Annotated in this window: 42 protein-coding genes and 1 riboswitch (2 of these 43 cut by a window edge); of the genes, 23 read left to right on the plus strand and 19 right to left on the minus strand. The window is 63.8% G+C overall.

Features of this window, described 5'->3' with window-relative positions:
* On the minus strand, positions 1 to 864 hold the 5' portion of the coding sequence (gene ilvC / locus ABQ137_RS19850) for a ketol-acid reductoisomerase (RefSeq protein WP_024940100.1). 138 nt of this gene lie to the left of the window's left edge; only the first 864 of its 1,002 coding nucleotides appear in the window; its start codon is at positions 862 to 864; its stop codon lies off the left edge, out of view.
* A gap of 642 nt (positions 865 to 1,506) precedes the next feature.
* Here ilvC and ggt point away from each other — a divergent pair.
* Together ggt and ABQ137_RS19860 are read left to right on the plus strand one after the other, a co-directional pair.
* Complete coding sequence (gene ggt, locus ABQ137_RS19855) at positions 1,507 to 3,216, plus strand: gamma-glutamyltransferase (RefSeq protein ID WP_167709638.1); 1,710 nt, start codon at positions 1,507 to 1,509, stop codon at positions 3,214 to 3,216.
* Positions 3,217 to 3,295: 79 nt separating this feature from the next.
* Entirely contained in the window at positions 3,296 to 5,134 is a 1,839-nt protein-coding gene (locus tag ABQ137_RS19860) for a methyl-accepting chemotaxis protein (protein ID WP_184519649.1), read from the plus strand.
* 261 nt (positions 5,135 to 5,395) lie between these two features.
* On the opposite strand, the gene ABQ137_RS19865 is transcribed toward ABQ137_RS19860, so the two are convergent.
* Complete coding sequence (locus tag ABQ137_RS19865; RefSeq protein WP_349783427.1) at positions 5,396 to 8,167, minus strand: TonB-dependent receptor; 2,772 nt, start codon at positions 8,165 to 8,167, stop codon at positions 5,396 to 5,398.
* A 431-nt stretch (positions 8,168 to 8,598) separates the two neighbouring features.
* A riboswitch (TPP riboswitch) is annotated at positions 8,599 to 8,696 on the plus strand.
* A 114-nt stretch (positions 8,697 to 8,810) separates the two neighbouring features.
* Between ABQ137_RS19865 and thiC the strand changes: the two genes are divergently transcribed.
* The 4 genes from thiC to ABQ137_RS19885 all read left to right on the plus strand — a co-directional run bounded on the left by thiC (position 8,811) and on the right by ABQ137_RS19885 (position 17,342).
* Positions 8,811 to 10,688, plus strand: coding sequence for a phosphomethylpyrimidine synthase ThiC (gene thiC, locus ABQ137_RS19870; RefSeq protein ID WP_154832601.1), 1,878 nt, complete (start codon positions 8,811 to 8,813; stop codon positions 10,686 to 10,688).
* Positions 10,689 to 11,112: 424 nt separating this feature from the next.
* Positions 11,113 to 13,446, plus strand: coding sequence for a winged helix-turn-helix domain-containing protein (locus ABQ137_RS19875; RefSeq protein WP_349783428.1), 2,334 nt, complete (start codon positions 11,113 to 11,115; stop codon positions 13,444 to 13,446).
* Positions 13,447 to 13,556: 110 nt separating this feature from the next.
* On the plus strand, positions 13,557 to 14,450 hold the full coding sequence (locus ABQ137_RS19880; RefSeq protein WP_024940093.1) for a helix-turn-helix domain-containing protein: 894 nt from the start codon (positions 13,557 to 13,559) through the stop codon (positions 14,448 to 14,450).
* Between the two features lie 48 nt (positions 14,451 to 14,498).
* A complete protein-coding gene (locus ABQ137_RS19885; protein WP_024940092.1) occupies positions 14,499 to 17,342 on the plus strand; it encodes a TonB-dependent receptor plug domain-containing protein in 2,844 nt (947 codons plus the stop codon).
* Between the two features lie 288 nt (positions 17,343 to 17,630).
* On the opposite strand, the gene ABQ137_RS19890 is transcribed toward ABQ137_RS19885, so the two are convergent.
* On the minus strand, positions 17,631 to 18,779 hold the full coding sequence (locus ABQ137_RS19890; protein ID WP_024940091.1) for an HDOD domain-containing protein: 1,149 nt from the start codon (positions 18,777 to 18,779) through the stop codon (positions 17,631 to 17,633).
* Between the two features lie 113 nt (positions 18,780 to 18,892).
* Positions 18,893 to 19,429 (minus strand): inorganic diphosphatase, encoded by a 537-nt coding sequence (ppa, locus tag ABQ137_RS19895; RefSeq protein ID WP_005990841.1) that lies wholly within the window; start codon positions 19,427 to 19,429, stop codon positions 18,893 to 18,895.
* A gap of 198 nt (positions 19,430 to 19,627) precedes the next feature.
* Here ppa and ABQ137_RS19900 point away from each other — a divergent pair, with 198 nt between their 5' ends.
* Complete coding sequence (locus ABQ137_RS19900; protein WP_024940090.1) at positions 19,628 to 20,110, plus strand: hypothetical protein; 483 nt, start codon at positions 19,628 to 19,630, stop codon at positions 20,108 to 20,110.
* A 273-nt stretch (positions 20,111 to 20,383) separates the two neighbouring features.
* Here the strand turns inward: ABQ137_RS19900 and ABQ137_RS19905 are convergent, their stop codons facing one another.
* Positions 20,384 to 22,411 carry a sodium-translocating pyrophosphatase gene (locus tag ABQ137_RS19905; protein WP_166770341.1) on the minus strand — a complete coding sequence of 676 codons (2,028 nt, stop codon included), beginning with the start codon at positions 22,409 to 22,411 and terminating at the stop codon, positions 20,384 to 20,386.
* Positions 22,412 to 22,660: 249 nt separating this feature from the next.
* On the opposite strand from ABQ137_RS19905, the gene ABQ137_RS19910 reads away from it, so the two are divergent.
* Positions 22,661 to 23,185, plus strand: a complete 525-nt coding sequence (locus ABQ137_RS19910; protein WP_054593075.1) for a hypothetical protein — start codon at positions 22,661 to 22,663, stop codon at positions 23,183 to 23,185.
* 317 nt (positions 23,186 to 23,502) lie between these two features.
* On the opposite strand, the gene ABQ137_RS19915 is transcribed toward ABQ137_RS19910, so the two are convergent.
* The 9 genes from ABQ137_RS19915 to ABQ137_RS19955 all read right to left on the minus strand — a co-directional run bounded on the left by ABQ137_RS19915 (position 23,503) and on the right by ABQ137_RS19955 (position 32,862).
* Positions 23,503 to 23,922, minus strand: a complete 420-nt coding sequence (locus ABQ137_RS19915) for a hypothetical protein (protein WP_225874103.1) — start codon at positions 23,920 to 23,922, stop codon at positions 23,503 to 23,505.
* Positions 23,923 to 24,236: 314 nt separating this feature from the next.
* Positions 24,237 to 24,764, minus strand: coding sequence for a DUF4189 domain-containing protein (locus tag ABQ137_RS19920; protein WP_081008656.1), 528 nt, complete (start codon positions 24,762 to 24,764; stop codon positions 24,237 to 24,239).
* Positions 24,765 to 24,809: 45 nt separating this feature from the next.
* The gene (locus ABQ137_RS19925; protein ID WP_104568005.1) at positions 24,810 to 25,907 is read right to left on the minus strand and encodes a TrbL/VirB6 family protein; all 1,098 of its coding nucleotides are present in this window, start codon (positions 25,905 to 25,907) and stop codon (positions 24,810 to 24,812) included.
* A gap of 83 nt (positions 25,908 to 25,990) precedes the next feature.
* Complete coding sequence (locus ABQ137_RS19930) at positions 25,991 to 27,340, minus strand: Tle-like phospholipase domain-containing protein (protein ID WP_349783421.1); 1,350 nt, start codon at positions 27,338 to 27,340, stop codon at positions 25,991 to 25,993.
* Positions 27,337 to 27,915, minus strand: coding sequence for a hypothetical protein (locus ABQ137_RS19935; protein ID WP_349783422.1), 579 nt, complete (start codon positions 27,913 to 27,915; stop codon positions 27,337 to 27,339). Before ABQ137_RS19935 ends, ABQ137_RS19930 begins: the two co-directional genes overlap by 4 nt.
* Before the next feature lie 621 nt (positions 27,916 to 28,536).
* Positions 28,537 to 29,064, minus strand: coding sequence for a DUF4189 domain-containing protein (locus ABQ137_RS19940; protein ID WP_349783423.1), 528 nt, complete (start codon positions 29,062 to 29,064; stop codon positions 28,537 to 28,539).
* Positions 29,065 to 29,094: 30 nt separating this feature from the next.
* Positions 29,095 to 30,225, minus strand: a complete 1,131-nt coding sequence (locus ABQ137_RS19945) for a TrbL/VirB6 family protein (RefSeq protein WP_349777933.1) — start codon at positions 30,223 to 30,225, stop codon at positions 29,095 to 29,097.
* Positions 30,226 to 30,275: 50 nt separating this feature from the next.
* Entirely contained in the window at positions 30,276 to 31,031 is a 756-nt protein-coding gene (locus ABQ137_RS19950; RefSeq protein ID WP_184608570.1) for a hypothetical protein, read from the minus strand.
* A gap of 574 nt (positions 31,032 to 31,605) precedes the next feature.
* The gene (locus ABQ137_RS19955; protein ID WP_349783424.1) at positions 31,606 to 32,862 is read right to left on the minus strand and encodes a 6-phosphofructokinase; all 1,257 of its coding nucleotides are present in this window, start codon (positions 32,860 to 32,862) and stop codon (positions 31,606 to 31,608) included.
* 157 nt (positions 32,863 to 33,019) lie between these two features.
* Here ABQ137_RS19955 and ABQ137_RS19960 point away from each other — a divergent pair, with 157 nt between their 5' ends.
* From ABQ137_RS19960 to ABQ137_RS19975, 4 genes are all read left to right on the plus strand, one after another.
* On the plus strand, positions 33,020 to 33,583 hold the full coding sequence (locus tag ABQ137_RS19960; protein WP_024940086.1) for an adenylate kinase: 564 nt from the start codon (positions 33,020 to 33,022) through the stop codon (positions 33,581 to 33,583).
* Between the two features lie 341 nt (positions 33,584 to 33,924).
* Positions 33,925 to 35,295, plus strand: a complete 1,371-nt coding sequence (gene mpl / locus ABQ137_RS19965) for a UDP-N-acetylmuramate:L-alanyl-gamma-D-glutamyl-meso-diaminopimelate ligase (protein WP_181097640.1) — start codon at positions 33,925 to 33,927, stop codon at positions 35,293 to 35,295.
* Positions 35,292 to 35,888 carry an LON peptidase substrate-binding domain-containing protein gene (locus ABQ137_RS19970; protein ID WP_024940084.1) on the plus strand — a complete coding sequence of 199 codons (597 nt, stop codon included), beginning with the start codon at positions 35,292 to 35,294 and terminating at the stop codon, positions 35,886 to 35,888. The genes mpl and ABQ137_RS19970 overlap by 4 nt, the downstream gene beginning before the upstream one ends.
* A gap of 146 nt (positions 35,889 to 36,034) precedes the next feature.
* Entirely contained in the window at positions 36,035 to 36,919 is an 885-nt protein-coding gene (locus tag ABQ137_RS19975; RefSeq protein WP_024938088.1) for a bestrophin family protein, read from the plus strand.
* A 400-nt stretch (positions 36,920 to 37,319) separates the two neighbouring features.
* Here the strand turns inward: ABQ137_RS19975 and ABQ137_RS19980 are convergent, their stop codons facing one another.
* Entirely contained in the window at positions 37,320 to 39,407 is a 2,088-nt protein-coding gene (locus ABQ137_RS19980) for a bifunctional DedA family/phosphatase PAP2 family protein (protein WP_349777936.1), read from the minus strand.
* Between the two features lie 159 nt (positions 39,408 to 39,566).
* Here ABQ137_RS19980 and ABQ137_RS19985 point away from each other — a divergent pair, with 159 nt between their 5' ends.
* The 4 genes from ABQ137_RS19985 to ABQ137_RS20000 all read left to right on the plus strand — a co-directional run bounded on the left by ABQ137_RS19985 (position 39,567) and on the right by ABQ137_RS20000 (position 43,492).
* Positions 39,567 to 40,226 (plus strand): serine/threonine-protein kinase, encoded by a 660-nt coding sequence (locus ABQ137_RS19985; RefSeq protein ID WP_016903010.1) that lies wholly within the window; start codon positions 39,567 to 39,569, stop codon positions 40,224 to 40,226.
* 208 nt (positions 40,227 to 40,434) lie between these two features.
* The gene (locus ABQ137_RS19990) at positions 40,435 to 41,250 is read left to right on the plus strand and encodes an SDR family oxidoreductase (RefSeq protein WP_102255919.1); all 816 of its coding nucleotides are present in this window, start codon (positions 40,435 to 40,437) and stop codon (positions 41,248 to 41,250) included.
* Between the two features lie 218 nt (positions 41,251 to 41,468).
* Positions 41,469 to 42,443: a YiiG family protein gene (locus ABQ137_RS19995; RefSeq protein WP_503021257.1), complete on the plus strand. Its 975-nt coding sequence runs from the start codon at positions 41,469 to 41,471 to the stop codon at positions 42,441 to 42,443.
* Positions 42,444 to 42,550: 107 nt separating this feature from the next.
* The gene (locus tag ABQ137_RS20000) at positions 42,551 to 43,492 is read left to right on the plus strand and encodes a YiiG family protein (protein WP_104575490.1); all 942 of its coding nucleotides are present in this window, start codon (positions 42,551 to 42,553) and stop codon (positions 43,490 to 43,492) included.
* A 537-nt stretch (positions 43,493 to 44,029) separates the two neighbouring features.
* On the opposite strand, the gene ABQ137_RS20005 is transcribed toward ABQ137_RS20000, so the two are convergent.
* The gene (locus ABQ137_RS20005; protein WP_024938093.1) at positions 44,030 to 44,902 is read right to left on the minus strand and encodes an ion transporter; all 873 of its coding nucleotides are present in this window, start codon (positions 44,900 to 44,902) and stop codon (positions 44,030 to 44,032) included.
* A 72-nt stretch (positions 44,903 to 44,974) separates the two neighbouring features.
* Between ABQ137_RS20005 and ABQ137_RS20010 the strand changes: the two genes are divergently transcribed.
* The gene (locus tag ABQ137_RS20010; RefSeq protein WP_349783425.1) at positions 44,975 to 46,201 is read left to right on the plus strand and encodes an acetylornithine transaminase; all 1,227 of its coding nucleotides are present in this window, start codon (positions 44,975 to 44,977) and stop codon (positions 46,199 to 46,201) included.
* A gap of 225 nt (positions 46,202 to 46,426) precedes the next feature.
* On the opposite strand, the gene ABQ137_RS20015 is transcribed toward ABQ137_RS20010, so the two are convergent.
* The gene (locus tag ABQ137_RS20015) at positions 46,427 to 47,044 is read right to left on the minus strand and encodes an HAD-IA family hydrolase (RefSeq protein ID WP_349783426.1); all 618 of its coding nucleotides are present in this window, start codon (positions 47,042 to 47,044) and stop codon (positions 46,427 to 46,429) included.
* Positions 47,045 to 47,341: 297 nt separating this feature from the next.
* Between ABQ137_RS20015 and ABQ137_RS20020 the strand changes: the two genes are divergently transcribed.
* The 6 genes from ABQ137_RS20020 to azu all read left to right on the plus strand — a co-directional run bounded on the left by ABQ137_RS20020 (position 47,342) and on the right by azu (position 54,052).
* A complete protein-coding gene (locus ABQ137_RS20020) occupies positions 47,342 to 49,624 on the plus strand; it encodes a TonB-dependent receptor (RefSeq protein WP_180968642.1) in 2,283 nt (760 codons plus the stop codon).
* Positions 49,625 to 49,713: 89 nt separating this feature from the next.
* On the plus strand, positions 49,714 to 51,321 hold the full coding sequence (locus tag ABQ137_RS20025; RefSeq protein WP_349783430.1) for a flavin monoamine oxidase family protein: 1,608 nt from the start codon (positions 49,714 to 49,716) through the stop codon (positions 51,319 to 51,321).
* On the plus strand, positions 51,318 to 51,743 hold the full coding sequence (locus ABQ137_RS20030) for a c-type cytochrome (RefSeq protein WP_024938098.1): 426 nt from the start codon (positions 51,318 to 51,320) through the stop codon (positions 51,741 to 51,743). Before ABQ137_RS20025 ends, ABQ137_RS20030 begins: the two co-directional genes overlap by 4 nt.
* A gap of 31 nt (positions 51,744 to 51,774) precedes the next feature.
* Positions 51,775 to 52,278 carry a RidA family protein gene (locus ABQ137_RS20035; RefSeq protein WP_065032805.1) on the plus strand — a complete coding sequence of 168 codons (504 nt, stop codon included), beginning with the start codon at positions 51,775 to 51,777 and terminating at the stop codon, positions 52,276 to 52,278.
* Positions 52,279 to 52,308: 30 nt separating this feature from the next.
* Positions 52,309 to 53,511: a pyridoxal phosphate-dependent aminotransferase gene (locus tag ABQ137_RS20040; RefSeq protein WP_065032804.1), complete on the plus strand. Its 1,203-nt coding sequence runs from the start codon at positions 52,309 to 52,311 to the stop codon at positions 53,509 to 53,511.
* 91 nt (positions 53,512 to 53,602) lie between these two features.
* Positions 53,603 to 54,052: an azurin gene (gene azu / locus ABQ137_RS20045; RefSeq protein WP_016903022.1), complete on the plus strand. Its 450-nt coding sequence runs from the start codon at positions 53,603 to 53,605 to the stop codon at positions 54,050 to 54,052.
* A gap of 224 nt (positions 54,053 to 54,276) precedes the next feature.
* On the opposite strand, the gene ABQ137_RS20050 is transcribed toward azu, so the two are convergent.
* A complete protein-coding gene (locus ABQ137_RS20050) occupies positions 54,277 to 55,467 on the minus strand; it encodes an FAD-dependent monooxygenase (RefSeq protein WP_349783431.1) in 1,191 nt (396 codons plus the stop codon).
* A 74-nt stretch (positions 55,468 to 55,541) separates the two neighbouring features.
* Positions 55,542 to 57,671 carry the 3' portion of a winged helix-turn-helix domain-containing protein gene (locus tag ABQ137_RS20055; protein WP_184379181.1) on the minus strand. It continues 642 nt past the right edge of the window, so 2,130 of the gene's 2,772 nt are visible here — the last part of the coding sequence; the start codon falls outside the window, past its right edge; it ends in the stop codon at positions 55,542 to 55,544.

The following is a 57,671-nucleotide window of genomic DNA, read 5'->3' on the forward strand; positions in this document are numbered from 1 at the left end:
CAGGCCGGCTTCGTATTCGGCCACCCAGTTCTTGGTAAAGGTGCCGTTCTGGATATCGGTCAGCACGTCCTTCATGCGCGCCTTGGTGCTGGCGTCGATCACGCGCGGGCCGCTGACATAATCGCCGTATTGCGCGGTTTCGGACACGAATTCCAGCATGCGGGTGATGCCGCCTTCGTAAAACAGGTCCACGATCAACTTCAGTTCGTGCAGCACTTCGTAGTACGCGATCTCCGGCTGGTAGCCGGCTTCCACCAGCACTTCGAACCCGGCCTGCACCAGCGACGAGGCGCCGCCGCACAGCACGGCCTGCTCGCCGAACAGATCGGTTTCGGTCTCTTCCTTGAAGGTGGTCTTGATGATGTTGGCGCGCGCGCCGCCCAGGCCGCCGGCATAGGTCAGCGCGAACTGCTCGGCCTTGCCGCTGGTGTCCTGGTAGACCGCATAGATGCACGGCACGCCGCGGCCGATCTCATATTCGCGACGCACCAGCGCGCCCGGACCCTTCGGCGCGACCAGCACCACGTCCAGATCGGCGCGCGGGGTGATCATGTCGAAATGCACGTTCAGGCCATGCGCAAACAGCAGGCAGGCGCCTTGCTTCATGTTCGGGGCGATGACCTCTTCGTAGAGCTTCTTCTGCACCATGTCCGGGGTCAGGATCGCGACCAGGTCGGCACTCTTGACCGCCTCGGCCGGCGCCACCACGGTGAAGCCGTCGGCCTGAGCCTTGGATTCGGTCGGGCCACCGGCACGCAGGCCGACGGTGACGTCGAAGCCGGAATCGCGCAGGTTCAGCGCATGCGCGCGGCCCTGGCTGCCGTAGCCGATGATCGCGATTTTCGGTTGGGTGTCGTTGCTCATGGAGTAGTCCTTGCGGGGTTGGCAGTGGGAAAAGGATCAGCCGGCAGCGTCAGGGGCTGGCCGGCCGAGCAAAGCGGGGATGGACGACGGCACCGGCCACGCAGGCACTGCACCAGCGCAGTGGTCGGTGCGGGTAGGACAGCTGGTGGCGATGTCGGTGATGTCGTTCATGTCATTCGAAACTTTTGGTGGTCCCTGAAACGCGAAACCCCGCGCCGTTGCCGGTGCGGGGTCTGATCGAAGCCTTGTGTGTCTGTTGCCTACACGAAGTCCCGTCCCGCACCGGTTGGCGAGGTAATAAGTACGAGCACGAGAAGCGACGCTGCCGACGCGCCGATGGGCGCGGACACTGGGGCGTTCGAGGTGGTGTGGCGGTGCGACATGTGGCTGAGATAACCATCGCTGCAGGTGGGGTGTCAACCCTTGCGCATGAAACGGCCGCATCAATCGGCGCTGTGCCGCGCGAAACCGCGTGGCAGCAGCATGGTTGCTGTTGAAACCGCATCGTTGCAGGGTGGTGACGGGCGATGCGAGTCACTAAATGCGCGGTATTTGTGCTGACAGGCAGCGCTTGTCGAGCGAGGCGGCCCGACCCGCTGGTATGGTTGGCCACTTATCTGTGGTGTCCGGGGATCTTCTGTCATGCGTCGCGTACCTGTGTTGTTGATGTCTGCCTTGGCGCTGCTCGCGCCGCCCCTCACTGCTGCCGACCGGATCACCGGGCAGCCGTTCGCCACCCGCTCCGAAGTCATCGCCCCACATGCGATGGCAGCGACCTCGCAGCCGCTGGCCACCCAGATCGCGCTGGATGTGATGAAGGACGGCGGCTCGGCGGTGGATGCGGCGATTGCCGCCAATGCCGCGCTGGGCCTGATGGAGCCCACCGGCAACGGCGTCGGCGGGGATCTGTTCGCCATCGTCTGGGATCCCAAGACCAGCAAGCTCTACGGCTATAACGGTTCGGGCCGCTCGCCCAGGTCGCTGACCCTGGCCGAGTTCCAGCGCCGTGGGCTGAAGGACATACCGCCGACCGGCCCGTTGCCGGTCTCGGTGCCGGGCGCGGTGGATGGCTGGTTCGCGCTGCACGAGCGCTTCGGGCGCAAGCCGATGGCGCAGAACCTGGCCCCGGCGATCCGCTACGCCCGTGAGGGCCATCCGGTGGCCGAGACTATCGCCTATTACTGGGACCGCTCGGTGCCGCGGCTGTCGCAGTACCCCGGCTTCAAGGAGCAGTTCACCATCGACGGCCATGCTCCGCGCAAGGGCGAGCTGTGGAAGAACCCGAACCTGGCCAACACCTTGCAGCAGATCGCCGACGGTGGCCGCGATGCGTTCTACAAGGGCGACATCGCCCGCACCATCGGCGCCTATTTCAAGGCCAATGGCGGCTACCTGAGTTACGAGGATCTGGCCAGCCACACCGGCGAGTGGGTGGAGCCGGTGTCCACCAACTACCGTGGCTATGACGTCTGGGAGTTGCCGCCCAACAGCCAGGGCATCGCCGCGCTGCAGATGCTCAATATCCTGGAAGGCTACGATTTCTCCAAGATCCCGTATGGCTCGGCCGAGCATGTGCACCTGTTCACCGAAGCCAAGAAGCTGGCCTTCGCCGACCGCGCGCGCTTCTATGCCGACCCGGCGTTCCAGCCGGCGCCGCTGGCCAGGCTGATTTCCAAGGACTACGCCGCGCAGCGTCGCGCGCTGATCTCCACTGACAAGGCGCTCAAGGAAGTACAGCCGGGCACGCCAAAGCAGCTGGAAGAAGGCGACACCATCTACATGACCGTGGCCGATGCCGACGGCATGATGGTGTCGTTGATCCAGTCCAATTACCGCGGCATGGGCAGCGGCATGGCCCCGCCCGGGCTGGGCTTCATCCTGCAGGACCGCGGCGAGATGTTCGTGCTGAAAAAGGATCACCCCAACGGCTATGCGCCGGGCAAGCGGCCGTTCCAGACCATCATTCCCGCCTTCGTCACCAAGGACGGCAAGCCGTGGCTGAGCTTCGGGGTAATGGGCGGGGCGATGCAGCCGCAGGGGCACGTGCAGATCGTGATGAACCTGGTGGACTTCCATATGAATCTGCAGGAGGCCGGCGACGCGCCGCGCATCCAGCATGAAGGCTCCACCGAGCCGACCGGCCAGGCCACCGCGATGAGCGACGGCGGCGAGGTCAACCTGGAAACCGGCTTCTCCTACGACACCATTCGCGCGCTGATGCGCAAAGGCCACCGGGTGATCTTTGCCGATGGCCCGTATGGCGGGTACCAGGCGATCGCGCGCGACCCGGCCAGCGGGGTGTATTACGGCGCTTCGGAAAGCCGCAAGGACGGGCAGGCCGCCGGCTACTGAGCGGGCGCTTGCGGTGCGTGGCGCCGCTCAATTGCAACCGCAGTGCGCCGCTAATGATGGTGATGGATTAGGAAAGCCCATGAGCTCGATGCAACAGCCCGATCCGCCGTCGCAAACACATGCGGCGCTGCTCCCCGATGCACCGGTCGCGCTGCTGCGGCTATCGGCCGAGGCCTGCGTGGTGGCCTGCAACCGCGCAGGCCTGGACGTCCTGGGCAAGACCGCCGGCGAGCTGCAGGGCGCGCCGGCGTCGGTGTTGTGGGGATTGAGCGCAGCCGATCTAGTCGGCGAAGACGGCGTCTGGGCAGCCCCCGGCGACGACCCGGCCCGGCGCGTGCGCTATGTGCGCGACCGCGAGCACGGTGGCTGGATGCTGTCGCTGCCGCATGTGGAAACCGCGATCCTGCTGCGCGAAGCCACCCGCCTGGCCGAAGACAGCCGGCCGGTGCCGATCTCGCCGCTGCTGCAGCCGTTGGTGGCGCGCCTGCAGGCCGAACACGAAGACCGCACCGTGCTGGAGCGCACCGCCAACGCGTTGGCCGGTTGCGAACTGGAACTGCTGCTGCCGCCCGGTCTGGCGGAGACCGATATGGGGCGCCGGCTGCAGGCCGGCTTCGGCAATCTGGCCGAAGCGATCCGCCAGGCCGTGGCGTTGTCGGTGCAGATCGCCGCCGAAGTGCCGCCGCTGGTGGCCGAAAACGACGGCATGGTGCGTCAGTCGCAGGCGCAGGCCGATGCACTGGATGGCGCCCGCACGGCGGTGCAGCGGCTCTCTTCGAGCCTGCAGGACGTCAACGCCGATCTGACGCAGGTGATTGCGCTGGCCGCCAGTGCCGACGACAGCGCACGTCAGGGCGTCGCCGCCGCACATGCGCTGGGCCAGGCCATGCACGAAGTGGAACGTCGCGCCGCGCGTGCCGGCGAGGTCATCGAAGTCATCGACTCGGTGGCGTTCCAGACCAATATCCTGTCGATCAACGCCGGCATCGAAGCCGCGCATGCCGGCGATGCGGGGCGCGGGTTCGCGGTGGTCGCCACCGAGATCCGCCGCCTGGCCGAACGGGCGGCAGCGGCAGCGCGCGACGTGCGCGCGATCCTGGCCGAAACCAGCGCCGCGGTGGGCGAGGGTGCGGCCTCCGCGCGCGGCACCGAAGCGGTACTCGACGGCATCACCCGCGTGCTCGGCCAGGCCAGCAGCGCGATGACCACCGTGGCCGGGCGGATCCAGGCGCAGGACGGCGAGATTCGCGGCATCGAACGTGCCGTCGATGGCGTGGTGGCGCTGGGTCGCAGCAACCTGCAGCATGCCGCGCACGTGGCCGAACGCAGCGAGGCGCTGGAGCGCGGTACCGAAACGCTGCGCGATTGCGTGGGCCTGTTCCGTCTGCCGGCCGACCCGCTGACAGTGCCCCGGCACGCGCGCGTCAAGGAACTCACCGTGGCGACCGCCGCTCGTATCGGCACTGCCCTGGCGCAGGCCATCGCACGCGGCCAGATCGACGAAGCGGCGCTGTTCGCCCGCACCTACACGCCGATTGCCGGCGTGGAGCCGGCCAAGTTCACTACCGACTTCGATGCGCTTTGCGACGAGGTGTTGCCGGCCTTGCAGGAGCCGCTGCTGGATGCGCATCCGTGGATCGTGTTCGCCATCTGCGCCAATCCCGACGGCTATGTGCCCACGCATAATCTGCGCTTCACCCAGCCGCTGACCGGCGATCCCAAGCGCGATCTGGTCGGCAACCGCACCAAGCGCAAGTTCACCGACCGCGTCGGCCGCAGCGTGGGCGCGCACACCGACCCGTATCGCCTGCAGGTCTACCGCCGCGACACCGGCCAGATCATGTTCGACCTGTCGGCCCCGATCTTTGTGGGCCGCAAGCACTGGGGCGGTTTGCGGGTGGGCTATACGCTGGAATGACGCGACCGCATGCGTGCACGTTAAAAAAAAAAGCCGCCGAAGATCGGCGGCAGGGAGAGAGAGCGGGTTTCTTGTTGTAGTGACTGCAGGCTAGCGGGGTGATGTGCCGTGGAAATGTCCCTGCATGGCGCCGCTGGCGTGCTGCGTGCCAGGCGGCCGCCTGCGTGTCAGCCCTGGCACATGCACAACGACCTCCCGAGGGAGGCCGTTGTGACAACCGGCGTATCCAGCCAGCGGGCCCGGCGGCCCAAGGGCGCGCGATCAGAAGCGCTGGGTGTACTGCAGGTAGCTGTAGCGTCCCGGGATGGCATAGGCCGAATCGAACGAGTTGGCAGAGGCGCTGAGCGCCACCGGCGGGTCGCGGTCGAAGACGTTGTTCAAACCCACGCGCACAGTCGCATTCCACGGCAATTGGTAAGACACCTGCATGTCGTTGAACGCAGTCGCCGCGACGTGGCGATAGTTGCCGGTGTCGTCCAGCTCCGAGTCGTAGTCCTTCATGCCCGAGTAGTACCGCACGGCCCAGTTGGCGGCCAGGTTGCCGTAGCTCCAGTCCAGGGTGAGCGTGCCGCACGTGCGCCAGTTCGGGTTATCGGTGTGGTAGATGCCGTTGTAGCTTTCCCAGGCCGAATTGTCGTCCTGCTTCTGCTCGTTGACCGCCACGTAGGTCGAATCCAGCGTCAGCATGAACTGGCCGATCGCGGTCTGCGGCAGCTTGTAGCGCGCGGTGAAATCGTAGCCTTCCATGCGTTGCTCGCCGACGTTCACCGGCTGGATCACCAGGCCGGTGATGGCGCCGGTGGCATCGCGGGTGACCAGGTCGCAGAACGCCGAGACATTGAACTGATAACACTGCGACAGGATCTGGTTGGCGCTGAATTCGGTGATGGCGTCGGTGATCCTGATCTTCCACCAGTCCAGCGACACATCCAGGCCTTGCACCGAGGCGGGGCTGTAGACGAAACCGAGCGTGGCGTTCTTGGACTTTTCCGGCTGCAGGTTGGCGTTGCTGGTGTAGGTGAACGGATAGATGGTCTGGCCGGAGTTGCCGCTGGCGCTGTTGTACTCGGCCACGTAATTGGCCGGTACGCCGCCGGCCGCGCACGCGGCGGCAATCGCGCCGGTGTAGGAGGTGCTGTTGGTCGAGCAGGGATCGGAATATGTATCGAAGCTGTCCGATGCGCCCAGGTACAGGTTTTCGATCGATGGCGCGCGGAAGCCGGTAGCGTAGTTGCCACGGATCAACAGGTCGGCGACCGGCTTCCACTTGAAACCGAATTTGCTGTTGGTGGTGCTGCCGAAGGTGTTGTAGTCCGAGTAACGCACGGCTGCGCTCAATTCCAGCAATTGCGCACCGGCCACATCCTTCAGCAGCGGAATCGCCACTTCGGTGTAGTAGTCGTTGAGCGTGTACGAGCCGGAGGTGGGCGTAAACGAATTGCCCGAGGTGTAGCCGGCCGAAATCAAGGCATCCGGCGAGGAGAAGCCGCTTTCCTCGCGATGCTCGACGCCGGCGGCAAAGCTCATCCAGCCGGCAGGAAGCTCGAACAGATCGCCGGTGAGGTTGGCGGTGAAACTGCTGTTCTTGTACTGATAGGTGTTGTGCGCGGTGAACAGGATGTAGTCCAGCATCTCCTGAGTCACGCCACCGGCCGGCGACAGTGGGTTGAATGGCACGCAGCCGGCAATGACTGCGCCGCCGCTGTCCAGGCACGACAGGGTGCCATTGACGATGGCGGATGCGCCGAGCGCGTTGCCCAGATTGAGCAGGTTGACGTCGCCGTATTGGGTTTCGGTCTGGTCGGTCTGATTGTGCGCAAAGCCCACATCCCAACTGAACTGCCTGTCCGCAAACTGGAAGTCGCCTTCCAGCCCGGTATACACGTGCGAGGTCTTGACGTCCTGCTGGTAGGTGCGCGCGAATTCGGTCAACCGATGCGACCAGCCCACATCGCGTCCGTCGCCGCCGTAGGCGCTGTTGTACGGGTTGTAGTAGCTGTCGCCGCTCATCAGGATGCCGGTGTTGACCGAGGCCAGCGGAAAGCCGGCCAGCTGCTGCGACGATTGGCGGCGGTTGTAGAGTCCATCGAACTTGAAGCGCACGTTGTCGGTGAGTGCGTAGTTGCCTTGCACGTACAAGGCATCGCGCTTCTGCGGCGTGACCAGGTAATTGTCCTTGGCATAGTTGTAGCCGTAGTCGGAAGTATTGAAGGCGGTGTACTGGTCCAGACCGTAGCGCGGATAATTGCTGTCGCCGCTGGCGGTTGCGCTGCCGGGCAATACGGTCCAGGCACCGCTGTTGCCACCTGCCCGCAGACGGCCACTTGCCGAGTAGCTGCTGTACGCCGACGACCCTGCGCCATACACCGGCTCGGCCGAGATCTCGCGGTCGCCTGCCATCACCGCATCTTCCTTGACGCTGGACAGCCCGATCACCAGATTGCCGCGCTCGCTGGTGGCGCCCACGGTGGCATCGAACGAGGTGCGCTGACCGTCGCCCTGGCCGTACTGGCCGACGTAGGCATTGACTTCGGCACCATCGAAATCGCTGCGGGTGATGATGTTGACCACACCGGCGATGGCATCGGAGCCATAGATCGACGAGGCGCCGTCCTTGAGCACTTCCACGCGCTCCACGATGGCCGACGGAATGGTGTTGAGATCCACCGAGCCGGACAGGCCCGACACCCAGCGCCGTCCGTTGACCAGGACCAAGGTGCGCGAGGCACCCAGGTTGCGCAGGCTCACGGTGGCCGAGCCGTCGCCGCCGTTGTTGACGGTGGAGTTCATCGTTGCGCCATTGGAGGGGATGCGCTTGAGCACGTCGGCCACCGAGGTCAGGCCCTGCTTTTCGATGTCCTGACGCGTGAGCACCAGCACCGGTTGCGAATTTTCCACATCGACAGAGCGGATGCGCGAGCCGGTGACTTCGATCTTGTCCAGATTGGTCGGACTCTTGTCGGTCTGTTCCTGGGCAACGGCACTGGTGGTGATGCACAGGCCGATGGCGATCGCGAGCGAGCCCCGACGCAGGGTCGGGTGGAGCGTGGACATAGTCATGTGTACGGCGATTCCCGGTAGAGGAGGAACGACAGCGCGATCCCCGTTGGATGGCACCTGCGCGTGTACGTCTTCATCGACACGACACGCGGGCTTAGCGGGAATTTAACGAGCGCGTGTCGCCACCGTTTTTCGCCAATCGGCGCCTTGTTGCGCTGCGCCGCGCACAGTGCGCGGGCGCGCCATGCAATGCCGTGGCGAGGCCGTGCATGTGCACCGCCGACCTGCGGTGGCAGGCGGAGACATATGTCGCTGTGGAAGGCGAGGCTACTGCTGCACGCTCTGCCAGGTGGGCAGCGTTCGCTGCCTAGAACGGCATGCGCCGCTGGCGCACTCGGTGCGGGCGCGTTGCCGACGCCCCGCGATATTTTTTCAGCCGCGCAGGGTGCGATGTGGTTTAATCGCCGCCGAAGTGGGGGTACCGCAGTACGCTGCGGTTGAGATAGTCCCTTCGAACCTGATCCGGCTGATACCGGCGTAGGGAAGCTTCGTTAGATGCGATGGTCCGTGCCTGCACGGGTGCATCGCCATTGAGCGCCGCCGCTTCGTCCGCCTGCGAATCCTTCGCAGGGCCAGCGCCGTGGGTGCTGGTCTTCCAGCACACAGGACGAACGCCATGAATGCCGCGCCGACCGTTTTGCAGCAACAAGCCCAGTCGCTGTCCGAGGCTGTGACCCAGCCGATTCCAGGCTCCCGCAAGATCTTCGTGCAGGGTTCGCGCGCCGACCTGCAGGTGCCGATGCGCGAGATTGCATTGACCCGCACACCGACCCTGTTCGGTGGCGAGGACAATGCGCCGCTCAGCGTCTACGACACCTCAGGGCCGTATACCGACCCGCATGCCGCGATCGATCTTGCCGCCGGTCTGGCGCCGCTGCGCGCGCGCTGGATCGCCGAGCGTGGCGATACCGTGGCGCTGGATGGCCTGAGTTCCAGCTTCGGCCGCGGCCGCGAGCACGATGCGCGCCTGGATGCGGTGCGCTTTCCTGCACGGCGCCTGCCACGCGTGGCGCGCGAGGGTGCCAACGTCACCCAGATGCATTACGCGCGGCGCGGCATCATCACCCCAGAAATGGAGTTCGTGGCGATCCGCGAAAACCAGCGCCTGGAAGCGGTGGCCGACGCGATGCTGCGCAAGCAGCATCCGGGCGAAGCCTTCGGTGCCGCGATCCAGCAACGCATCACACCGGAATTCGTGCGTGACGAAATCGCACGCGGCCGCGCGATCCTGCCCAACAACATCAATCACCCGGAAAGCGAGCCGATGATCATCGGTCGCAATTTCCTGACCAAGATCAACGCCAACATCGGCAACAGCGCGGTGTCGTCCGGCATCGCGGAAGAAGTCGAAAAGCTGGTGTGGTCGATCCGCTGGGGCGGCGACACGGTGATGGACCTGTCCACCGGCAAGCACATCCACGAAACGCGCGAATGGATCATCCGCAATTCGCCGGTGCCGATCGGCACGGTGCCGATCTATCAGGCGCTGGAAAAGGTCGACGGGCGTGCGGAAGAGCTCACCTGGGAGATCTTTCGCGACACCTTGATCGAGCAGGCCGAGCAGGGCGTGGATTACTTCACCATCCACGCCGGCGTGCTGCTGCGCTATGTGCCGCTGACGGCAAAGCGGGTGACCGGCATCGTCTCGCGCGGCGGCTCGATCCTGGCCAAGTGGTGCCTGGCTCATCACAAGGAAAACTTTCTCTACACGCACTTCGAAGACATCTGCCAGATCATGAAAGCCTATGACGTGGCGTTTTCGCTGGGCGATGGCCTGCGCCCGGGCTGCATTGCCGATGCCAACGATGCAGCCCAGTTCGGAGAGCTGGAAACGCTGGGCGAGTTGACCAGGATCGCCTGGAAGCACGATGTGCAGACCATGATCGAAGGTCCGGGGCATGTGCCGATGCAGCTGATCAAGGAAAACATGGACAAGCAGCTGCGCGAATGCGGCGAGGCGCCGTTCTATACCCTGGGGCCGCTGACCACCGATATCGCGCCCGGCTACGACCACATCACCAGCGCCATCGGTGCGGCGATGATCGGCTGGTTCGGCACCGCGATGCTTTGCTATGTCACGCCCAAGGAACATCTGGGCCTGCCCAACCGGCAGGACGTACGCGACGGCATCATGGCCTACAAGATCGCCGCACATGCTGCGGATCTGGCCAAGGGGCATCCCGGTGCGCAGGTGCGTGACAACGCCTTGAGCAAGGCGCGTTTCGAATTCCGGTGGGACGACCAGTTCCATCTCGGGCTGGATCCGGAAAAGGCCAAGGAGTTCCACGACGAAACCCTGCCCAAGGAGGCGCACAAGCTGGCGCACTTCTGCTCGATGTGCGGGCCGCATTTCTGCTCGATGAAGATCACCCAGGACGTGCGCGATTATGCGGCCGAGCACGGTATGGGCGAGGCGCATGCCTTGTCGGCGGGAATGGAAGAGAAGTCGGCGCAGTTTCTGGCGCAAGGCGCGCAGGTGTATCGCGCCACGTGACATGCAGCAGCATCGTCGCGTTGCAGCAGACCGACTGGCTGCTTAGGAAAAATTCAGCTTCGGCTTAGTCAGATCGCAGCGCGGTACGCAAGTGCCGCGCGGTGACTGCGTTGCAAGCGGTTACAGCCCGCAAGCATTTCGCGGCATTTTCCTGAATCGCAGATAAAAAAATCGCGCCAGAGGCGCGAAGGGGACATCGTAATTATTTGAATTCGTCGGCGAGAGAGAGAGAGCCTGACGTCGCCACCTGTCGTAGGGAAGCAACGAGGCATAGAGTAAAATTTGCACCAAATGGATGCATGACACAGTTGGTCGTGGTCCTTTGCTGAATTTGGCGTTTCGCGCGAAGTGCGTGTTGCGTTCTTTGTAGTCCTTGCATGCCGATGCGTGTTTCTTGCCGATGAGTGTTCCTCCCGCTAATGCCATGCCATCGGGCCGGTTACGTGTCGGCCAATGCGTGGTCGACGTCGCCTCGCGCGAAGTGCATGCGCCCGGCGCCAAGCGCGCCGCGCGTCTGGCGCCGAAATCCCTGGCGGTATTGCTGACGCTGGCGCGGCAGCCGGGCCAGGTGGTGACGCGCGAGCAACTGCTGGCCGAGGTCTGGCCCGACACCTTGCCGACCAACGACGTGGTGACCCAGGCGGTCACGCAACTGCGCAAGGCACTGGCCAGCAACGGCGGCCAGCGCTTCGAGCATATCGAGACCATTGCCAAGACCGGCTATCGGCTGCTGGCCCCGGTCGCGTGGGAGCAGCCGTCGGACGGTCCGGCCGATGTTGCCGCGCCCGCGACGGCGGTGACTGCATCGGACAAGGAGCCCGGCGAGCGCAACCGCACCGCCGGCGTCACCGCCACTGCCGCGCTGCAGCGCAGCCCGGTCACCCGGCAGCCTCCAGCATCGGTTCCGGCTGCGTCGGCTGCAGTGCGGCAGCGCCGATGGATGGCCTTGGCAGTGGCCAGCGTGGCCTTATTGGTGGTGCTGGGACTGGCGGCGCGGACGCTGTGGATGCGCGCGCCGGATCGCGAGGCGGCAGCGGCCTCGGCAGTGCTCGGCAGCCCCAAGCGCCCGTACCAGATCATCACTGCGGGCGGCGGCTTCGATCTCATGCCCAGCCTGTCGCCGGACGGGGCGATGGTGGCCTATGCCTCGCTGACCAGCGATCGCGCAGGCACCTCGATCCTGGTCAAGACCACCAACAACGCCTACCCGCGCGTGCTGGACACGCCGGCGGCCGGTATTTCCGATCGGCTGCCGGCCTGGTCACCGGATGGGCGCGAGATCGCCTTCTCGCGGCAGGCGCCCGATGGCAGCTGCCGCATCATGATCGCTGCTGCCAACGGCCCGGCTGCCGCACGCGAGGTGGCGCGCTGCGATGGCGCGGACATGCTGAGTTTCAGTTGGTCGCCGGACGGCCGTGCCCTGCTGTTCGGCAGCATGACCGGCATGCACGGGTCGCCGCGCATGCGGTGGCTGGATCTGGAAACCGGCCAATGGCAGCCGCTGCGCTACAGCGCGCAGTCGAGCGACTTCGACTACACGCCGCGCTATTCGCCCGACGGGCACTGGATCGTGTTTCTGCGCAATCCGCAGCTTGGCGATCTGTGGCGCATTCCGGCAAGCGGCGGAACCGCCGAGCGGCTGACCCACGACAACGCCGATATCCGTGGCTGGAGCTGGTTGCCCGACGGCAGCGGGCTGATCTTCGGGCGTCGTGTGGACAGCGAAGCGCGGCTCTACCGGCTCGATCTGGTCGACCGCAGCCTGCATGACCTCGGTGTGGACGATGCGCAGGCACCGGATGTGGCGCATGGTCATCTGGTCTTCGTGCAGCGCAAACCGCAATTTGGCGTCTATCAGGTCATTCACGACCCCATGAATGGCGGCTACATTCGCCGCCGGCTGTTTCCTTCCAGCGGGCGCGACGATCAGCCGATGATTGCGCCGGACGGGCGCCAGTTGATCTTTGCCTCCAATCGCTCCGGTGCGTACGGCCTGTGGTGGGGCGATGTCGGCAAGCCCGGCTCGGTGCGCCTGATCGAAGGCCTGCGGCCGGATGCGCGCCAGGCCGCCGATTGGTCGGCCGACTCGCAACACGTGCTGGTCAGCGGCAGCGATGCGCACGGGCATGCGGCACTGTTCGAAGTGACCCCGAGTACCGGCAAGGCGCTGCGGCTCCCGGTGCCGCAGCCGCGACCGTTGCAGGCGATCCATGTTCCCGATCCCGATCAGTTGTTGGTGGTGGCTGCCGCCGATGACGGGCGCACCTTTGCCACGCTCTACGACAGACGCAGTGCTCCATGGCGCGCGCTGGCGTCGCTGCAGGACGTCTCGCAGCTGCGGCTGGACCGCGCCAGCGGCCAGGTATTGCTGACGCGTCTGACCGGCGGCGGGCTATGGCAGGTCGCCCCGTCGCTGGCCGCCGACACCTTGCGACCGGTCGATCCGCAGCAGCCATCGCGCTGGCGCTATCGCAGCTGGGCTCCCGGCGCGCGCGGGCAATTGCATTACCTGTCGTCCACCGACGCCTGTGCCACCTATGACAGCGACCTGCGCGGCGGTGTCGGGCGCTGCATGGATGCGGCCAAGTACACCACCATCAATGGTTTCAGCGTGGATCAGCGCAGCGGCGCGTTGTATGTGGCATTGGCAGAAGAAGACGGCAGCTCGATTGCCTTCATGGCGTTGCCGGAGCGCCTGGCCACGCCGTTGGGTGTGATATCCAACCTGTTGATCGTGTTGAGGAAAATCGCTTCGTAAGTTTTTCGGAAAGACTTCGTGGCAATTTCGGCAGACCTTCGTCGGAACTTCCTGACTGACGCCAGATTCGGCAAAACACTACGCCCTCTTTTGTACAGGGGGCTGCCACCATGCAACAGGTCATCACCGCAGATCGCGGGCTCGCACTTTCCTTGGACGGTGCCAGCGAGCCGACGTCGACGACCTGTCTGGCGGTCTCCCGCCTGGGCAGCATCCGGACCGCCGCGGCCACGTTCACGCTGTGGGTGCAGTTGCGCGGCCGCGCCTGGGTGGAGTCCAAGGAAGGGCGCTTCCGTCTGCGCGCCGGCGACTGGATCGCCTTCGACAAGGAATCGCATCCCACCGTACAGGCCGACCGCAGCGCGCTCTGTGTCGGCGTCAGCCTCGATGGCGACAGTCTGCAGTCGCTGGCCGAGTTGACCGACGCCACGTTGTATCCGGGACGCAGCCAGCTGTCGCGTGGCGATCTGCGCATTGCATTGCGTCTGTGGCGTAACGCGGCTGCGCAGAGCGGCGGTGCATCGGCACGCCCGTTGTTGCTGCATCTGGCTGCGATGCAGCGCGACTTCATCGCGCAGGAGCAGCGCTGCCCTGGGCGTTCGCGCAGCCGTCGCCGTCAGGTCTTCGGTCGCATGCAACGCGCGCGGCTGTATCTGGAAGGCAACAGCGACCGCGTGGTGCGCATCGCCGAGCTGGCGCAGCTGACCAACTTCTCCAGCTGGTATGTGTCCAAGACGTTCCAGAGCCTGTACGAGGAAAGCCCGCAGGCCCTGTCGGCGCGCCTGCGCCTGGAGCGCGCCTCCGATCTGCTGCGCGATACCTCGATGATGATCGGTGAGGTTGCGGCCGCAAGCGGGTTCGACAATTGCTGCAGCTTTGCGCGTGCATTTCGTGCGCGTTTCGGTGTCTCCGCATCGCATTACCGCGACCAAACGACAAATCCGCCAGATTCGGCAAAGCCACGGAACGTGACGCGCAAAGCGACGATGTTCACGCAATCGTAATTTGCACAGGGGCGCTTAACGCGCCACTAACGAACCCTGGAGAGATTGATGAACCTTCGCACCTCCGCAGTGCGGCTGGGCCTGTTGCCCGCCGGTATTGCGATCGCGTTGACGCCGGCATTTGCCGTCGCGCAAGAATCGACCACCACGCTGGACCGTATCGAGATCACCGGCTCGCGCATCCGCAGCGCCGATGTCGAGACCCAGCAGCCGATTTTGACGCTTGACCGTCAGGCACTGGAAAAGCAGGGTCTGACCTCCGTCGCCGACGTGCTGCAGAACCTGACCTCCGCTGGTTCGCCGGCGATTTCGCGCGCTGATGCGCTGTCGTCGGGCGAAGACGTCGGCGGTTACTACGTCGATCTGCGTAACCTCGGCGCGCAGCGTACGTTGGTGCTGGTGAACGGTAAGCGTCTGGGTGCATCGACCTCCGGTCTGCAGGATCTCAGCCAGATTCCGATGTCGGCAATCGAGCGTATCGAAGTGCTGAAGGATGGCGCTTCGTCCATCTACGGTTCCGATGCCATTGCCGGTGTGGTCAACGTCATCACCCGCAAGCGTTTCGACGGCGCAGAAGCCAGCGTGCAGTTCGGCCAGTTCGGTCAGGGCGACGGCGATACCACGCAGTACTCCTTCACTGTCGGTTCGCAGGGCGAGCGCGGCGGCGTGACGCTGTCGGCCGAGTACTCCAAGCAGGATCCGGTGTTCGCCAAGAACCGCTGGTTCAGCCGCGATGGCTCGCGTGGTCCCAACTCCACCCCGAACAGCTGGAGCCCGATCAGCCAGAACGGCTCGTGGTGCAATCCGCTGCAGGTCGACTGCGCAGATCCGGACACCGCGGTGTGGCAGACCCTCAATGCCGGTGGTAACCCGAACAACCCGGCCGACTATCACCCCATCACCCCGGCCGAGTACGCCAACTCGAACCAGCAGATGATGGTGCAGACCGGTATCGAGCGGAAGTCGGTGTTTGCCAACGTCAACTACGACGTTGCCGATGCCATCACCTTCAACGCCGACATCGCTTACAACGAGCGCACGACCGACGGACAGATCGCGGGTTATCCGTACCAGTCCGGTTCGTTCGGCACGCCGCTGGAAGCCGGTAGCGCGTTCAATCCGGTTGGCCAGGACGTCGATTTCCGTCGCCGCCTGTGGGAAGTGCCGCGCGCCACCGAAAACCAGCTCAAGACCCTGCGCTTTGCGCCGACCTTGAGCGGCTACTTCGATCTCGGTGGCAAGACCTGGGACTGGGACGTTGGCGCGTTGTGGAATCGCAACGAGAACACCAAGCGCAGCCGTGGCGACATGAGCCTGATCGCATCGCGTCAGGCACTGGGCCCGTCCTTCATCAACGGCCAGGGCGTTGCACAGTGCGGTACCGCTGCCAACCCGACCCCGCTGTCGGCGTGCCGTCCGTGGAACCCGTTGCTGCCGTACAACGTTGCAGGTCAGGGTTCGCTCGCCGATCCGGCGTTGCAGGAATTCCTGTTCCCCACCTTCACCGATACCGGCCTGACCAAGACCACCAGCTTCACTGCCAACCTGTCCGGTTCGATCGTTGAACTGCCGGCTGGCGACCTGGGCATTGCGGTCGGCTATGAACACCGCAAGGAAGAAGGCCGCTTCTCTCCTGACGCATTCGCGCAGTCGGGCGAGAGCACGGGCCTTGGTGCCAAGACCACGCAGGGTGAGTACTCGCTGGACGAGGTCTACCTCGAATTGAATGTGCCGCTGCTGAGCGACGTCGCATTCGCCAAGGAGCTGACCTTCAACGCTGCGACGCGTTACTCGGACTACAGCAACTTCGGCGACACGCTGAACTCCAAGTTCGGCCTGACCTGGCGTCCGTTGGAGGACCTGCTGGTGCGTGCGACCTATGCGGAAGGCTTCCGTGCGCCGACCATCAGCGATCTGTACGGCGGCCTGAGCAGCAGCTTCGAGGATTACATCGATCCCTGCGGCGTCGGTGCCCCGAACAGCGTCAACGGCAATGCGGCCTGCACCAATGCCGGCGTACCGTTGGGCTACACCCAGCTGGGTCAGGGCTTCGTGCCTTGCACGACCTACCCGTGCCAGACGCCTGACGAATTCGTCAGCGGTGCCAACCCGAACCTGAAGCCGGAAACCTCCACCAGCAAGACCGCTGGTCTGGTGTGGAGCCCGCGTTGGGTGCAGGGCCTGGATATCTCGCTGGATTGGTACCGCTACGAGATCAACGACATGATCATCGCCGATAGCGTCGACCGTATCCTGCGCGACTGCTACGTGCTGGGCAATTCGGAGCGCTGCGCAGGCGTGACGCGTGCAGCCGACGGCCATATCTCCTCGATGACCTACGGCGTGGCCAACCTCGGCCAGATGGAAACCGAAGGCTACGACCTGGGCGTGAAGTACCGTTTGCCGGAAACTGCAATCGGCTCTTTCACCCTGGATTGGCAGACCAGCTACGTCAGCAAGTACGACGAAGCCGGCCAGGACAGCGCGGGCAACGCCATCATGATCGGCCGCGTCGGCGAGCCGGGCATCTTCCGCGTGCGTTCCAACGTTGGCGTGAACTGGGCGCTGGGTGATTTCGGCGTCAACTACACCCTGCGTTACTACTCGGGCATGAAGGAAAGCTGCATCACGCTGGCCGAGGGCTATTGCGACGCCCCCGACCATTTCGCCAACGGCGAATCCGATCCGCTGCGCCACACCGGTTCCAACACCTTCCACGACCTGCAGGTCAACTGGAAGGCACCGTGGGACGCAACGATCGCACTCGGCGCGAACAACGTGTTCGATCACCGCGGTCCGCTGCAGTACTCGGCACCGAACAGCAGCTTCGCCTATTACGGCGGCTTCGAAATCGGTCGCTTCGTGTACATGAAGTACACCCAGCGCTTCTGATCCATCGACGCGCTGTAGCATGAGGGACGGGCCGCAAGGCCCGTCCTTTTTTTATGGTGAGGTGGATGCGATGCAGGCCTCTGCGGCCCTCATGATCAAAGCGAACGTGCCGACGGTCAGCCGACGCCACTGCCATCACTGATGACATCTGCACTGATGTGGCGAGCCGCCGATCGGAAAGGAGGTGCCGGCTGCACTTCAGCGGCTGCGTTTCAGTGCGGCCTTGTTGCAGTGATGCGGCAAAAAAAAACGCGGCTTTCGCCGCGTTTTTTTTCATTCACAGGCAGCTCAAGCCTCGGCAAGCCCCAGCAAGGTATCGGCCTGTTCGCGCCAGGTTGGCAGGCGGGCGAGCACGCCGACCTTGGACAGGTACTCTTCGTCCACGGTTTCGCCGCTGGCCAATGCGGTCGCCACATGCACCGCGCCGGTCACCCAGAAACTGCGCAGGCTGGAGCGCTGCGGGTGGCGATGGAAGGCCACCGCTTCGATGATCGGCATCGGCAGGCCCCACAGGCCGAGCAGGTAAGCACCGGCTTCGGTATGGCCCAGGCGGTCGTCGCCGCCTTCCAGCGGCGGTTCGCGCTCGTCGCGCACGCCGGGCAGCAACAAGCCGATATCGGCCAGCAGCGCGGCGGTGGAGCCCAGTTCTGCGCTGGTCGGCGGCAACACCTTGGCGGCCAGTCGCGAGGAGAGCAGGGCGCGGCGCTGCATCGCATTGCGCTCGGCCGGGGTCAGCGTCTGCACCGAGAACACTTCGCTGGCCAGGACCAGGTCGCGCAGCGTGGCCACGCCCAGGCGGGTCACTGCCGTGCGCAGATCGGTGATGCTGCGGCCGCCGGAGAAGAATGCGGAATTGCACAGCTGCAGCACCTTGGCGGCAATCGCCGGATCGCCGGCGATCAGCTTGGCGATATCGGCCGCGTCGGCGCCATCGTCTTCTTCCAGTGCATGCATCAGGCTCAGATACAGATGCGGCGGCGACGGCAGTTTTTCGATCCGGCCGATGGCGGCGCGCAAGCGCGGATTGCCGAGCAGATCGCGCAGTTCTTCCAGGCTGGTGATGGCTTCGAGCAGGACTTCCGGGGCCAGCGGCACCGGCAGAAAGCGGTGCGCCACGCCAATGATGCGAGCCGGCGGGGTGCGCTGACCATCCTGGGCATCGATCAGGGCGATGCGGATGGTGTCCGGGCGCAGCGTACGGATCTGCCCCAGCAACGTGGCGGACGTGAGATCGGGCAGGACGGGGGCGACGATGACCGCGTCGAACGGCGATAACGCGGCCGCCTCGATCGCCGAATTGCCGTCGGCCACCTGCTGCACCTGCCACTGATCACCCAGATCGGCGACATAGTCGCTCAATTCGGACGGAAGACTGGCTTCGTCCCCAACAAACAGAATACGCAAGACACTTCCCCAAGAGTCACCGGTGACAGACACCGGCCAAACGCTGTCGGCAATGTACCCAATCTGCCGCCGGCGGTCACCGGGATCACGCCGGAAGCGTGATCCCGATCGCCCCGCGGTTGCGGGGCTGCGTCACGGTCGTTGGATCAGGGTGCGTCGGAATTATAGCGTTCCACCGACTCCACCAGGATGCGCTTGGCCTCGGCCGCGCCGCCCCAGCCATCCAGCTTGACCCACTTGCCCTTCTCCAAGTCCTTGTAATGCTCGAAGAAATGGCCGATGCGCTCCATCCAGTGGCTGGACACCTGGTTGATGTCCTCGATATGCGCGTAGCCGGAGAAGATCTTCTCGATCGGCACTGCCAGGATCTTTTCGTCGCTGCCGGCCTCATCGCTCATGCGCAATACGCCCACCGGACGGCAACGCACCACCGAGCCAGGCACCAGTGGCAGCGGCAGCACCACCAGCACGTCGGCCGGGTCGCCGTCGCCGCACAGGGTGTTGGGCACATAGCCGTAATTGCAGGGGTAACGCATCGGGGTGGATAGGATGCGGTCGACGAAGATCGCGCCACTGGCCTTGTCCACCTCGTACTTGACCGGCTCCGAATCCTTCGGAATTTCGATGACGACGTTGATTTCTTCCGGCAGATTCTTGCCGGAGGTGACCAGTTCAAGACCCATGCGCGTAACTCCCGAGGCGTCATCTAGTGTGTGGAGCGCGATTCTACGCGTTCGGCTGTTGCGGTGCAGCGACACTGAATGGGCAATGTTCTGACCGCCGTGTGCGGCATAGCCCGCATTCATCCCGGGAAGCTCCCCGATCGTCGCGGCCCGCGGCGCGGCGCACGCTGCAGACTCATCCACTGCTCGGGAATTGCCATGTTCAAGCCTGTGCGTTTGCTCGTTGTGCTGCTGCTCTCCGGTGCCTGCCAGCTCGCCTCTGCGGCGACGCCGGCGCCGACCTTCGTCGATGCGGTGGACTGGCCCGCCAATGGCGAAGGCTGGGAAGCCTTTGTCGATCTGGAGCAGCGGCTGGAGCAGGATTTCGACAACATCTGCGGCGACACCTTTTGCGGCGGCGAGTTCAGCGACTACCAGCCGCTGCGCTTGCGTTGCTCGGTGCACCGGGTCAGCGGGGTGGTGCGCAGCTGCATCTGGACCTTCGGGGCCAGCGAGGTCAGCGTCGACCCCGGCAGCGGGTACCTGCGCTCGGACAGTCGGGTCTGGCGCTGCACGGCGCCGCTGAAGGCAGGGACGCGTCTGGACGAGATGTACCGCACCCTGGCGGTGAACAATCCGCTGTTCGAGCCACTGCCCGGTGGGGCGCCACCGATCTATGACGGCTTGATCGGTTGCCTCTGAGGAACGCTTGCACCGCAAGCCGTGGCGCGGTGTGTTGCCCGGTGCAGCGATTGCATGCGGGCGCCGGACCTGCCCGGCGTCGGCACGTGCGAGCCGATGCGGCACGCGGGATCATTACCGCAGGCCTGTCGCGTGTCAGTAGCAGGCCGGCGCGCGGCGCACACCGGCGCACGGCCCCGGGGTACGGCGCCTGGGCCCCGGAACGTGAGTCGGCACGTTCCGGGGCCGGCTTCCATCAGCTTCGATCGGCCTGTGGCTTGCGAAAGGTCGGTCTCAAAGCAGCGGCACCAGCAGCAGGGCCACGATGTTGATGATCTTGATCAGCGGATTGATCGCCGGTCCGGCGGTGTCCTTGTACGGGTCGCCCACCGTGTCGCCGGTGATGGCGGCCTTGTGCGCCTCGCTGCCCTTGCCGCCGAAATGGCCGTCTTCGATGTACTTCTTGGCGTTGTCCCAGGCCCCGCCGCCGGTGGTCATCGAAATCGCCACGAACAGACCGGTCACGATCGTGCCGATCAACAGGCCGCCCAGGGCACGCGGGCCGAGCAGCAGCCCGACCACCACCGGCACCACCACCGGCAGCAGCGAAGGCAGGATCATTTCGCGGATCGCCGAGCGGGTCAGCATGTCGACTGCGCGGTCGTATTGGGGCTTGGCGGTGCCGGCCATGATCCCGGGAATCTCGCGGAACTGGCGACGCACTTCTTCGACCACGGCGCCTGCCGCGCGCCCCACCGCTTCCATCGCCATTGCGCCGAACAGATACGGGATCAGGCCGCCGATCAACAAGCCGATGATCACGCTGTGGTCGGACAGGTCGAAGGCGAAGACCTCGCCAGGATTGGCCGCCTGCAGGTTGTGCGTGTAGTCGGCAAACAGCACCAGCGCGGCCAGTGCGGCCGAGCCGATCGCATAGCCCTTGGTGACCGCCTTGGTGGTGTTGCCCACCGCATCCAGTGGGTCGGTGATGTTGCGCACCTCCGGCGGCAGCTCGGCCATCTCGGCGATGCCGCCGGCGTTGTCGGTGATGGGCCCGTACGCATCCAGCGCCACGATCATGCCGGCCATCGACAGCATTGCCGTCGCTGCGGTTGCAATGCCGTACAAACCGCCAAAATGAAACGCGCCCCAGATTGCCGCGCACACCGCGATGACCGGCAGCGCGGTGGATTTCATCGAGACGCCCAGGCCGGCAATGATGTTGGTGCCGTGGCCGGTGGTGCTTGCGGCGGCTACGTGCTGCACCGGCTTGTACTGGGTGCCGGTGTAGTACTCGGTGATCCAGACGATCAGGCCGGTAAGCACCAGGCCGATCAATGCGCAGGCGTACAAGGCCGTGGCGCCATGCGTGTTGTCGCGCATCAGCGACTGGGTGATCGGCCAGTAGGCGAGTGCGGCCAAGACGCCGGAAACGACCACGCCTTTGTAGAGCGCGCCCATGATCGAGCCGCCCGCTTTGACCTTGACGAACGAGGCGCCCACGATCGACGCGATGATGGAGACGCCGCCCAGCACCAGCGGGTACAGCACCGCGTGCGGACCGGTTTCACTCAGCGTCAGGCTGCCGAGCAGCATCGTGGCGATCACGGTGACCGCATAGGTTTCAAACAGATCCGCCGCCATGCCGGCGCAGTCGCCAACGTTGTCGCCCACGTTGTCGGCGATCACCGCCGGGTTGCGCGGGTCGTCCTCGGGGATGCCCGCTTCCACCTTGCCGACCAGGTCTGCGCCCACATCCGCACCCTTGGTGAAAATGCCGCCACCCAGGCGCGCGAAGATCGAAATCAGCGACGAACCGAATGCCAGCCCCACCAGCGCGTGCAGGTTGCGCTCCAGCGGCAGGCCCATCGCCTGCAGCAGTGCGTAATAACCGGCCACCCCGAGCAATCCCAGCCCCACCACCAGCATGCCGGTGATGGCGCCACCACGGAACGCCACATCCATCGCACGGCCGATGCCATGGCGTGCGGCCTCGGCCGTGCGCACGTTGGCGCGTACCGACACGTTCATGCCGATGTAGCCGGCCAACCCGGATAGCACCGCACCGATCGCAAACCCGATGGCGGTGTACCAACTCAGAAACAGCCCGACCAGGACGAACAGCACGCCGCCGGCAATCGAAATGGTGAGGTATTGCCGGTTGAGATACGCGCGTGCACCTTCCTGGATCGCGGCGGCGATCTCCCGCATGCGTGCGTTGCCGCTCGGCTGCGCGATCACCCAGCGTGCCGATACACCGCCATAGACGATTGCCAGGACCGCACATCCCAGCGCAAGTGGTAACCCGTAGTGTTCCAGCATGACCCCTCCCAGAGAATGGATGTCGTCCGGTCGGGACGAACCAAGGGCGATGCACGCAGCGAGTGGGGTGGCGAATACGGACTCGACGGCCATGGAGGCCGCAATGCGCGTCGCGATGTTCGGGTGGCCGGATTGCGGGCGAGTATGCGCCGCGGCCTGCGCCGCTGCCACCACTGCGGCTTTGGCGCGTCGTTCAGTCGCGGCATGACAGCCTGCGGCCAACGTGATCGAGCCGATCCAGGAGTGACGATGTCCAACCATGCCGCGTCAACATATGCCGTGACCATCGCTGCAGTGCTGCTCAGCGCCCATGCGCTCGCTGCCGACCCGACGCCGGAGCTGAAACAGCGCCCGGCCGGCACCGCGCAAGCGGTCGGTGCCGTGCACACCCTGCGCCAGATTCCAGAAGCCTGTGCGCGCCTGGAAGGCGTATTCACCGGCAATGCTGCGCAGCCGTATACCTTGTCGGTGGTGCGCAGCAGTCCCACCTGCCAGCCACGCGCCCGCTTCGTGGATTTCGCCAAGGCCACGCCCAGCGTCGCATCGGGCTGGATCTACAACGACGTGATCCGCGTCCCCAGCGCAGCCTGCCCCGCGCAGCAGGCGGTAGTGCGCATCTGGCGCAAGCCGGTGGATGCCAAGCCGCAGCTCGATGGCCAAGGCCAGTCGCGCATCTATCTGGAAGATGCCAAGCAACAGGCTGCCGCCGGAAAGATCCCGCAAGTGCCGATGTTTGCTGCGCAGATGACGCTGGAAGGCAAGGCCTGTCAGTAAGAGCGGCGAGCAAGCCTGCTTAACAGTAGTCAGACGGAGGCGGCCGGGCTCGTGAGTTGCATATGCCACTTGCATAACTGAGTTGCCGCTCGTCATCTGTATCTAGGCAGATGCTTGCTACTTTTCTCAGCCGCTATAAGCTAGTAGATGTCGCTGACGACACGGTTGCGCACTCGCCAGACGGACGCTGCTGCTATTTGGTGAGGCATTTAGAAGAAGCTGAGTTTCCCGTTTTTTCAGAACCTATAACGTGCAGGAGAGGTTAATCGAATCATGTAGTCTGCCAGCGTTGCGTTTGATGCTGTAGCTGTGCAACATCACTGCAATGAGCTGTAAGCCGAACACCAGCCCGAACTCGGGGATTGCCTCAATGGAATGCATGCCGCAATCACCGCCAGTAGCAGTAGCAGCACGGTCATACCAGTCGGGTTGAAGATCGTCTGGTCAGCTATCGTAATTCTGCCGTCAGTTTGTCCTGGTTGCGCAACTTTTTTCCAGGCAATCGCTGAATGTGCAATCCACACTATCAGTAGTGCCGCAACGGAAAAATGCAGCACTGCACCGACAATGGTCACAGAATGTGCAAGCTTAAGCAGGGCAGTGAAGGCTGTACGGTATCCTAAGACAAGCAGACTGGCGGTGAGGGCGAGCCTCAAGACAGCGACGATCAGGAGATTGTGCGGGTTCTCGGCTGACCAATACCAATGTGCATCACGGGGGAAGATCGCTCTATCCACTGCATGACTCCTATGAGGTGCGACTCACCTACCTACGCAGCAACTAAGCGTTATGCGGCATGCCACGGCGGTACGCGATGAGGCAGATCCGTGCAAAGGGCTGTGCCGACGCTGCATTGGATCAGTATGAGTAGGCGGCAGTAAAGGTGCTAGTAGATGGATCGAGCAGCAGCCAAAAATCAATTGGTCTGCCATAGTTGCAGAAGATGGATGTGAGTTGTTTTAAAAGGGATCAGTTCGTAATGACCTCCGCAAACTTAGGCAGGGCTTGAAGGGAGGATTGGAGAAGGGGCAATAATGCTGTGATCCATCAATCAATAGGCTTTGAAGATTGGCTCTGAGCAGTTCTGATATATCACCTTGCATTCATTCACAGAGTTTTCCTTTACGCAGTCTGAAATGGCGGCTTTACTTGCAGCCTCTATCGAAGGGCCGGCAGAGTAACTGGTTAGTATATTTCCGATTTGTGTGGGAGATCCGGTCCGCGCAGGTTCAGAGATTGCTGCGCAGCGATTTTCGTAGGCGTAAACCACGCGGCAATTTGCTTTTCTTTGGCTTGTTTGTCTGCATTTGTCCAATGCAACTTTCTCGGCATCTGCTTTCTTGATTTTTCCGGTCGATACGCCGAAGTTATTATTATTGTCATTGGCGATTGCTCCCCAGGTTTTTATCCATTTCCCGCTGGGGCGGGGCTCCTGCTGGATTTCATTTCCTTGCGGAATAGGTGCGCAAGCTACAGCCCCTTGCCCTCCGATTTGATATTGCCCCACTGGACAGCCTTGCGCCCAGGCAGATATCGGGACAAGCAAGTTCAGAATTGCTAATAAGAGGGTGGTCCTCATGGCAGCGTTACCTATTATTAACAAATAAAATGAGTGGCGAATCGACTAAATACTCTGATCGCTACCTCGTGTCGCTTGTCCGCGTGAGCCTATCGGGGTTGATGCTTGAGTTGGAACCTCGCCTGTGATTCTCGCTGTCTGATTTGCAGAGTTTTCTCCCCTACTTATTTGCTGTTGATCGCCCCTCGCTATCTGCTGAAGCATATACGATCCAGCCGGCTGCCCCTGGGGTCCGGGGCTTGCTGCAGTCCCAAACGCCGAGTAGGCCATGAACGTGCCCATATTGCCCTGCCATAGGGCGGCGGCGATGGTGGGGACGGTGACGATGAGCAAGGTCATGATCAGGCCGATGCCGCCTTGTTGCAGGGCCTGGCTGGACAAGCCTTCGGCATCGCCGAATTTAATGAACTTGACCGCCCAGTAGGCCGCGGCCACCTTCGCGGTGAACTTGAGCACCATGGCCGTGACCACCGACAGCATGGCCATCGAGAACAAGGTACCAATGACGTAGAACAACCACTTCTTAAACAGGTCCTTAGTCTGGTCGAAGACCAGCGCCAGGATGAAGATGGGCCCGATGCCGATCAGGAAAGCCATGGTGAACTTGAACAGCAGTAGCATCGCCCCCGCGGCCATCGGTGGGCTGGCGGTACCGAAGCCCGCCAGCATCACGGCCCTGCCTTTTTTCTCCAGCATCTCAGGCTCGCTGGCATCCACCCTGACGGCATCCAGCGCCGCCAAGGCGATCTGGGTGTAGGCCAGGTTGTCATCGATGGCATCCTCGGCAGTGCTGCCGTCGTCACCGGTGAACAGACCGTGGATTTCCTTATCCAGGCTCTGGGTCATCGTCTGATGCAGCATGGCCCCGTTGGCCCCGACCACCGAGGCCACGCTAATGATGATGGCGACCTTGGCCGCCTTGATCATGGTGGCCATTGCACTCTCGCGCGATTGCCCGGTGGCGATGCGGTAGCCCAGAATCAGGATCCAGAGCGTGGTTACCGTCAGCGCGATCGTGCTGACCCACTTCATGGTTTCCTTCATCAAATCGAGGCCGAACTGCTGTATTTCCCGGTTGAAATAATCGCTGACCAGTTTGAAGAAAACGAAGTCGCCGAGGTTGGCGTCCGCCAGCGGCTGCAACCGGCTTGTCGCACGCGGCGCACACCGGGCTGCCGACAGTCGGCATTGGGGCAGTCATGGGTGCGACTCGCCCGATCATGGCCTTACATTACACGTGCAGGCGATTGCTGGGTCATTTCCGCCTGCGACCGCTGAGCGTCCAGTGCGCGAGAGTGCTGTTCGCTCTCTTGCAGCGGCGGCACGTCAGCCGACAGGTCCACCTTGGCGCGGAAGCCCGGCGTGTTGCCGATGATCCACGCATTGCCGTCTTGTACGGTCACACTGCGCAGCTGGTTAACGTCCACGATGCCAGCGCGTTTGGCCTCGACGGTGGCATGCATGGCTACGGCGTCGGGTGTGCCTTCCGGCAACTTGCTGTGGATGGAGCGGTACAACGGATCATTGGACACGGCCGCCGCGCCCGGATCTACGCAGCGCTCGGGGGTATTGCCCAGCGGCAGCTTCCAGCCTGGAGCCACATGCACCGGCTTGTCTTCGCGCTCCATGCGCTGTTGCGTTTCTTTCCAGCGCTCGGCCGCCATCTCAGCCGCGCCGGCACCGGGGGCGAGGGGGCCGCGCAGATGATTGATGCCATCTGCCACATTCATGGATTGCATGTGGCGTGATGCCAGGGTCAAGCCGTCCCGTAGCATGGCCACATCGTCGCGGTACTTGTCGATCATCGGCGCGTACTGCTGCGCCAGTTGCTGTGATTTGGTGTCCTCCAAGACCGAGCGATCCGGCTTGCCGTTGCCATCGACGGGGAGAAAGTTATGGATGCGGTGCGAGTCTCCAAGTGGTTTGGCGACAGCCGGATTGCGGTCATCGAACAGGCTACGGTCATTGGCGTAACCGGCCTTCTGCAAGGCCGCGACTTCTTGTGGCGTGGCGTAGATCCTGACCTGTCCATAGTGCTTGCTGGCAGCACTGACGGCGTCGCCCGCCATTACGTGGTTGATGACATCGGTGCCGCCTTCGGGAATGCGCCGGTCCAGGCTGACTGCGCCGTAGGCGTTGAAGGTCTCGCCCTTGAGGCCGAAGTGGTGGGCGGTGACTTGTGCCAAGTCGCCGCCGAGGGAGTGGCCGGTAACTGTCACCTGGGGAGGCTTACCGCCCTTGCCCAATTCGTGGGCATAGTCGAGCGCATAGCGGGTCAACTCAAGTGCCTCGGCAGCTTGCTTGTTGTAGCGTGCCGTAACCATGCCGCCATCGGTGTACAGGCCATCTTCTTTGAGCTGTCGCTCGGTTTCTGTTCCACGGTGAGAGACGATGATCTCTTTTGTATCGACTCGCTGATAGACGATGCCTTGATAGCCGGATGGGCTATTTACATATTTGAGTCGCTTATAAATATTCCCGCCAACGTTTACAGGGTCGCTGTTCTCTCCCGCCCCTTTCGGCTCGTCGTATACATCTCTCGAAAGCACAGCGTACTGCTGGCTAGTGAGGCTCATGGGTTCACCTTGGCAGTAGTCAGGGTGACCTTGAAAGTGTTTTCCCGCGCATCATCATTAAATTGATCAAGCCTGCCTTCGCCGCCGTCAGGAAAATCATCCATATCTGCTTGCGGGTAACGCTCTTTCCAAAAGTAGGTAATCTTGGGTGCTGAGCTATAAATCTCGTTTTTGAACAATGTAGGTTGGAATCGGGTTTCTTCTTTTTTTCCAGTGGCTCTCAATGAGATTCCAACTCCATTGAGTTCGAAGTTGCAAACGCCTTTGCCGTAATAGTCTCCATTGACCATGCCATCGGCATAGATGGTTGCCACATACGTCGTGTCACTGGTTTTGTCGAAATGGATGGGGATTGCATCCTCTTTTTGCTTTGTCGACATTCCCAGCGAACGATCAAAAGGTGTGCACGCATCGCGGTTGATCATTTCGTAAAACGCCGTGCCGGAGATCCATTCGAACGGCCCTGGCGCATCTTCAATCGTCATGGTGATGCGATACGCCTGCGCAGGATGCGGGTTCTTCTGGTAGACCGGATCGCTGGTCGTCGCGTCGGATTTTGAGGATGGGGCAGTCATGGGCTGGCATCCTGCAAGGAAAAAAGGAAAAAAGAAAATGAAGCAGCTGACAGTCTTGAATATCATAGCCTAGCTTCTGTTGTTGGCGTGCACTTAATAGTGAGGGGCACGGCGTAGGATGCGAAGCTTGCTCCCTAGCGATCCACTCTGCCGCCGCGATGCATCAGTTCGACAACCAAGACAACTGATAGCAAGTAGTTCAGTCAATAGGCAATCTATCATGGTACTAGCTGCTAAAAGACCCGCGATTCTTTAAACTGCATATTCCGGCTGTAGTAAATTCAAACTACTGCACGGTCCGCTTGTTGAACTCTGCGGGTTGCCATGGCGATGGGCGGTGGAGCAAGCGCGGGGAAACATGTCAACCGACGCCACGTTGAAGCGGTACGGGTTGAAAGCTTTAAAGGTATCGGTGGCTAGATCGATAGGGAGCTAGTCATCAGTCATCACCCAAGCGTGCAAAGTGAAGGGGTAGTTGTGTAGTAGGGGCCACTTCGTAGTGACCGTCTGCATTAGACTGAGCTGCTTACTGAGGAACAGAAGATCACATAAAAAACAGTAAAAAATTTACGATTTCAGTGGATGTCTTTGATTGAAGGCATGTCGTGATTTGCTGGCAAGTTAGTATTTTTTAAATATGGGCTTCGTACATTCTGTATAGATGGATCTGCATTTCGCGGCTGGGTTATTCTTTTTGCAGAAAGATAGTGCGTTAGTATTAGCCATTTCTTCAGTTGGAGCCCCCGCGTATGCCATGACGCCTGGAATGGCCTTTTCATCACGGTAAGGCTCTACAATTGCGGCGCATTGATTGTAATAGGTGAACTCAATTTTGCACTCTTGATTGCTTTGTTCTTTACACTTTAACAGAGCGGCATCTTGAGCACTTTTTTTCCCCCTTTCGCCTACTGAGACACCTAGATTATCGCCGCCGTCGCTTGCAATTGCCCCCCAGGTATTAATCCACTTTCCGATCGGTCTCGGTTGTTTCTGCACCGAATCTCCTTGAGGGATTGGCGCGCAGGCAGCGGCTCCCTGTCCGCCTATCGGGAATTGACCTGGCGGGCATCCTTGCTCCGCATTAGTCTCGGGAATTCCGAGTGTAGATAGCGCGATGCCAACCAAGATAAATCTGGCTAAATAACTCATTTAAAATTATCTCCTGACCACGTTGGGAACTTAACCTTGGTCACGGGTATTCTGCGCAGCAAGTCCTCTTGAGCCAACTGCAGCGGCTTCGGGCTGTTCCGACCGTGCTATAGACTTAGTTGCTGCTTGGATAGTGTTGCTCTGTCCGCCTTCAACTGATGTCTGATTGTTTTGTCTATGCTGCGGAATATACGACCCAGCCGGCTGCCCCTGGGGTCCGGGGCTTGCTGCAGTCCCAAACGCCGAGTAGGCCATAAACGTGCCCATATTGCCCTGCCATAGGGCGGCGGCGATGGTGGGGACGGTGACGATGAGCAAGGTCATGATCAGGCCGATGCCGCCTTGTTGCAGGGCCTGGCTGGACAAGCCTTCGGCATCGCCGAATTTAATGAACTTGACCGCCCAGTAGGCCGCGGCCACCTTCGCGGTGAACTTGAGCACCATGGCCGTGACCACCGACAGCATGGCCATCGAGAACAAGGTACCAATGACGTAGAACAACCACTTCTTAAACAGGTCCTTGGTCTGGTCGAAGACCAGCGCCAGGATGAAGATGGGCCCGATGCCGATCAGGAAAGCCATGGTGAACTTGAACAGCAGTAGCATCGCCCCAGCGGCCATCGGTGGGCTGGCGGTACCGAAGCCCGCCAGCATCACGGCCCTGCCTTTTTTCTCCAGCATCTCAGGCTCGCTGGCATCCACCCTGACGGCATCCAGCGCCGCCAAGGCGATCTGGGTGTAGGCCAGGTTGTCATCGATGGCATCCTCGGCAGTGCTGCCGTCGTCACCGGTGAACAGACCGTGGATTTCCTTATCCAGGCTCTGGGTCATCGTCTGATGCAGCATGGCCCCGTTGGCCCCGACCACCGAGGCCACGCTAATGATGATGGCGACCTTGGCCGCCTTGATCATGGTGGCCATTGCACTCTCGCGCGATTGCCCGGTGGCGATGCGGTAGCCCAGAATCAGGATCCAGAGCGTGGTTACCGTCAGCGCGATCGTGCTGACCCACTTCATGGTTTCCTTCATCAAATCGAGGCCGAACTGCTGTATTTCCCGGTTGAAATAATCGCTGACCAGTTTGAAGAAAACGAAGTCGCCGAGGTTGGCGTCCGCCAGCGGCTGCAACCAGTTCATCCCGCCCTGAAAAAAAACGTCCATTGCTGTCTGCCTATGTACCGTAATGAGGCTTTGGTTGCCTGCTAATTCATTTACTTGGACAGCGCAATCTTCAAAGCAGCTGCCTGGATGACCTGTCCGAGGATGTCGCCCTTGTCACCGTCCAGCGCCCGCTTGGCCAGCAGACTCTGGTCGTCCTTGAGGCCTGCGATGTAAATGTCATAGGCCTTCATCCTGGCTTCCCAGTGGCTGAGTTCCATCGCGTTGCGTGCCGCATAACGCTGAACTTCGTTGTCGTTCGCAGCGAGCGCACCCTGCTTGTCTCCCCCTCCATCGCGCTGGCGTTGCACACGTTCGAAGTCTCTGGAGCGTTCCACAAGGCGCTGGATCATCAAAATCGCCTCGTTGTACTGCGAGTTTTGTGCTACCACAATTTGCTTGCAAATCTCGTTTTGCGTTTTCTGCAAATCATTGCCAGTAAGCGAGCCCAATGAAATCGGCACCATTTTTTCAAAAATGCCCGCAACGCCGGAAGCTCCGGGACAGTAAGCGTCCAGCCCATGACTCAAATCGCGCAAGACGAAGTTGTTTTCCAGTTGGGGCTCATTGAACTGCAGGCGCTGCAATTTGATGAGCTGCTGCTGATAATGCTGCAGTTGCTGTTGATACTGCTTGATCGTCTCGGTCCATCGCTTGGCTTGTTCCGCATATTCCTTGAGGTCCTTTGCCATACCCGTAGGGTTGGTAACGACCACCTGCGCGTTGGCAGGCCCTGCACACAGCCCGATGCTGAGCAGCAGGCCGGCGGCAAGGCGGGAAATCGGATGGCGGAGGAAACATGCGGTCATGGCGAGTCTCGTCTATCTTTTCGGTATAGATTGGGTAGCGGGAACAGCGGCAGCGGGACAGAGGTGAAGGCGGCATACTTGGTCAGCAGACAGCGCTGGCTTTATAGATCATCGGCTCGTCGCGAATGAGTGAGGCTGCTTCCTCATACACAGCGCCCTGCGACAGGGACTGCCGCCTTGGGGCGCGCCTTGGGCGTTGGGGGAGGATTGCCTGCTGGGCCATGATCCTTATGCGCGATGAGGCAGGTTTGGCGCAAACTGTGGCACACACTTAACCAAAATTCTACTAACGAGGTCAGGCTGTACCTCTGGGGAGGGCGCCCAGGCGCGGCCTGGCTTGTTCTGCCCGTTTTTGTAGGGAAATCCCTACAGTCGATCGCGGCAATTGCCTGCGTGGCCCTTTCCTTTGCCAGCCCGGGTCAGTAGACAGCGGGCGCGGCACGGACTCAGCCGGATCGGACGGCAATTCCACACACGTCATTGGCTTCAACAGCCGGAATCGGTTGCATTCCTGCGTCGCCGAGGCGCCGGCGATGCCGCCGGCGCCCCGGCTTCCGGTCGCCCACGTCGACGTTCATCCCGCCCACGTCGGCAGTTTTTTCGCCACCGCCACATTCTTCAACGTCACATATTTCGGCAACCCATCGCTGCCGTAGGCCAGCGGCGCTTCGCCCTTGATCAACGGGGCGAAGTAGCGGCGGGCGCGCTCGGTGATGCCGAAGCCGTCCTTGCGCAGGAAGCTGGGCGGCATCTTCTTTTCGTGGTTGGCCACCTTGTGCAGCGGGGCCGGCACGATCTTCCAGCGGTATGGCGCGTCGCTGACGCGTTCGATCACCGGGATCACCGCGTTCATGCCCTTGAGCGCGTATTGCACCGCGGCCTTGCCGACGGCCTGTGCCTGCTCCCAGTCGGTCTTGGAGGCCAGATGGCGTGCGGAACGCTGCAGGTAATCGGGCAGGGTCCAGTGCACCTTGTAGCCGAGTTCCTGCTTGACCTGCGCGGCCAGGAACGAAGCCACGCCGCCCAGTTGCGCATGGCCGAACGAGTCGGCCGCGCCGCCCGCGTCGGCGACGAAGCTGCCGTGTGCGTCCTGAATGCCTTCGCTTGCGACCACCACACACCAACCGACCTTTTCCACCACCTGCTTGACCTTGGCCAGAAACGCGGCCTGGTCGTAGGCCCGCTCGGGCAGCAGGATGATCTGCGGTGCGTCGTCCGGGCCCTGGCCGGCCAGGCCTGCGGCAGCGGCCAACCAGCCGGCGTGGCGTCCCATCGCCTCGTAGATGAAGACCTTGGTCGAGGTGTCGGCCATGGCGGCGACATCCAGTGCCGCCTCGCGCACCGACACCGCGGTGTATTTGGCCGCCGAGCCGAAGCCGGGGCAGGTATCGGTCACCGCCAGATCGTTGTCGATGGTCTTGGGCACGCCGATGCAGTGCAGCGGGTAGCCATAGGCCTTGGCCAGCTGCGAGACCTTCCAGGCGGTATCGGCCGAGTCGTTGCCGCCGTTGTAGAGGAACCAGCGCACGTCATGCGCACGCAGCACATCGAGCAGCCGTTGGTACTTGGCGCTGTCTTCTTCCAGCGATTTGAGCTTGTAGCGGCACGAGCCAAACGCGCCACCCGGGGTCTGCGCCAGTGCGGCGATCGTGGCGGCGGACTCCTTTGACGTGTCGATCAGCTCCTCGCGCAATGCGCCCAGGATGCCGTTGCGTGCGGCCAGCACCTTGATCTTGCGTGCGCGCGCCTCGGTGATCACGCCGGCGGCGGTGGCGTTGATGACGGCAGTGACGCCGCCGGATTGGGCATACAACAAGTTGCCAGTAGACATAGGGGGACGGGCTCCTCGATGGGACATGGCGCAGGGGACAGTGCCGGGACATTCCCCGGATGCGGTAAGCTGCACGACCATACGGTCAGCGCTGGCGAAGACCTGAGTCTAACGCCGCCAACCGCAACGCGTTTTTATTCGAAAGTGGAGTCCACTGATGCGATTGGTTCTGTTGGGACCGCCCGGTTCGGGCAAGGGCACCCAGGCGACACGTCTCAAAGACAAGTTTGAGATCCCGCATATTTCCACCGGCGATCTGCTGCGCGCCGAAGTGGCCGCCGGCTCGCCGCTGGGCCTGAAGGCCAAGGAAGTGATGGCACGCGGTGATCTGGTCTCCGACGAGATCCTGCTCGGCATGCTGGAGGCGCGGCTCGGTCAGGCCGATGTCGCCAAGGGTTTCATCCTTGACGGCTATCCGCGCAACGTGGCGCAGGCCAATGCGCTGGACGACCTGCTCGGCAAGATCGGTCAGCCGCTGGATGCGGTGGTGCAGCTGGATGTGGCCAGCGAATTGCTGGTCGAGCGCATCGCCGGCCGCGCCAAGGCCGAGGGCCGCGAGGACGACAATCCCGAGTCGGTGCGCAAGCGCCTGCAGGTCTATACCGACTCCACGGCACCGGTGATCGGTTTCTACGAACAGCGCGGCAAGCTGGCACGCGTTGACGGCGTGGGCTCGCTGGATGAAGTGCTGGAACGTATCGGCACCGCGCTCGGTCGCTGAGACGGTTCGGGCCGGGCAGTGCGCCCGGTCCATCCGCCGCGCTGGAATCCGTCGCGGCTTGCGTAACGCATTGATTGCGCAAAAGAAAAACCCCGGACGTACAAGACGCCCGGGGCAGAATAACGCCAGCAATGAGCTTGCTCAGAGCTCCACAGCATGAGCTCCCTGGGGATTTGGCCTCTTGGGGAGTAGGACCAAAGGGGTGCTGCGGCTGGCGTTCAGCATAGTGATGGATGTGACGCAGTTCGCATATCGGGAAATTCCCGACAGTACGGTAGGTCTTTCCTGACACTGCGCTGGCAGCGAGGCGGAATGGCCGGCAACTCCGGCGATCGGCGACAATGCGCCCCATGACCAAACTCCACATCCTCGGCATCGCCGGGACCTTCATGGGCGGTGTCGCCGCCCTTGCGCGCGAGCTGGGCTGGCAGGTAGAGGGCAGCGACCAGGCCATCTATCCGCCGATGTCCACCCAGTTGGAAACCCTCGGCATCGCGCTGGCACAAGGCTACGCGCCGTCCAATATTTCGGCCGATGCCAGCGACGTCGTCATCGGCAATGCCCTGTCGCGCGGCAACCCGGCGGTCGAAGCAGTGCTCGATGCCGGCCGTCGCTACAGCTCCGGTGCGCAATGGCTGGCCGAGCAGGTGTTGCCGGGCCGCGACACCCTGGCCGTCGCCGGCACCCACGGCAAGACCACCACCACCACCATCCTGAGCTATCTGCTGGAAGCCGCCGGGCGCGCGCCGGGCTTTCTGATCGGTGGTGTGGCCGAAGACTTCGGGGTGTCGGCGCGGCTGGGCCAGGGACGCGAATTCGTGGTGGAAGCCGACGAATACGACACCGCGTTCTTCGACAAGCGCAGCAAGTTCGTGCATTACCGGCCGCTGGTGGCGATCCTCAACAACCTCGAGTACGACCACGCCGACATCTTTCCGGACGTGGCCGCGATCCAGCGCCAGTTCCATCATCTGGTGCGTACGGTGCCGGCGCGCGGGCGGCTGATCGTCAACGGCGAGGATGCGCGCCTGGCCGAGGTGTTGGCGATGGGCTGCTGGACGCCGGTGGAGCGCTTCGGTTTCGATGCCTCTCTCGAGTGGAGCGCACGCTTGATCGCCGCCGACGGCAGTGCGTTCGCGGTGCTGCAGCGTGGGGTGGAGATCGGCCAGGTGCAGTGGCCGCTGGTCGGGCGGCATAACGTGCTCAATGGATTGGCGGCACTGGCCGCCGTGCATGCGGTAGGCGTGGATCCGGCAACGGTGATGCCGGCGCTGGCGCGCTTTCAAAGTGTCAAACGGCGCTTGGAGCGGTTGGGGCAGGCACGCGAGATCACCGTATACGACGACTTCGCCCATCACCCCACCGCGATTGCGACGACCTTGCAAGGCCTGCGTGCGAAGGTCGGCGCGGCGCGCGTGCTGGTGGCAATGGAGCCGCGCAGCAATTCGATGCGGCTGGGCGCACATGCGCAGGCATTGGCACCATCGTTGCGCGATGCCGATGCGGTGGTGTTTCTGCATCGCCCCGAACTGGCCTGGGACGCCGCACCGATCATCGCGCAGGTGCGCGGTGACGCGCACGTGGCGCATGACGTGGAGGCATTGCTGCAGACACTGGGCGCGATCGCGCAGCCGGGCGACCATGTGGTGTTCATGTCCAATGGCGGTTTCGATGGCGCGCCGCGTCGCTTCCTGGCGCAATTGTCCTCATGACCGGCCTCACGACCACCGCCGACACCAGCGCCTTGCCGCTGTTTCCGCTGCACAACGTGCTGTTGCCGGGTGCGGCAATGGGTTTGCGCGTGTTCGAGCGCCGCTATCTGGACCTGGTGCGCGAGAGCGGCCGCGCCGGCAGCAGCTTCGGTGTGTGCCTGATCCTGGATGGCAGCGAAGTCGGCGTGCCGGCAACACCGGCTGCGTTCGGCACCGAGGTGCGTATCGAGGATTTCGATGTCGGTGCCGACGGCGTGTTGGTGCTGCGCCTGCGTGGCACGCGTCGCTTCCGTGTGCAGCGCTCGCGCATCCGCGACAACGGGTTGGTGGTTGGCGAGGTGAGTTGGTGCGAGCCCGACAGCGATGACGAACTGCGGCCCGAGCATGGCCTGCTGGCGACCGTGCTCGAGCGCATGCTCGAACAGGTCGGCGGCCAATTCGCCTCTGCCGGGCCGGAACTGCTGGACCAGGCGGCATGGGTCGGCTGGCGCCTGGCCGAACTGCTGCCGCTGACCGAGCAGCAGCGTCTGTCGCTGTTGCAGCTGGACGATCCGCATCGGCGCCTGGACCAGTTGCTGGCCTGGATGCCGTGACGCGGTGAACCAAGCGCGCGCGTAACCCGTCACCGCGCTTGCACCCCTGCAACGGCACACTCGCCACGCTTGAGTGCGCTCACGATGGCATCCATGCAGTGGATGCGCGCATGGGCGTCACCCGTTTTCGATCCACGGAGTGTGCCTTGATCATCGATGTCAAACCGCGTGTGGCGGATGTGTTCAGTCAGGTCTGGCGGACCCTGGCGGTGTTGTTCGTGTGGGACGTGTTGATCACGATCATCTACTACGTGCTGCCGTTCCGCGCGCCCGCATTGCCGTTGACCATCTTCGGCTCGGCGCTGGCGTTGTTCCTGGGCTTTCGCGCCAACTCGACCTATCAACGCTGGTGGGAAGGGCGTGTGCTGTGGGGCCAGATGATCAATGCATCGCGCAATCTGGTCCGCCTGAGCGTCAGCATCCTGTCCGCGCCGGAAGCGGCAGCACTGGGCCGCACCATCGCGCTGCGCCAGATCGCCTACGTCAATGCGTTGCGCTGCCAATTGCGGCGGCTGCCGGTGGCGATGGCGCTGGAGCCGCGTCTGCATGCCGACGAAGTGGCCGCGGTGATCACGCGCACCAATGTCGCCAATGGCCTGCTCGACACCACCGGGCGCAGCGTCGAGCAGGCGCGTCGCGATGGCTGGATCGACAGCATTCAACAAGCCAGTGTCGAGCGCATCCTGGTGGATATCGCCAACGCGCAGGGCGGCATGGAACGGCTGAAGAATACGCCGTTGCCGTATCAATACCGCTTCTATCCCAACCTGTTCACGCGGCTGTTCTGCGTGCTGCTGCCGATCGGCCTGGTGGAGACGCTGCAATATGCGACGCCGGTGGGGTCGACGGTGGCAGGTCTGATGTTCCTGGCAGTACTCAAGATCGGCGACGAACTGGTCGACCCGTTCGCCAATGCCATCCACGACCTGCCGCTGGACAGCATGTGCCGGACGGTGGAAATCGACGCGCTGCAGGCCATCGGCGAACAGGCGCCCGAGCCGATGCAGCCGGTGGATGGCGTGCTGTGGTGAGTGCATCGCGCCTGCATCAATGCGGTTTGTGCGTATCCAGACGGCGTTGAGGCGCAGGCTCTCGGTCAGCTCGAGAGCTGATCGAATGCTGCGGATGCGTCGGTTGTAGGGCGGCTGATCTGCAGACTGGCTGCAGGGGGCCTTGCCCGCGTACCGTCACGGGACACGCTGCAAATCCGTCCATGTAGGTTCTTGCGCGGACGCGGCATCCATGCCGCGTAAGGTCCCGCGAGCGGTGAGGCAACGCGCACTCGACCAACCAGGCTGTTGAGCTGAACATTCGGCCGCATCCACGCGACGCGAGCGCGTTGCCGCCATCGGTACAGCGTTCAAGAAGTTCTCCTGGCGGCTCCTGTCTACAGAAGTGCGCGTTCGCCGACCGCTGCTGCTGCCAGATTGATCAAGGACGCTGTCGTGACGGATCCGATGCAGCCGGATCGGACGCGGTGGTTTCCGTTTGTGGTGCAGCGCTGTCTTTGTCCTCTCGCTGCAGCGCATTTGTCGACGTGCTGTCGATCAATATCACTGGGACCTGCGAGCGCCGACGCTGTTCGACGCGATGCGGCAATGGGCCGAGTGCTTCACGTAATGCGCTTAGCGCCGGGTCGACCCCACGCAGCGGATACCACAGGCCGATCAGGCTGAAGTGGCGGCTGTAGCGCAGCGTCTGCGTGCTGCCCACCCACAATGGTTGCGCGCCGGGCTGCAGGCGTGCGGCCGCCGGCCACAGGCGCAACACATGCACATGGCCGGGCCCGGCGTGACGCACCATCAGCAGCGCTTCGACCTGCGTGTCCAGCGTGGCCGGCAGGATCGGCACCTCGTCCGGGCGGCCGCCGACATCCAGCAGATGCAGCGCCTGCTCCCAGCCGGCTTGTGGCTGCATGCGCCACCCGCGTGCTTCCAGCTGGCGCTGCAGCGGTGCCAGCGGGCCGGCCAGTTGCACGTCCAGCGGCCAGCGCTGGTCGTCGTCGAATTCGTTGCGGCGTGCCGGCAGCAGGCGCCACTGGCCATCCCACCAGTCGCTGGCGGGCAACTCCATCAGCAACGGTGGCGGCGGTTCGAACCTGGCCAGCTTGGTGCCCAGGTTGCGCGGTGCGAACACGATCGCGCAGGTCAGGAACACGCCGTAAAAGATCCACGAGACCGGCTTGACCCAGAACGCACGGGTGGCACGACGGCGATAGGCGATGCCCAGCACCAGCAGCCAGAAGATGCCGAACAGCATGCCGCCGACCACGTCGCTGAGCCAGTGCGCGCCCAGATACAGGCGGGCGAAACCGATCAGCGACACGATCGCGCCACTGACCAGGTACGGCCATACCCGGCGCCGGCCCGGCAGCTCGCGCGCGATCAGCAGCGCGAAGAAGCCAAAGCCGATCGTGGCCATGGTGACCGCCACCGACGGAAACCCGAAACCGCTGCTGGCCGCCGGCGGGCGCACCACCTGCACGGTGGCGCCCAGCAGTTGCGTCAACGCCAGGCCGAAGGCCAGTGCAATCACCCAATGCGCCACCGCCATCCAGCGGCGCCGCCAGGCCAGATAGCCCATTGCCGCCGCGATCGCCGGCAGCAGCACTTGCCAGTCGCCCAGCGAGGCCAGCGCCACCATCGGGTAGTCGGCCAGCGGGTTGCGCAGCGCCAGCATCAGATCGTGCACGGCCAGGTCCACGCGCAGCGGCTCACCGTGCGCCAGCACCACCATCAGCAACACGAACCAGCCCCAGCCCAGCAGCAACAGCATCAACGCCATCATCGCCAGCGGTACCGACTCGCGACGGCGCGGGTCGAACACGCTCACCGACCAGTTGCCCAGCACCGGATGCCGATGCGACCACTCCAGCAGGCGCGCCAGCAAGGCGTCCAGGTGGCCGGCCGACCAGCGGTACGAGTACAGCACCATCGCCCAGGCCAGGCCGATCACTGCGGCCAGCAAGGCGACCACCACGAACAGGCGGCCGGCGACTGCAGCCACCGCGTCGTAGGCAGTGCCCAGCACCCAGCCGGGCACCAGGAACAGCAGCGCCCACGAGATGCAGGCCAGGCCGCTGGCGATCAGATAGCGCTTGAACGGCATGTGCGACATGCCGGCGATGGCCGGCACGAACGGCCGCACCGCGCCCACGTAACGCGCGATCAGGATGCTCTTGAAGGCATTGCGCCGGAACAGTAGCTCGCCGCGCTCCAGCAGTTGCGGGTAGCGGCGAAACGGCCAGTAGGTGTGCAACTGGTGGCCCCAACGATGGCCGACCCAGAAACTGAGCGCATCGCCGATGAAGGCGCCCAGGGTGGCACAGGCCACCGCATACGGCCCGTTGATCTGACCCAGCCCGATCAGCACACCGATGGCGAACAGCAACGGCAGCGCCGGCACGATGGCGCCAAGCACGATCACCGCATCGGAAAATGCGATGGCAAAGATCACCACGCCAGCCAGGGTGGGGTGGTGTCCGATCCACTCCAGCGTGGCGTCGATCCATGAATTCATCCGGCGATTATAGGTGGGCATGGCGACGAGGTGACTTGCGCCCTCGTCACATCGCCCGGTCCGCTTCACCTCAGGTTGCGGGCTGGCAACGCCGCACGCCGCAGTGACATGCAGGTAACGCACGCTGTGGCGATGCGGGCGCCCCGCCTACAATGGGGGATGAGTGACGAACCCGCCGGCAACCTGCCGCTGAAGTCCGATACCTTCGGGCGCATCCTGTTGATCCGCGACGCCGATCGCCTGTTCGTGCGGCGCGACCTGAGCGCGGCGCCATGGCTGCTGCGCGGGGTGGCCTGGTGGCTGGCGCGGCGCGAAGCCCTGGCGCTGCGCCAGCTCGATGGCCTGGCGCGGACACCGCGTCTGTTGCACTGGGACGGACGCCATCTGGACCGCAGCTATCTGGCCGGCGACGCGATGTACCAGCGCCCGCCGCGCGGCGATCTGGCCTACTTCCGCCGTGCGCGCAGGTTGTTGCAGCAGTTGCACCGCCGCGGGGTGGCACACAACGATCTGGCCAAGGAAGCCAACTGGCTGGTGCAGGACGACGGCAGCCCGGCGGTGATCGATTTCCAGCTGGCGGTACGCGGCAATCCGCGCGCGCCCTGGATGCGTCTGCTTGCACGCGAAGACCTGCGGCACCTGCTCAAGCACAAGCGCATGTACTGCCCGGCCGCGATCACCCCGGTGGAACGTCGCGTGCTCAAGCGCACCTCCTGGGTCCGCAAGCTGTGGTTCGCCACCGGCAAGCCGGTCTACCGCTTCGTGACCCGCCGCGTGCTGCATTGGGAAGACAACGAGGGGCGGGGGCCGAGGCCCTGAGGGGCGGGGATTGGTTATTGGGGATTGGGGATTCGTAAAAGCGTATGGCTTGGGCCTGCGGGTTGGTCGATGCATGTGGGGGAGGCGATACGCTTTTGCGAATCCCGAATCCCGCACCGTTCTTGCTCGGGTTGTAAGCTTTTGCGAATCCCCAATCCCCAATCCCCAATCCCCAATCCCCAATCCCCAATCCCCAATCCCCAATCCCATGACCCTAAACGGCAAAACCCTCTTCATCACCGGTGCCTCGCGCGGGATCGGCCTGGCGATTGCGTTGCGGGCGGCGCGGGATGGGGCCAATGTGGCGATCGCGGCTAAATCGGCAGTGGCCAATCCCAAGTTGCCCGGCACCATCCACAGCGCGGCCGCGGCGGTGACTGCGGCCGGTGGGCAGGCGCTGGCGCTCAAGTGCGATATCCGCGACGAAGCGCAGGTGCGTGCCGCGGTGGCCGCCACGGTCGATGCGTTTGGCGGCATCGATATCCTGGTCAACAACGCCAGTGCGATCTGGTTGCGTGGCGCGTTGGAGACGCCGATGAAGCGCTTCGACCTGATGCAGCAGGTCAACGCGCGCGGCAGTTTTCTGTGCGCACAAGCGTGCCTGCCGCATCTGTTGCAGGCGCCCAATCCGCACATCCTCACGCTGGCGCCGCCACCGTCCTTGAACCCGGCGTGGTGGGGCGCGCATACCGGCTACACGCTGGCCAAGATGGGTATGAGCCTGGTGACGCTGGGGCTGGCAGCCGAGTTCGGCCCGCAAGGCGTGGCGATCAATGCGCTATGGCCGCGCACGGTGATCGCCACCGATGCGATCAACATGATCGATGGCGTGGACGCAGCCGCGTGTCGACGGCCGGAGATCATGGCCGACGCGGCACATGCGGTGCTGACGCGCGAGGCGGCCGGATTTCATGGCCAGTTCCTGATCGACGACCAAGTGCTGGCCGAGGCCGGCATCACCGATCTGAGCGGTTACGCGGTCGACCCGTCGCGCGCGTTATTGCCGGACCTGTTTCTCGACTGAGCGCAGCGAACGGCACGCGCGCGCAGCCGGCCTGATACGGGTACGCCGTCAGCGGCGCATGCGGCCAGCGCGATCCGAAAAAATCGATGCGGCGGACCAGCGGCCGCGCCCCCGCGTGCAAGCCAGGCAGTAGGCGCCCGGGCGTGAGCACAGGGAGTTCACAGTCGTGTTTGCTATCGTGCGCGGCTGAAACCGTTTCCAACAAGGATGTACAGCGCGTGTCTTCGATGTTCCGTGTAGTCGTTTTGGCGGCGTCCGTGTCCGTCCTGGTGGCCGCTTGCGGCGGCAAGTCGCCGCCGCCTGCAACCGATGCCAAGACGAGTGAAAAACAACCGGACTCCCTGCAGGGCGTGACCGCAAAGCTTGGCGCCTACATCGACTGCTTCAACCGCATCGATGCGAAGGTGCACGCCGGCGCCAGGCAATACACCGGCTGGATGCAGGACCCGTTCGCCGGCCCGACCGGTCACGAATCCGGCATGACCGGTCCGTACGATATCGACGCCTACGACATGAAGCAGTGCGATGCGCCGGTCAGCGCGGCCGTTGTGGCGAACCCGTCGCTGCCTGCATTGGACAAGGCAGCGCGCGACTACCGCGCGGCGTTGAAGGCGCTGCAGCCGATCAGTCACGCGGTAGCCGACTACTACACGCGTCAGGACTACGAAGACGACCAGTTCGCCAAGGGCAAGCAGCTGCACCCGGAGCTGATGAAGGTGCTGGCCACCTATGCCGATGCCAGTACCGCCTTCAGCGCCGAACTGGACACGCAAAACGACGCGGCGCAACGCGAAAAACTCAAGATGCTGGAGCAGGGCGAGGGCCGCACGCGCGAATACTATCGGCTGGCGATGATGCTCGACGCCAAGGAGATCGCCGATGCGCTGGAACAGGAGCAGTTCGACGTGCCACGGGTCAATACGCTGCTGGACGGCTTCAACCGTCTCTCCGACGAGGCGCATGCCAAGGTGGCCGATCAGGAGCCGGGCAGGCTGGACTGGAACAGCTTCGAGACCGCTGCGGAAACCTTCCGCAGACAAGCCAAGGCGCGGGTGAAACGCGTGGTCGAACGAACGCCCTACAGCAAGATGGAACAGGGCTGGCTGGATAACCCCTCGCTGGCGCCGGAGGGTTCGCCACGCAAGTTGCTCAACACGTACAACGCGCTGGTGTTCGAAAGCAATCGTCAGTAATTGCCGTGCTGCACCCGCCGCGCGCGTACCGAGGGTGCGCCGCGCCAGATGTCATTCGGCCGCACGCTGCGGCAGCCACCTCGTTCAACCCATCACTGGAACCCAAGATGACCCTTCGACTTCGTTATGCGCCGCTCACCGCGGCGATGGCTTTCGCCGCGCTGCTTGCCGGCTGCCAGAAAGACGCACCTGCCGCCGCAGTGGAAGGCGCCGACAAGATCAATGCCTACATCACGTGCTTCAATGGCGTTGAGCAGCCGATCCACGAGAGCTACCAGCAATACATCGAGTGGATGCAGGACCCCGAGGCTGGCCCGACCGGCAAGGAAAGCGGCATCCATGCACCGGGCACGGTGCTGTCGCATCACGTGGACGAATGTGGTGCGCCGATGACTGCGGCGCTGGCGCAAACGCCGGCCAACCCCGAGCTCGATCCGGTGGCCAAGACCTATCAGGAACGGTTCACCGCACTCAACGAGCGTATCGGCGAAGCGGTGCGCTACTACGACCGCGAGGATTATCTGCGCGACGACGGCAAGGGCATGAAGGCGCTGCACGCGCCGTTGATGCAGGCCTATCATGCGTTCTTCGAAGCCGGCGAAGCCATGAATGCCGCACTCGAACGTAACGAAGACATGCGTCGCCAGGCGCAGATCGATGCGATCGAAAAGGAAGAAGGTCGCAGCGCCTCCTGGTATCACCTGAAGATCATCGGCGAAGGCAAGCAACTGGTGCAGGTGCTCGACAGCGACACGCCGGATCTTGCCGCAGCGCAGTCCCAGCTCGCGCGTTACCAAGGCATTCTGGAAGAGGCGCAGAAAGCCAAGATCGGCCAGGGCGATGCGATGTGGGGCCACATGGAACGCTCTGCCGACAAGCTGGCGCGCGAGTCGGGACGACTGGTCGAACGTATCCGCACCAAGACGCCACTGAACAAGAGCGAGCAGATGCTGCTGGAAAGCGGTTCGATGCCGCCGGGCGGCACCCGCCAGGCCGTGCTGGCCAGCTACAACGATCTGATCGACATGAGCAACCGTATGTCGCATTGATGCTGTGCAGGCATTCCTGTCGCGTTGTGTAAGCCGATCGCGCACTGCTTTTACCGTGCACACCGATCATCTCGACAGGTCCTTGCCCGCCCATCGTCGCGGGACCTTACGCAGCATGGATGCCGCGTAAGAGCCTACAAGGACGTACTTGCGGCGTGTCCTGCGATGGTGGGCGGGCAAGGGCCCCGCAGCCAAGCAACAGATCATTCGTTCTACGAATGATCCATCAGCACTATCCAGGTCCATCGAAACACACCACATAAAGAAGTCGAGACCTGGAAGCGTGACCGTGTTTAGGCGCGATCAGCTGCTGAGATCAAAAGTTCGGCGAGTCGACGGCGCGATGCCTCCACCGCTTGCCGGACATGCCGTGAATCCGTGCCAGCAGGCTCCGTAGCGGCATCCTTGCCGCCAAGGGTTCCGAAATCGATAAGACCACCGCACATGTCAGCCTTGTGGTGTGCCGATGGGAACGCAAAGCCGGCTGCCTCCGCTTCTCGGAGGGCGCAGGCGTTGCGTCGCGTCGGCAGCACCGCGTCAGCCGTTGGAGATCTCCGGCAGCGGCTCGGCACACTGGCGGCAATAGCGTGCGTCGGGCGCGTGGCCTTCCAGCCCGCAACGTGGGCAATTGCGCGCATCGCGCTTGCCGGTGTGGCCACCTTCGCGCAGCGTGCTGGCCAGCTCGGCGGTGTAGATGCCGGTGGGCACGGCGATGATGCTGTAGCCGATCAGGATCAGGGCCGAGGTGATGAAGCGGCCCAGCGTGGTCTGCGGCACCAGGTCGCCAAACCCCACCGTGGCCATGGTCACGATGGCCCAGTACATGCTGGTCGGGATGCTGGTGAACCCATGTTGGGGGCCTTCGATCACATACATCGTGGCGCCGGCGATCACGGTGATGGTGAGCACGCTGAACAGGAACACCAGCACCTTGCGCCGGCTGCGCCACAGCGCGTCCACCAGTTGCCCGCTTTCTTCGATGTAGCGGGTGAGCTTGAGGATGCGGAACAGGCGCAGGATGCGCAGCACACGCACCACCAGCAGCGTCTGCGCACCGGGCACGAAGAACGACAGATAGCTGGGCAGAATCGAGAGCAGATCGATCACGCCCCACACGCTCAATGCGTAATGCAGCGGGCGCCGCACCACCGCCAGGCGTAACGCGTATTCGACGGTGAACAGGACCGTGAACGCCCATTCCAGCGGCACCAGCCAGTGCGCCGAATGCGAATGGATGCGCGGCACGCTGTCGATCATGATCACCACCACGCTGGTGAGGATCGCCACCACCAGCATCAGGTCGAAATTGCGCGATGGGCGGGTGTCGTGCCGGTAGATGATGTCGAACCATTGCCGGCGCCAGCCGTGGTCGGTGGCGGGAGTGAGCTGGGGATCGGAGAAGGGGCGCATCCGTGCATTGTGCCGCAGGCCGGCGAATGCGCGAGAATGCGCGTTCTCCCTCCGCTTCTGTGACCCACCATCATGAGCACCGCTGCCGATTCGCCCCTGTCCCTCGCGCATTACTACCTGCCGGTGTATCGCCCGCGCCAGGTGGTGCTGGAGCGTGGCCAGGGCAGTCGCGTGTGGGACGACCAGGGCCGCGCGTATGTGGACCTGTCCGCCGGTATTGCGGTCAGCGGGCTGGGCCACAACGATCCGGACCTGATGGCTGCGCTGACCGAGCAGGCCGGCAAGCTGTGGCACACCAGCAATGTGTTCTTCAGTGCGCCGCCGCTGAAGCTGGCCGAAGAGCTGGTCACCGCCTCGCGCTTCGCGCACAAGGTGTTCCTGTGCAATTCGGGTACCGAGGCCAACGAAGCGGCGATCAAACTGGTGCGCAAGTGGGCCAGCACTCAGGGCCGCCCGGCCGACAAGCGCGTGATCGTGACCTTCCGCGGCAGCTTCCATGGGCGCACCCTGGCGGCGGTCACCGCAACCGCGCAGCCCAAGTATCAGGAAGGCTACGAGCCGCTGCCCGGCGGGTTTCGCTATGTGGACTTCAACGATGTCGCCGCGCTGGAAGCGGCTATGGCCGCGGGCGATGTGGCCGCGGTGATGGTCGAGCCGATCCAGGGCGAGGGCGGGGTGATGCCGGCGGCGCCGGGTTTCCTGAGCCGCGTGCGTGCGCTATGCGACCAGCACGATGCACTGCTGGTGCTGGACGAGATCCAGTGCGGCATGGGCCGGACCGGCACGCTGTTCGCGCATTGGCAGGAGCAGGTGACGCCGGACATCGTGACGCTGGCCAAGGCGTTGGGTGGCGGCTTCCCGATCGGCGCGATGCTGGCCGGCCCCAAGGTGGCCGAAACCATGCAGTTCGGCGCGCACGGCACCACCTTCGGCGGCAACCCGCTGGCCGCGGCGGTGGCGCGCGTGGCGCTGCGCAAGCTGGCCTCGCCGCAGATCGCCGAGAACGTAGCGCGTCAGTCGGCGGCGCTGCGCGCCGGCCTGGAGGCGCTCAACACCGAGTTCGGCCTGTTCGCACAGATCCGCGGGCGTGGCCTGATGCTGGGCGCGGTGCTGGCGCCGGCGCATGCCGGGCAGGCCGGGGCGATCCTGGATTTTGCCGCCAAGCATGGCCTGCTGTTGCTGCAGGCCGGGCCGGATGTGTTGCGCTTCGTGCCGGCACTGAATCTGACCGATGCCGAGCTGGCCGATGGGTTGGAACGCCTGCACCTTGCCATTGCCGAGTACGTGGCGCAGAAGTGATGGAGTCCTGCGCGTCTGCGCCGTCGTGGCAGGTGCCGCGCCGGTAAGTGCGGTGGGGTAAGCGGCGCGGGTCGTTGCGTTTCTTCGAGGCGTTCAACGCTGCGATCAGCGTCTTGCGTCACCCTTGAGGGTGATCAGTGTTTCGTGATGCTCAACGATTCCCGATTCCCGATTCCCGATTCCCGATTCCCGATTCCCCAATCCCCAATCCCCAATCCCGGCTCTTCACCCCAGCCCATACCGTTTCAACACCCGCCGCAACGCCCGCGCATCGCGCACCGTGTCCGCATGCAGGCCGGCGGCACGCGCGCCGCGGACGTTGACGAATAGATCGTCGACAAACAACGTATGCGCAGCACTAGCATCCAGTTGTGCAAGCGCGCGCTGATACACCTGCACATCGGGCTTGCGGCCGCCGAGTGCGCCGCTGCACAGCACGCGGCCCTGCACTAGCGGAAACAGCGGCGGCACGATCCGCTCAATCGCTTCCGCCATCAATGGCCCGTTGTTAGTGAGCACCGCCACCGCGGTGGTTGCCGCCACCGCCAGCACCTGCGTCAGCACCGCCGGGTCGGCGCGGCATGCCGCCACGCGTGCGGCGATCCAGGTGGCGCGATCGATCGTGCAGCCAAGGCCGTCGCTGAGCTGGGCCAGATAGGCCGGCGTGTCGATCACCCCGGCGTCGTAGGCGCGCTCCAGGCCCTGCTCGAACAACACCTGTTGCACACGCTGCGGCGTGCACGCCGCCGCATTGGCAAGTGCCGCCACACGGCGCGGCCGCGAATAGCTGGCCAGCACGCCGTCGAAATCGAGCAGTAACAGGGACGGTGCTGCAGGCGGCATGGGCGGACTCGGGATGTGGCGGGGCAGCGTTGTCGATTCGCCACGGGATGGCAAGCGTGCAAGACCTGATATGTCCGGATCCACGCAGGTGGGTAGTGATGGTACCCATTCAGATCGTTGAATTCGGCAGCAACCTACCCACCCGCGCCGCCCCTACCCTCCGCGCGGCGCTTGCGGTGGAACTGTGCTGGGTATGGTCGATGCATGCCGCATCCGCGGTGTCAGCCGGTCTTGGGGAGCGGGCCCGGTCACTCAGCACGTCACACCATCCAGGGGGTCGATTGCATGCGCAAGCGCTTGAACACCGATCAACTGGCGGCGTCGGTCGCCGCCATTCTCACCACTGCCACGCGTGGTCGCACGCTGGCTTCGATGACCTTGGTGCTGGCTGGTGCACACAGCCTGCCCGTCCTGGCACAGGAAGCGCGCACGCTGGACGCGGTCAGCGTGGTCGGTACCGGCTCCACGCGCACCACGGCTTCCATCTCCGTTGCCGAGATCCAGGCCCAGGTGCCCGGCGTGGCACCGCAGCAGTTGCTGGCGAGCCTGCCCGGCGTGAATGTGCAGACCACCGATCCATTCGGGCTGTACGAGTTCGGCGACTCGATGACCATCCGCGGCTTTTCCGCCAACCAGATCGGCGTGACCCTGGACGGCATCCCGATCGAAACCTTCGACACCCGCGAAGGCGGCCCGATCACCCGCTACGTGTCCAGCGAGAACCTGCTCGACGTCACCGTGTCGGCCGGCTCCGGCGATGTCACCCAGCCGTCGTACCACGCGCTCGGCGGTGCGATCCGCTACACCAGCCTGCCCCCGAAAGGCGGCGACAGCTGGAGCGGCAATCTCACCCAGACCATCGGCTCGGACGATCTGGTACGCAGCTTCGTGCGGCTGGATACGCCGGACTGGTGGGAAGGCGGCCCCAGCGCCTATCTGTCTGCCTCGCGCACGCAGGGCGGGGTGTGGGACATGGAACCGGCCACGCAGAAGAGCGATCACTTCGAAGCCAAGATCCGCCAGGCCTGGGACGTGGGCCACCTGACCCTGGGCTGGATCTACAACAACCGCAAGGACTACGACGTGCAGTCGTACAACTCCGACGGCTCGGTGGCGTGGGATCTGCACGAACGCATCACCGGCAATCCGGAAGTGGATGCCGAGCATTACAGCGAATGGCAGAACGGTCGCCGCGACTCGCTGCTCAGCCTGCACGGCGATTTCCTGTTCAACGATGCGATCGGTTTCACCTTCACCGGCTACTACGAGAACAAGCATGGTTACGGCGTCGGCGGCACGCCGCCGAGCACGGCCACTGGCCTGTACAACGATGCCATCGCCGGTACGCCAGGGCGCACCGACATCGCCATCAACGACCCGCAGATCGTCGATGCCAACGGCAATGTCACCCGCGTCGGTGCGATGACGCGGCGCGAGGAAATCATGGGCGGCGATCGCTACGGCGTGACCACCGCGGTGTCGTGGGAGACCGAGCACAACAAGCTCGAAGTCGGTGCGTGGTACGAGAACTACGACTTCGACCAGGTGCGCCCGCTGTACAACCTGGACCCGGCCACAGGCGCACTGCTCAAGGGCTCGCTGCCGATCGTCATCTACTACGACAACCACTTCTCCACCGAGGTGAAGCAGCTCTACATCAAGGACACGCTGCGCCTGCTCGATGACCGGCTCACCATGGAGTTCGGTGCCAAGGGACTGGATGTCAAACGCGACTACAACGGCATCGCCAATCTCGATGACTTCAATGTCGGTGTGCGCCGCGATGTCACCATCAAGAACAGCGACTGGTTCCAGCCGCAGGTCGGCGCTAGCTTCCAGCTCGCCGACGGCGTGCAGGTATTCGCCAACTACGCGGAGAACTTCAGCTCGGCGCCGCGGCTGGCGTTGACCTCGGGCGCATTCAATCCGGATATCGCGCCGGAGGAATCGACCAATATCGATATCGGCATCCGCGCCGAATCCAGCCAGTGGAGCGGCTACGTCGCTGCCTACAAGATCGATTACGAGAACCGCATCATCGCGCTGACCGACCCGGACCCATTGGTGGTCGCACCCACGATCTACGCCAACGTCGGCGACGTGCAGACCTATGGTGCGGAAGTGTCCGGCATGTGGAAGCCGGCACCGGGCTGGCGGCTGGGAGCGTCGCTGACCTGGAACAAATCCGAGTTCCAGGACAACTATTTCGGCCCGGTCAGCGGCAACCTGGTGCAGGTGGAAGGCAACGAAGTGCCGGACTCGCCCAAGGTGATGTTCAGCCTCAACGGCGGTTGGGAAGGCGAGCATTTCTTCGCCAACCTCGACACCAAATACACCGGCAAGCGCTACGGCGACACGCTCAATACCGACCAGGTGGATGCCACCTTCATCGTCAACGGCAGCCTCGGCTATCAGGGCGAGGATGCCGGGTTCCTGGCCGGTGGGCGGCTGCAGTTGTCGGTCTACAACCTGTTCGACAAGGACGATGCGATCGGTGCGGTGTTCCCGAACGAAAGTTCCGGCTCGTACCAGTTGATCGCACCGCGCCAGCTGTTCGCCAGTCTGTCCTACAAGTTCTGAGGCGGTGATGCGGCCGGCGTCACTGCCGGCCGCGTCATGCGTTTTTTGTCAGTCGCACTCGTTCCATGACATGCAAGGACTACGCGTTGATGCAAGGCAATCATTCTGGGGCGATGACGCGGCGGCAACTGCTGGCGCGCATCGGCATGACCGCTGGCGGCGCATTGATGTACCAGGCGATGAGCAGCCTGGGCATGGCCGCCGAATCAAATTTCAAAGGGCCGCTACAACTGGATGGCGACCCGAAGGGCGCCTCGGTGCTGATTCTGGGGGCGGGGCTGGCCGGCATGGCTGCGGCCTTCGAACTGCGCAAGGCGGGGTACCGCGTGCAGGTGCTGGAATACAACGACCGCCCCGGTGGGCGTAACTGGACGCTGCGCGGCGGCGACCGTTATACCGAACTCGGCGGGGCGACCCAGCATTGCCAGTTCGACGACGGGCTGTACCTCAATCCGGGGCCGTGGCGCATTCCGCATCACCACAAGGCGGTGCTGAGTTACTGCAAGCAATTCGGTGTGGCCCTGGAGACATTCAACCAGGTCAACTACAACGCGCTGTTGCACAGCCAGCAAGGCTTTGGCGGCAAACCGCAGCGCTTTCGCGCCATCGATGCCGATTACAAGGGCCACGTGTCCGAGCTGCTGGCCAAGTGCACGCAGCAGCAGGCGCTGGACAAGAGCGTGAGCCGTGAAGACCAGGAGGTGCTGTTGGAGTCCTTGCGCACCTGGGGCGCGCTCGACCACAAGTTCGGCTACGTCAAAGGCAAGGACAGCAGCGAGCGGCGCGGCTTTGCGCGGTATCCCGGCGGCGGCCTGTCGGGCAAGCCGGAGTTCTCCGATCCCTTCAGCGTGCAGGACGTGTTGCGCTCGCGTCTGTGGACCACGTTGGCGGCCGGCAACAACTACGAAATGCAGACCACCATGTTCCAGCCGGTGGGCGGCATGGACCAGATCGGCGAGGCGTTCGCGAAGCAGCTTGGCGATGCCATCACCTACAACGCCAAGGTCACCAGGATCGATCAGGACGACAACGGCGTGCGTGTGTCCTGGCAGGATGCCGCGCACGGCGGCGAAGAACGCATCGCCAGCGCCGATTGGTGCATCTGCACGATTCCGCTGTCGGTGCTCAGTCGTATTCCGGTCACCGCCGGCGACGCGATGACCACCGCGATCGGCCAGGTGCCGTACGCGGCATCGGTGAAGGTGGGCCTGCAGTTCAAGCGCCGCTTCTGGGAAGAGGACGAGGCCATCTACGGCGGCATCAGCTATACCGATCTGCCGATCACCTTGATCAGCTATCCCAGCACCAACTATCACAGCCCCGGCAAGGGCGTGCTGCTCGGTGCCTACGTGTGGGGACTGGACGCCTACCAGTTCACCTCGATGCCCCCGGAGCAGCGTGTGCGCAAGGCGGTCGAATACGGCACGCAGTTGCATCCGCAGTATCCACGCGAGTTCGAGAACGGCATTTCGGTCGGTTGGCACCGTGTGCCGTTCACGCATGGCTGTTTCGGCATGTGGAGCGAGCAGGCGCGTGCCGAGCACTACACGCCGCTGTGCCAGATCGACGGGCGCCTGGCGCTGGCCGGTGAACACGTCTCCTATATTCCGGCCTGGCAGGAGGGCGCGATCTTGTCCGCGCACGATGTCGTCGGCCGTCTGCATCGCAAAGTGCTGGCCGGAGGAGGTCGCGCATGAGTCTGTTACCACGATTGGCCGCGGCCAGCTTCGTCGTTGCGATGGCTGCCTTGCTGGTGCCGCCGGGCGTATACGATGCGCAGGCGCAGAGTTCCGATGCCACCCAGCTGTTCCCGCAGCAGGGCTTTGCCAAGGCATCCGGCCAGGATGTCTACCAGGCGATCTGCCAGGGCTGCCACATGCCGGCCGGGCGCGGCGCGCAAGGTGCCGGCGAATACCCGGCGCTTGCCGGCAATCCCAAGCTGGCCGCCGGACCCTACGTCACCATGATGGTGCTCGACGGCCACGCCGGCATGCCCGGCTTCGGCGAGATGCTCAACGACCGCCAGGTGGCCGAAGTGGCAAGTTATGTGCGCACGCACTTCGGCAACGATTACGCCGAGCGCGTCACCGTCGACGACGTCAAATCGTTGCGCCACTGATTCCCCCTTCTCTCTCATGCAAGGAGTTGCCATGTCCCGTCCAGTGACAGCCGTCCTCACTGCCGCACTGTTTTGGTCTGCGGGTCTCACCGCTGCGCACGCCGCCGAGGTGATCCGCCACAAGATTCCCAACAGCGATTTCCCCATCGCTGCCGCCGTGGAAATTCCTGCCGGCAAGGCCACTGTCTATGTCAGCGGCAAGGTGCCGGCGGTGGTGGATGCCAGTGCGCCCAAGGATTCGGCTGCCGCCTATGGCGACACCAAGGCGCAGACGGTGAGCGTGTTGAACCAGATCAAGCAGCAACTCGCAGCGCTCGGCCTGGGGATGGGCGATGTAGTGAAGATGCAGGTGTTTCTGGTCGGCGATCCGGCCATGGGCGGCAAGATGGATTTCAACGGATTCATGGAGGGTTACCGCCAGTTCTTCGGCACCAAGGAGCAGCCCAACTTGCCGGCACGCTCGGCCTTCCAGATCGCCGCGCTCGGCAATCCGCTGTATCGGGTGGAAATCGAAGTGGTCGCCGTTCGTCCCTGAAACCGTCGTGCCGTCCTGCTGGAGGTTGTCATGAAAACTGCTCTTTCGCGCCGCATGTTTCTGCGCGATTCCGCGCTGTTTGCCGGCGCTGCCGGTGCGAGTGCGCTGCCGCTGCTGGCCAGCGCCGCCGAACGTTCCGCCGCCGTCGCGCCGACACCGGCCAGTGCGCTGTCGCCGGTGATGATCGGCTCCAACGAGTTTCCCGATGGCCCGTCGGCGGCCGCGGTCAAGGCCATCGCACAGATCGCACCGCAAGGCGGACGCTACCTGCGCGATGTGCAGAGGGAACTGATGGATACCCTGGCCGCCGAGCTCAAGCTGCCGGTCGATCACCTGATGGCCTACGCCGGCTCCACCGAGCCGCTGGACTACACGATGCTGGCGTTCACCTCGCCCAGCGCCGCGCTGGTCACCGCCGATCCCACCTACGAATCCGGCTGGCGCGCCGCCACCCGCAATGGCGCAAACCTGATCAAGGTGCCGTTGCGAAAGGACTTCTCGCACGATGTGCAGGCGATGTGCGCCGCCGACGCCAGCGCTGGCGTGATCTACATCTGCAATCCCAACAATCCCACCGGCTCGGTCACTGCGCGCAAGGATCTGGACTACGCATTGGCGCACAAGCCCAAGGGCAGCGTGCTGGTGGTGGACGAGGCCTATATCCACTTTGCGCAGAGCACCAGCAGCGTGGTCGACATGGTCGCCGCGGGCGAGGACGTGGTGGTGTTGCGCACCTTCTCCAAGCTCTACGGCATGGCCGGCATTCGCCTCGGCTATGCGGCCGCGCGCCCGGACCTGCTGGCCAAGCTGATGTTCTACAGCGTCAACAGCCTGCCGGTGACCGCCGCCGCCGCAGGCCTGGCCAGCCTGCGCGATCCCGCACTGGTGCCGCAGCGACGCGCGCGCACCGCGGCCACACGCAAGGACGTGATGGAGTTTCTCGCCAAACAGGGCTACGCCTGCACCGCCTCGGAGAGCAACTGCTTCATGGTCGATGTGAAGCGCCCGGCCACCGGCTTCAAGGACGACATGGCCACCCATGGCGTGTTCATCGGACGCAGCTGGCCGGTATGGCCGACCTGGTCGCGCATCACCGTCGGCACCGACGCGGAGATGGCACGCTTCAAGCAGGCCTTCGTGCAGGTGATCGCCGGCAAGCGCGGCCCGTTGCCGCTGCCGGACGCTACGGCCGCTGTGCATGATCCGATGGATGCTTTTTTCCGTTACGCATGAGGCGTTACTCTGGCACCACCGGCGCATGCGAACGCGCTGGTGTGGCCAGGCGCGCTGGGCGTCGCGCATCCCTTAACGCAGGAGTGTTCCCTTGAAAGTGTTTTCGACATTTGCCGTGCTTGGTCTGGTGCTGCTGGCGCCTTCGGCATGGGCGCGTACCTGCGCCGTCACCATCACCGGCAACGATCAGATGAAGTTCGACCAGAGCGCGATCAAGCTGGCGCCCGACTGCACGCAGGTGGACCTCACGCTCAAGCACTCCGGCAAGATGGCCGCCACGGTGATGGGGCACAACTGGGTGCTGACCAAGTCCGCCGACTTCCAGGCAGTGGCCAATGCCGGCATACGCTCCACCATTGCCGACAGCTATCTGCCCAAGGCCGACGCGCGCGTGATCGCGCACACCAAGGTGATCGGCGGCGGCGACAGCACCACGGTGAGCTTTCCCACCAGCAAGTTGAGCAAGGGCGGCGATTACACCTTCTTCTGCTCGTTCCCCGGCCATTGGGCGATGATGAAGGGCACGCTGAGTTTCGGTTGAGCTGTCACGTGCCGCAGGTGTGCGTGGCCGCGGCAGGAGTGAAGTGTGAGGGAGCTGGCACGCGGTCACGCCGCGTGCTCCAGGGCGATCGCGACCGGAGTGGGCGGCGGCGCCAACCAGCGTCGTGGACGCTGCTTCTGGTTTCGGCGTTGGCGCATCAGCGTCTTTCGCCGAACGCGATGTAGTCTGCGTTTTTAACGGGCTTTCCCGGTCAATCGGTTGATCTACTCGTAGCTTGGCAAGGCGATGGCATTGGCGTCCCGTGCAAAATGGTTGTTGATGAACGACCTGAGTGCGGGCCGGCTGGCCAGGCGGATGGCATTGCGCAGCACGGCCAGGCCGAAGCGGGTATGCGGCCACAGCAGGCGCGGAACCAGCTTGGGAATGTTCTGCCCCTGTTTGACGAAGGGGCGCATGATGCGTTCGTAGTGAGCGAAGGCGGTTGCCGGCGTGTCCGACCTGGCAAGCTCCCCGGCAAGGACGTAGGCACCCACGATCGCAAGCGTGGTGCCGATGCCGGACAGTGCGGTCGGGCACCATGCCGCATCGCCGGTCAGGACCACCCGACCGTTGGACCAGCGGTCCATGCGTACCTGGCGCAGCACATCGAAGTAGAAATCGTCGACGTCCGTCATCGCATCCAGGATGCGCGGAAACTCCCAGCCCAGCGCAGAGAACTGCGCACGAATGAAGGTGCGCTGCTGCGCCACGCTCCAGCTGTTCTCGTGACCGGGTCGCTTCTGGATGCCAAGATAGACTCCCAACTTGCCGTCGCGTGCAGGTTTCACCACCGCTCCCCGACCACCCAGCGTGTTGTATTGCCGCGCATAGACGCCGTCACTGGCGATCTGCGGAATGCTGAAGTAGGCAATCGTCAGGTCCATCCAGCGCGGCCGATTTTCTTCAGGGAAAACCAGCTCCCTGGTGTGCGAGCCGACGCCCTCGGCGATCACTACAAGTGCATAGGTTTCCTGATGGCCGCCGGCAAAGGTGACCTGGACGCCGCCGTCGTGCTGCTCAATGTGTTCGATGCTGTCATCGAAGCGGAAGCGCACTCCTTGCGCCGCTGCGGCCTCGTAGATGATCCGGGCAATATCGCCGCGGCGGATTTCCATCTCCGCAGTCGGGCCGCCGTCGGTGTCGGAGTGCGCCGCTTCGAAGCGGCCGATCATGTGATTGTCTTCGGTGACCCAATCGGTGCCGCGCTCCCGGGTGCTGCGTTCGAGCAGCAACGCCTCCAGGCCCATCCGGCGCAGCACGTCTCGCGCGGTGCCGCGCACGTCCACGTTCTGTCCGCCGTCGCGGAACGCCGGCGCGCGCTCCACGACTTCAACATCGCGGCCATACCTGGCAAGCCACCAGGCCGTGGTGGTGCCGGCAACGCTGGCGCCCGTGACAAGGATGCGAGCAGCCATGCTGTGAGCTCCCGATAAAAATACATCATACATGATGTATTTTTATCGACGGAAGCCAGTGCCGGCGCTGGCGGTCAGCCTGGCGACGTCTCCGCACTGCCGGGCGGGGCCGCTGCGCGCAACAACCCGCGTTGCAAGGCCTGCGCCAACGCGCTTTCGCGGCTGCGTGCATCGAGCTTGCGATAGAGGTTCTTCAAGTGGAACTTAACCGTGTTTTCCGACAGGTGCAGACAGCGTGCGATCTGCTTGTTGGAATACCCGCGTGCCAGTTGCGCGAGCACTTCCAGCTCGCGCTCGCTGAAGATGTCGCCGGCCGGGTCTTCGTCGCCGCTAAGGCGTTCGAGCAGGGCCTGGATGGTGAGTGCGCGGGTGGTGCCGCCGACGGTCTGCGGGTCGTGTTGACGCAGCGAGCGCAGCATTGCCTTGGCCGGCAGTCCGAGTTCGACGATCGCCTGCCAGCTTTGCGTCAGCGCCACATGATCGAGCGCGCTGTACAGATGCGGCAGCGCCGCGGCCAGTTCGCCACGCTGCTGCAGCACCAGGGCGATGCGTGCGCGGGTGCGCGCGAGGTGGCACAGATTGTCATTGGCCAGGCAGGCCTGTTCGATCTGGCCCAGGATGGTCAGCGCGGCGCTGCTGCGTCCGGCCAGCCGGTGCCAGCGTGCCAGCGCAAAGCCCATCGCCGCGCGATCGCGCCAGCGGTGGGGCGAGCGCAGCGTATGCGCCAAGCCGGATTCGCCGCCGGTACGGGCGATCACCACATCGATGGCGGCATTGCCCGGATGTTCCAGCAACAGCATCAAGCGCCATGCTGCCGCCAGCTCGGACAGGCGTGTCAGCTTGCGCCCGTGGGCGATCTGTTCGACGTGTTCGAGCAGCGCCAATGCACTGCGCCCGCTGTGGTCGCGCACACGCTCCAGTCCCAGCGCGGTGTCGTAGGCGGAAGCCAGTACGTCCATGCCGCCGTCGTGCTGTTCCAGCAGTTCCAGCGCCGGATGCAGCAGGTCGGCCGCATCGTCGTGGTGGCCGCGTTCGTAATGCAGTTGCGCGAGCAGGCACTGGCCGGCGGCCTCCAGCACGCGATCCAGTTGCGGGGTGCGCGCGCACCAGTTCAGGGCCTGCCGGTAACAGGCTTCGGCGTCGCCGAGTTGCCCGCGGTAGAAAAAGCTCTGGCCCAATGCCAGCAACGCCTGGCTTGCGCCCGGTTCGCTGCCGCCGCGCTGCATCGCGTCGCGTGCGTTCAGGGCGTAGCGTTCGGCCAATGCAAAGGCGCCCTGCGCAATGGCGGTGGTGGCGCAGATGCACAGCAGCATGCCGCGGCCCAGATGATCGTCTTCGTCCAGCGCGGATGCCTGCGCGGCGATCTGGGTCAGGCCATGCGGATTGCCGCAGATTTCGTCGAGGCGATCGCGCAACAGCGCCACCACCACCGTGTAGTCGCGCTGCAAGGGCTCACGCAGCGCCGCTGGAAAGTCGCGGAAGCGTTCCAGCAGCAGGCGCGCATGGCTGAACTCGCCGAGCCTTGCGTGCAGATGCGCCTGGGTGAGATTCAGCGCCGGGGTGTCGCGGATGGTGCGGTGTTCGAAATGCCGGAGCAGTGCGCGTACCTCGTGCGTGCCGTGGGTCAGTACCAATTGCCAGGTGCCGGCGCGCGCGATGTAGCTGGCGGCCAGGTCGCCGCACTCGGCACGCGATGCGTGCCGCACCGCTTCGGCCAGATGCTGGTGCTCGCCAAACCAGCGTGCGGCCCGTTGATGCAGGTGCGTGGCCTGGCCGGGATGTTCGCGGTCGAGCAGTTGCTGCAGGAAGTCGGCAAACAAGGGGTGATAGCGGAACCATTCGCGCTCGCCATCCATGGGCACCAGCAGGCCGTGGAAATGTTCCAGCCGCGCCAGCAGCCGGCCGCTGTCGTCGCGCTGGCGCACTGCATCGGCCAGCGCTGCGTTGACGCGCTCCAATGGACTGGTTCGCAACAGCAGGTCGCGCGTATCGGCATCCAGATCGTTGACCACCTGTTCGGCCAGGTACGCGGCAATCTGTGCACTGCGGCCGGAGAAACGCGCGGCCACCTCCTGTTGACGTTGCGCGCCGCCCTCCAGCCACAGGCGCGCCAGATGCAGCGCCACCGGCCAGCCTTCGGTGTAGCGCAGCAATTCGTCCACCACCGGCGCCGGGACCTGGGGCCCCAGCAATGCCTGCGCCTC

The organism is Xanthomonas sp. WHRI 8393 (assembly GCF_040203315.1).
GTDB classification, from domain to species: Bacteria; Pseudomonadota; Gammaproteobacteria; order Xanthomonadales; family Xanthomonadaceae; genus Xanthomonas; species Xanthomonas arboricola.

Coding starts and splice junctions, on each gene's coding strand:
- ABQ137_RS19930 (WP_349783421.1), bottom strand. CDS start 27,340: ATGAGCCTCACTAGCCAGCAGTACGCTGTGCTTTCGAGAGATGTATAC.
- ABQ137_RS20025 (WP_349783430.1), top strand. CDS start 49,714: ATGCAAGGCAATCATTCTGGGGCGATGACGCGGCGGCAACTGCTGGCG.
- ABQ137_RS19940 (WP_349783423.1), bottom strand. CDS start 29,064: ATGAGTTATTTAGCCAGATTTATCTTGGTTGGCATCGCGCTATCTACA.
- ABQ137_RS19875 (WP_349783428.1), top strand. CDS start 11,113: ATGCCATCGGGCCGGTTACGTGTCGGCCAATGCGTGGTCGACGTCGCC.
- ABQ137_RS19970 (WP_024940084.1), top strand. CDS start 35,292: ATGACCGGCCTCACGACCACCGCCGACACCAGCGCCTTGCCGCTGTTT.
- ABQ137_RS19905 (WP_166770341.1), bottom strand. CDS start 22,411: ATGCTGGAACACTACGGGTTACCACTTGCGCTGGGATGTGCGGTCCTG.
- ABQ137_RS19950 (WP_184608570.1), bottom strand. CDS start 31,031: ATGACCGCATGTTTCCTCCGCCATCCGATTTCCCGCCTTGCCGCCGGC.
- ABQ137_RS19980 (WP_349777936.1), bottom strand. CDS start 39,407: ATGAATTCATGGATCGACGCCACGCTGGAGTGGATCGGACACCACCCC.
- ABQ137_RS20015 (WP_349783426.1), bottom strand. CDS start 47,044: ATGCCGCCTGCAGCACCGTCCCTGTTACTGCTCGATTTCGACGGCGTG.
- ABQ137_RS19990 (WP_102255919.1), top strand. CDS start 40,435: ATGACCCTAAACGGCAAAACCCTCTTCATCACCGGTGCCTCGCGCGGG.
- ABQ137_RS19955 (WP_349783424.1), bottom strand. CDS start 32,862: ATGTCTACTGGCAACTTGTTGTATGCCCAATCCGGCGGCGTCACTGCC.
- ABQ137_RS20000 (WP_104575490.1), top strand. CDS start 42,551: ATGACCCTTCGACTTCGTTATGCGCCGCTCACCGCGGCGATGGCTTTC.
- ABQ137_RS20030 (WP_024938098.1), top strand. CDS start 51,318: ATGAGTCTGTTACCACGATTGGCCGCGGCCAGCTTCGTCGTTGCGATG.
- ggt (WP_167709638.1), top strand. CDS start 1,507: ATGCGTCGCGTACCTGTGTTGTTGATGTCTGCCTTGGCGCTGCTCGCG.
- ABQ137_RS19960 (WP_024940086.1), top strand. CDS start 33,020: ATGCGATTGGTTCTGTTGGGACCGCCCGGTTCGGGCAAGGGCACCCAG.
- ABQ137_RS19885 (WP_024940092.1), top strand. CDS start 14,499: ATGAACCTTCGCACCTCCGCAGTGCGGCTGGGCCTGTTGCCCGCCGGT.
- ABQ137_RS20010 (WP_349783425.1), top strand. CDS start 44,975: ATGAGCACCGCTGCCGATTCGCCCCTGTCCCTCGCGCATTACTACCTG.
- ABQ137_RS20035 (WP_065032805.1), top strand. CDS start 51,775: ATGTCCCGTCCAGTGACAGCCGTCCTCACTGCCGCACTGTTTTGGTCT.
- ABQ137_RS19910 (WP_054593075.1), top strand. CDS start 22,661: ATGTCCAACCATGCCGCGTCAACATATGCCGTGACCATCGCTGCAGTG.
- ABQ137_RS19880 (WP_024940093.1), top strand. CDS start 13,557: ATGCAACAGGTCATCACCGCAGATCGCGGGCTCGCACTTTCCTTGGAC.
- thiC (WP_154832601.1), top strand. CDS start 8,811: ATGAATGCCGCGCCGACCGTTTTGCAGCAACAAGCCCAGTCGCTGTCC.
- ABQ137_RS19985 (WP_016903010.1), top strand. CDS start 39,567: ATGAGTGACGAACCCGCCGGCAACCTGCCGCTGAAGTCCGATACCTTC.
- ABQ137_RS19945 (WP_349777933.1), bottom strand. CDS start 30,225: ATGGACGTTTTTTTTCAGGGCGGGATGAACTGGTTGCAGCCGCTGGCG.
- ABQ137_RS20050 (WP_349783431.1), bottom strand. CDS start 55,467: ATGGCTGCTCGCATCCTTGTCACGGGCGCCAGCGTTGCCGGCACCACC.
- ABQ137_RS20005 (WP_024938093.1), bottom strand. CDS start 44,902: ATGCGCCCCTTCTCCGATCCCCAGCTCACTCCCGCCACCGACCACGGC.
- ppa (WP_005990841.1), bottom strand. CDS start 19,429: ATGGGTCTTGAACTGGTCACCTCCGGCAAGAATCTGCCGGAAGAAATC.
- mpl (WP_181097640.1), top strand. CDS start 33,925: ATGCGCCCCATGACCAAACTCCACATCCTCGGCATCGCCGGGACCTTC.
- ABQ137_RS19920 (WP_081008656.1), bottom strand. CDS start 24,764: ATGAGGACCACCCTCTTATTAGCAATTCTGAACTTGCTTGTCCCGATA.
- ABQ137_RS19935 (WP_349783422.1), bottom strand. CDS start 27,915: ATGACTGCCCCATCCTCAAAATCCGACGCGACGACCAGCGATCCGGTC.
- ABQ137_RS20040 (WP_065032804.1), top strand. CDS start 52,309: ATGAAAACTGCTCTTTCGCGCCGCATGTTTCTGCGCGATTCCGCGCTG.
- ABQ137_RS19900 (WP_024940090.1), top strand. CDS start 19,628: ATGTTCAAGCCTGTGCGTTTGCTCGTTGTGCTGCTGCTCTCCGGTGCC.
- ABQ137_RS19860 (WP_184519649.1), top strand. CDS start 3,296: ATGAGCTCGATGCAACAGCCCGATCCGCCGTCGCAAACACATGCGGCG.